This window comes from Burkholderia lata (assembly GCF_902499335.1).
In the GTDB taxonomy this organism is placed as follows: domain Bacteria; phylum Pseudomonadota; class Gammaproteobacteria; order Burkholderiales; family Burkholderiaceae; genus Burkholderia; species Burkholderia lata_B.
The window spans coordinates 115,114-172,784 of sequence record NZ_CABVQK010000003.1 but is presented as its reverse complement, the minus strand read 5'-3'; the positions used below and the strand labels follow the sequence as shown (position 1 = coordinate 172,784).

The 57,671-nt window shown below is 66.1% G+C and carries 47 protein-coding genes (1 of these 47 running past the window's edge); 16 read left to right on the top strand and 31 right to left on the bottom strand.

Annotated features, from left to right (window positions below; all coding sequences use genetic code 11):
• On the top strand, positions 1–451 hold the 3' portion of the coding sequence (locus BCO18175_RS08505; protein WP_174980236.1) for a carboxymuconolactone decarboxylase family protein. It extends 290 nt beyond the left edge of the window; the window shows 451 of its 741 coding nt (coding positions 291–741); its start codon lies off the left edge, out of view; it ends in the stop codon at positions 449–451.
• A gap of 10 nt (positions 452–461) precedes the next feature.
• Here BCO18175_RS08505 and BCO18175_RS08500 read toward each other — a convergent pair whose 3' ends face one another.
• Positions 462–1,373, bottom strand: coding sequence for an NAD(P)-dependent oxidoreductase (locus BCO18175_RS08500; RefSeq protein ID WP_174980235.1), 912 nt, complete (start codon positions 1,371–1,373; stop codon positions 462–464).
• 152 nt (positions 1,374–1,525) lie between these two features.
• Positions 1,526–3,193, bottom strand: a complete 1,668-nt coding sequence (locus BCO18175_RS08495) for a flavin-containing monooxygenase (RefSeq protein ID WP_174980234.1) — start codon at positions 3,191–3,193, stop codon at positions 1,526–1,528.
• A 174-nt stretch (positions 3,194–3,367) separates the two neighbouring features.
• On the opposite strand from BCO18175_RS08495, the gene BCO18175_RS08490 reads away from it, so the two are divergent.
• Both BCO18175_RS08490 and BCO18175_RS08485 read left to right on the top strand, forming a co-directional pair.
• Positions 3,368–4,330: an IclR family transcriptional regulator gene (locus BCO18175_RS08490; RefSeq protein ID WP_254607997.1), complete on the top strand. Its 963-nt coding sequence runs from the start codon at positions 3,368–3,370 to the stop codon at positions 4,328–4,330.
• A gap of 36 nt (positions 4,331–4,366) precedes the next feature.
• Positions 4,367–5,149: an IclR family transcriptional regulator gene (locus BCO18175_RS08485; protein ID WP_174980233.1), complete on the top strand. Its 783-nt coding sequence runs from the start codon at positions 4,367–4,369 to the stop codon at positions 5,147–5,149.
• A 55-nt stretch (positions 5,150–5,204) separates the two neighbouring features.
• On the opposite strand, the gene BCO18175_RS08480 is transcribed toward BCO18175_RS08485, so the two are convergent.
• Both BCO18175_RS08480 and BCO18175_RS08475 read right to left on the bottom strand, forming a co-directional pair.
• Positions 5,205–6,320 carry an acyl-CoA dehydrogenase family protein gene (locus tag BCO18175_RS08480; RefSeq protein WP_174966882.1) on the bottom strand — a complete coding sequence of 372 codons (1,116 nt, stop codon included), beginning with the start codon at positions 6,318–6,320 and terminating at the stop codon, positions 5,205–5,207.
• A 9-nt stretch (positions 6,321–6,329) separates the two neighbouring features.
• Entirely contained in the window at positions 6,330–7,526 is a 1,197-nt protein-coding gene (locus tag BCO18175_RS08475) for an acyl-CoA dehydrogenase family protein (RefSeq protein WP_174980552.1), read from the bottom strand.
• Positions 7,527–7,741: 215 nt separating this feature from the next.
• Here BCO18175_RS08475 and BCO18175_RS08470 point away from each other — a divergent pair, with 215 nt between their 5' ends.
• Positions 7,742–9,004, top strand: coding sequence for an NAD(P)H-dependent flavin oxidoreductase (locus BCO18175_RS08470; protein WP_302480641.1), 1,263 nt, complete (start codon positions 7,742–7,744; stop codon positions 9,002–9,004).
• A 207-nt stretch (positions 9,005–9,211) separates the two neighbouring features.
• Here BCO18175_RS08470 and BCO18175_RS40845 read toward each other — a convergent pair whose 3' ends face one another.
• The 6 genes from BCO18175_RS40845 to BCO18175_RS08445 all read right to left on the bottom strand — a co-directional run bounded on the left by BCO18175_RS40845 (position 9,212) and on the right by BCO18175_RS08445 (position 16,281).
• Positions 9,212–9,334, bottom strand: coding sequence for a hypothetical protein (locus BCO18175_RS40845; protein WP_302480640.1), 123 nt, complete (start codon positions 9,332–9,334; stop codon positions 9,212–9,214).
• A gap of 37 nt (positions 9,335–9,371) precedes the next feature.
• Complete coding sequence (locus BCO18175_RS08465) at positions 9,372–10,589, bottom strand: acetyl-CoA C-acetyltransferase (protein ID WP_174980232.1); 1,218 nt, start codon at positions 10,587–10,589, stop codon at positions 9,372–9,374.
• 335 nt (positions 10,590–10,924) lie between these two features.
• Positions 10,925–11,377, bottom strand: a complete 453-nt coding sequence (locus BCO18175_RS08460) for a MaoC family dehydratase (protein WP_174966886.1) — start codon at positions 11,375–11,377, stop codon at positions 10,925–10,927.
• Between the two features lie 20 nt (positions 11,378–11,397).
• Entirely contained in the window at positions 11,398–12,288 is an 891-nt protein-coding gene (locus BCO18175_RS08455) for an HpcH/HpaI aldolase/citrate lyase family protein (RefSeq protein WP_254607996.1), read from the bottom strand.
• 120 nt (positions 12,289–12,408) lie between these two features.
• Positions 12,409–14,415 carry an AMP-binding protein gene (locus BCO18175_RS08450; protein ID WP_174980231.1) on the bottom strand — a complete coding sequence of 669 codons (2,007 nt, stop codon included), beginning with the start codon at positions 14,413–14,415 and terminating at the stop codon, positions 12,409–12,411.
• A gap of 366 nt (positions 14,416–14,781) precedes the next feature.
• A complete protein-coding gene (locus tag BCO18175_RS08445) occupies positions 14,782–16,281 on the bottom strand; it encodes an aldehyde dehydrogenase family protein (RefSeq protein WP_302480639.1) in 1,500 nt (499 codons plus the stop codon).
• A gap of 571 nt (positions 16,282–16,852) precedes the next feature.
• Here BCO18175_RS08445 and BCO18175_RS08440 point away from each other — a divergent pair.
• A complete protein-coding gene (locus BCO18175_RS08440; RefSeq protein ID WP_174980230.1) occupies positions 16,853–18,013 on the top strand; it encodes a CaiB/BaiF CoA transferase family protein in 1,161 nt (386 codons plus the stop codon).
• The gene (locus BCO18175_RS08435) at positions 18,010–19,251 is read left to right on the top strand and encodes a CaiB/BaiF CoA transferase family protein (protein WP_174980229.1); all 1,242 of its coding nucleotides are present in this window, start codon (positions 18,010–18,012) and stop codon (positions 19,249–19,251) included. The genes BCO18175_RS08440 and BCO18175_RS08435 overlap by 4 nt, the downstream gene beginning before the upstream one ends.
• Before the next feature lie 75 nt (positions 19,252–19,326).
• Here the strand turns inward: BCO18175_RS08435 and BCO18175_RS08430 are convergent, their stop codons facing one another.
• On the bottom strand, positions 19,327–20,085 hold the full coding sequence (locus BCO18175_RS08430) for an SDR family NAD(P)-dependent oxidoreductase (RefSeq protein ID WP_174980228.1): 759 nt from the start codon (positions 20,083–20,085) through the stop codon (positions 19,327–19,329).
• A gap of 99 nt (positions 20,086–20,184) precedes the next feature.
• On the bottom strand, positions 20,185–21,555 hold the full coding sequence (locus BCO18175_RS08425; protein WP_174980227.1) for an MFS transporter: 1,371 nt from the start codon (positions 21,553–21,555) through the stop codon (positions 20,185–20,187).
• Here BCO18175_RS08425 and BCO18175_RS08420 point away from each other — a divergent pair.
• A complete protein-coding gene (locus BCO18175_RS08420) occupies positions 21,499–21,909 on the top strand; it encodes a hypothetical protein (RefSeq protein ID WP_174980117.1) in 411 nt (136 codons plus the stop codon). The genes BCO18175_RS08425 and BCO18175_RS08420 overlap by 57 nt on opposite strands.
• 20 nt (positions 21,910–21,929) lie before the next feature.
• Here BCO18175_RS08420 and BCO18175_RS08415 read toward each other — a convergent pair whose 3' ends face one another.
• The 4 genes from BCO18175_RS08415 to BCO18175_RS08400 all read right to left on the bottom strand — a co-directional run bounded on the left by BCO18175_RS08415 (position 21,930) and on the right by BCO18175_RS08400 (position 27,751).
• Positions 21,930–22,883, bottom strand: a complete 954-nt coding sequence (locus tag BCO18175_RS08415) for a LysR family transcriptional regulator (RefSeq protein WP_174980226.1) — start codon at positions 22,881–22,883, stop codon at positions 21,930–21,932.
• A 333-nt stretch (positions 22,884–23,216) separates the two neighbouring features.
• Entirely contained in the window at positions 23,217–23,684 is a 468-nt protein-coding gene (locus tag BCO18175_RS08410) for a MaoC/PaaZ C-terminal domain-containing protein (protein WP_174980225.1), read from the bottom strand.
• A gap of 560 nt (positions 23,685–24,244) precedes the next feature.
• Entirely contained in the window at positions 24,245–25,942 is a 1,698-nt protein-coding gene (locus BCO18175_RS08405; protein ID WP_174980224.1) for a M4 family metallopeptidase, read from the bottom strand.
• Between the two features lie 594 nt (positions 25,943–26,536).
• The gene (locus BCO18175_RS08400) at positions 26,537–27,751 is read right to left on the bottom strand and encodes an MFS transporter (protein ID WP_254607995.1); all 1,215 of its coding nucleotides are present in this window, start codon (positions 27,749–27,751) and stop codon (positions 26,537–26,539) included.
• A gap of 509 nt (positions 27,752–28,260) precedes the next feature.
• Here BCO18175_RS08400 and BCO18175_RS08395 point away from each other — a divergent pair.
• Both BCO18175_RS08395 and BCO18175_RS08390 read left to right on the top strand, forming a co-directional pair.
• Positions 28,261–29,355 carry a hypothetical protein gene (locus BCO18175_RS08395; protein ID WP_174980223.1) on the top strand — a complete coding sequence of 365 codons (1,095 nt, stop codon included), beginning with the start codon at positions 28,261–28,263 and terminating at the stop codon, positions 29,353–29,355.
• 226 nt (positions 29,356–29,581) lie between these two features.
• Positions 29,582–30,112, top strand: coding sequence for a toxin (locus BCO18175_RS08390; RefSeq protein ID WP_174980222.1), 531 nt, complete (start codon positions 29,582–29,584; stop codon positions 30,110–30,112).
• Positions 30,113–30,130: 18 nt separating this feature from the next.
• Here the strand turns inward: BCO18175_RS08390 and BCO18175_RS08385 are convergent, their stop codons facing one another.
• The 5 genes from BCO18175_RS08385 to BCO18175_RS08365 all read right to left on the bottom strand — a co-directional run bounded on the left by BCO18175_RS08385 (position 30,131) and on the right by BCO18175_RS08365 (position 38,948).
• A complete protein-coding gene (locus tag BCO18175_RS08385) occupies positions 30,131–30,880 on the bottom strand; it encodes an SDR family oxidoreductase (protein WP_174980221.1) in 750 nt (249 codons plus the stop codon).
• Positions 30,881–31,110: 230 nt separating this feature from the next.
• A complete protein-coding gene (locus BCO18175_RS08380) occupies positions 31,111–31,518 on the bottom strand; it encodes a VOC family protein (RefSeq protein ID WP_174980220.1) in 408 nt (135 codons plus the stop codon).
• 351 nt (positions 31,519–31,869) lie between these two features.
• Positions 31,870–32,793 carry a hypothetical protein gene (locus BCO18175_RS08375; RefSeq protein ID WP_174980219.1) on the bottom strand — a complete coding sequence of 308 codons (924 nt, stop codon included), beginning with the start codon at positions 32,791–32,793 and terminating at the stop codon, positions 31,870–31,872.
• Positions 32,794–33,508: 715 nt separating this feature from the next.
• Entirely contained in the window at positions 33,509–37,810 is a 4,302-nt protein-coding gene (locus BCO18175_RS08370) for a YadA-like family protein (protein ID WP_174980218.1), read from the bottom strand.
• 982 nt (positions 37,811–38,792) lie between these two features.
• Positions 38,793–38,948 (bottom strand): hypothetical protein, encoded by a 156-nt coding sequence (locus BCO18175_RS08365; protein WP_174980217.1) that lies wholly within the window; start codon positions 38,946–38,948, stop codon positions 38,793–38,795.
• Between BCO18175_RS08365 and BCO18175_RS08360 the strand changes: the two genes are divergently transcribed.
• Positions 38,943–39,749, top strand: coding sequence for a response regulator transcription factor (locus BCO18175_RS08360; protein ID WP_174980216.1), 807 nt, complete (start codon positions 38,943–38,945; stop codon positions 39,747–39,749). The two genes, BCO18175_RS08365 and BCO18175_RS08360, sit on opposite strands and share 6 nt — an antisense overlap.
• A gap of 22 nt (positions 39,750–39,771) precedes the next feature.
• Here BCO18175_RS08360 and BCO18175_RS08355 read toward each other — a convergent pair whose 3' ends face one another.
• The gene (locus BCO18175_RS08355; RefSeq protein ID WP_174980215.1) at positions 39,772–41,964 is read right to left on the bottom strand and encodes a TonB-dependent siderophore receptor; all 2,193 of its coding nucleotides are present in this window, start codon (positions 41,962–41,964) and stop codon (positions 39,772–39,774) included.
• Positions 41,965–42,402: 438 nt separating this feature from the next.
• Between BCO18175_RS08355 and BCO18175_RS08350 the strand changes: the two genes are divergently transcribed.
• Complete coding sequence (locus tag BCO18175_RS08350; protein ID WP_254607994.1) at positions 42,403–43,350, top strand: mannuronate-specific alginate lyase; 948 nt, start codon at positions 42,403–42,405, stop codon at positions 43,348–43,350.
• A gap of 109 nt (positions 43,351–43,459) precedes the next feature.
• Here BCO18175_RS08350 and BCO18175_RS08345 read toward each other — a convergent pair whose 3' ends face one another.
• From BCO18175_RS08345 to argH, 7 genes are all read right to left on the bottom strand, one after another.
• A complete protein-coding gene (locus BCO18175_RS08345; protein WP_174980213.1) occupies positions 43,460–44,845 on the bottom strand; it encodes an MmgE/PrpD family protein in 1,386 nt (461 codons plus the stop codon).
• Entirely contained in the window at positions 44,842–45,750 is a 909-nt protein-coding gene (locus tag BCO18175_RS08340; protein WP_254607993.1) for a polysaccharide deacetylase family protein, read from the bottom strand. The genes BCO18175_RS08345 and BCO18175_RS08340 overlap by 4 nt, the downstream gene beginning before the upstream one ends.
• Positions 45,747–46,619, bottom strand: coding sequence for a polysaccharide deacetylase family protein (locus tag BCO18175_RS08335; protein WP_174980211.1), 873 nt, complete (start codon positions 46,617–46,619; stop codon positions 45,747–45,749). Before BCO18175_RS08335 ends, BCO18175_RS08340 begins: the two co-directional genes overlap by 4 nt.
• Positions 46,620–46,626: 7 nt before the next feature.
• Entirely contained in the window at positions 46,627–47,460 is an 834-nt protein-coding gene (locus BCO18175_RS08330) for an ABC transporter substrate-binding protein (protein WP_174980210.1), read from the bottom strand.
• Positions 47,461–47,543: 83 nt separating this feature from the next.
• Positions 47,544–48,347 (bottom strand): amino acid ABC transporter ATP-binding protein, encoded by an 804-nt coding sequence (locus tag BCO18175_RS08325; protein WP_277403765.1) that lies wholly within the window; start codon positions 48,345–48,347, stop codon positions 47,544–47,546.
• Complete coding sequence (locus tag BCO18175_RS08320; RefSeq protein WP_174980209.1) at positions 48,344–49,237, bottom strand: amino acid ABC transporter permease; 894 nt, start codon at positions 49,235–49,237, stop codon at positions 48,344–48,346. Before BCO18175_RS08320 ends, BCO18175_RS08325 begins: the two co-directional genes overlap by 4 nt.
• Positions 49,231–50,664, bottom strand: a complete 1,434-nt coding sequence (gene argH / locus BCO18175_RS08315) for an argininosuccinate lyase (RefSeq protein WP_174980208.1) — start codon at positions 50,662–50,664, stop codon at positions 49,231–49,233. The genes BCO18175_RS08320 and argH overlap by 7 nt, the downstream gene beginning before the upstream one ends.
• 126 nt (positions 50,665–50,790) lie before the next feature.
• Between argH and gcvA the strand changes: the two genes are divergently transcribed.
• Positions 50,791–51,669: a transcriptional regulator GcvA gene (gcvA, locus tag BCO18175_RS08310; protein ID WP_174967229.1), complete on the top strand. Its 879-nt coding sequence runs from the start codon at positions 50,791–50,793 to the stop codon at positions 51,667–51,669.
• A gap of 13 nt (positions 51,670–51,682) precedes the next feature.
• On the opposite strand, the gene BCO18175_RS08305 is transcribed toward gcvA, so the two are convergent.
• Together BCO18175_RS08305 and BCO18175_RS08300 are read right to left on the bottom strand one after the other, a co-directional pair.
• Positions 51,683–52,213 (bottom strand): GNAT family N-acetyltransferase, encoded by a 531-nt coding sequence (locus BCO18175_RS08305; protein ID WP_174980207.1) that lies wholly within the window; start codon positions 52,211–52,213, stop codon positions 51,683–51,685.
• Positions 52,214–52,347: 134 nt separating this feature from the next.
• Positions 52,348–53,373, bottom strand: coding sequence for an AraC family transcriptional regulator (locus BCO18175_RS08300; RefSeq protein ID WP_174980206.1), 1,026 nt, complete (start codon positions 53,371–53,373; stop codon positions 52,348–52,350).
• Between the two features lie 352 nt (positions 53,374–53,725).
• Between BCO18175_RS08300 and BCO18175_RS08295 the strand changes: the two genes are divergently transcribed.
• From BCO18175_RS08295 to BCO18175_RS08280, 4 genes are all read left to right on the top strand, one after another.
• Complete coding sequence (locus BCO18175_RS08295) at positions 53,726–54,973, top strand: dienelactone hydrolase family protein (protein ID WP_174980205.1); 1,248 nt, start codon at positions 53,726–53,728, stop codon at positions 54,971–54,973.
• Between the two features lie 40 nt (positions 54,974–55,013).
• Positions 55,014–55,802, top strand: coding sequence for an SDR family oxidoreductase (locus tag BCO18175_RS08290; protein WP_174980204.1), 789 nt, complete (start codon positions 55,014–55,016; stop codon positions 55,800–55,802).
• Positions 55,803–55,869: 67 nt separating this feature from the next.
• On the top strand, positions 55,870–57,108 hold the full coding sequence (locus BCO18175_RS08285) for a styrene monooxygenase/indole monooxygenase family protein (RefSeq protein WP_174980203.1): 1,239 nt from the start codon (positions 55,870–55,872) through the stop codon (positions 57,106–57,108).
• Between the two features lie 5 nt (positions 57,109–57,113).
• A complete protein-coding gene (locus tag BCO18175_RS08280; protein WP_174980202.1) occupies positions 57,114–57,641 on the top strand; it encodes a flavin reductase family protein in 528 nt (175 codons plus the stop codon).
• The last annotated feature ends 30 nt before the right edge of the window (positions 57,642–57,671 follow it).

Below are 57,671 nucleotides of genomic sequence, written 5' to 3'. Positions count from 1 at the left end.
GTCGGTGCTCGGCATTCATTCGTACATGGTCGGCGTGCCCGTGCTGTTCGACGAAATCGAGGCAAGCGGCCAGTCTGTCGATGCGACATTTCCGCTCGACGACGCATTCGAGAAGGTCAAATCGGCGTTCACTGCCGGCCGGGGCTACTGGAGCGATCAACTGACGGCGATGGTCCGCAGCTCGCCGGCGTTCTTCGACGGCTATACCGCGTTCTCGTCCACGCCTTGGCGCGAGGGCACCCTGGCGCCCGTCGTCAAGGAGCTGCTGTATGTGGCGATCGACGTATCGACCACCCACATGTTCGAGCCGGGCGTGCGCATTCATACGCGCAATGCGCTGCGCTACGGCGCGACACCGGCGCAGGTGCTCCAGGTCATGCAGATCGTCAGTTGCCTCGGCATGCAGAGTTTCCTGCTCGGCGTTCCGCCGCTGCGGCGGGCCGCTGCATAGCACGCGGACATCACGCTCGAACGGCACGCCCCCGAACGCGCGTGCCGTTCCGCTCCTCGACGTACCGGAGGATCGACGTAAAGTCGTCGCCACCTCGGCCGGCTTCGTACGCCGCGTGCCAGACGTCCCGCGCGCGTTCGATGGCCGGCATCGCCACTTCCATCAGGCGTGCCTCGGCAAGGCCGAGCGCCATGTCTTTCTCGATCACGGCGAGCGCGGCACCAAAGTCGAATTGCCCCGACACGGCCCGGCTCATGATCTTCGAGCACGCGAAACTCTGGCCGGAACCGGAATCGATCAGCCGCATCATCATGTCCGCGTCGAGCCCGGCTTTCGCGCCCATCGCGAGCCCCTCGGCACAGACCACCAGGTTGGCCGCCATCACGACGTTGTTCACGATCTTCATGATCTGCGCCATGCCGGGGCGGTCCCCCATCGGAAACACTTCCTTGCCGATCCGTTCAAGCAGCGGCGACACCTGCTCGACCGCTGACGGCATGCCCGATACCAGCATCGCGAGCGTGCCGGCCCGCGCCGCGGACGGGCCGCCGGAGACCGGCGCGTCGACGATATCGATCCCGCGTTGCGCGAGGCCGTCACCGATCCGCTCGATCATGTCCTGGCCGATCGTCGACATCTCCACATAAAGACGCATCGCGGAACCGTGCACGACACCGTCGGGCCCGAGACCGACGGCCAGCGACACGTCCCGGTTCGGCAAACAGGCGAAGACGATGCTCGCCGCGTCGGCGACCGCGCGCGGCGATCCATACGCGACGGCGCCGCCGTCAACGAACGGCGCCATCGCCTGCGCGGACGGATCGTACACATGCAGCCGGCAGGCCTGCCCCAGCAGGCGCTCGGCCATCGGCGCCCCCATCTTCCCCAGCCCCAGAAAGCCGATGTCCTGTACTGATGTCATGACACTCTCGAACAAGCTTGTGAATGGTCGATGAAACCGCACGCGCTGCCGCGGCGGTTCATCTCGTCGTCGTGGTCGCTTCAGCGCAGCGGCGGCGCGGCTTCAACGCCCTTCGGGATCGCAGCGACTTCACGCGTATTCGGCATCGCGCGTCACGCCTCGGCTGCCTGAACATCGGCGATCACGAAACCGCGATAGTCATCGCGGACGACTTCGTCGCAAATCGCGCGGTACCGGTGAAACCCGCCCACATACGGCATGAACACGCGTGGCTTGCCCGGCACATTCGCGCCCGTGTACCACGACTCCGCCAGCGGATACAGCGTCGCGTCCGCCACCTCGTTGACATGCTCGACCCAGCGCGTCTCCGCCTCCGGATCCGGCTCGATCGTCGAGGTGCCGTGGGCGGCGAGCTTGCCGATGCAATCGGTGATCCAGTTCAGGTGCTGTTCGATCGCGCACACCATGTTCGACTTCACCGACGGGCTGCCCGGGCCGGTCACGATGAACAGGTTCGGGAAACCCGCCGTCATCAGCCCGAGATAGGTGCGCGGCCCGTGCACCCATTTCTGCTTCAGCAGCAGGCCGTCGCGTCCGCGGATATCGATGTCCGCGAGCGCGCCGGTGATCGCATCGAAGCCGGTCGCGAACACGATCGTGTCGAGCGCATAGTCGCCCGTCGCGGTCTTCACGCCCGTTTCCGTGATTTCGACGATCGGCGCCGATTTCGTGTCGACCAGCTTCACGTTCGGCAGGTTGAACGTCTCGTAATAGCCGGTGTCGAGGCACAGGCGTCGCGCGCCGATCGGATAGTCCTTCGGCACGAGCAGCTCGGCGGTCGCCGGATCCTTCACCGTGCTGCGGATCTTGTTGCGGACGAACTCCGCGGCCGTGTCGTTCGCCGCCTGGTTGGTCAGCAGGTCCTTGTACGCATACAGGAAGCTGATGCTGCCGCCGGCCTTCCATTTTTCCTCGAACGTGGCGAGACGATCCCCGGGGGTGTCGTCCAGCGCGTTCTTCGTCGGCGCCGCGTGCCCAGCGATACCGAAGGGCGTGTTTTGCGCCTCGGCCCGCCAGAATTCGTAACGCGCCTTGTGCCGGCCAAGTTCGTCGCCGGTCAGTGCGCGGTTGCGAGCGGGCAGCGTGAAGTTTGCCGTGCGTTGAAACACGAACAGTTCGCTTGCCTGCTTCGCGACGATGGGGATGACCTGAATGCCGGACGAACCCGTACCGATCACGCCTACCCGGCGCCCGGTGAAGTCGACGGGTTCGTCGGGCCAGAGGCCGGTGTGATACCAGTTGCCCTTGAAGGTATCGAGCCCCTTGAATTGCGGCACGCGCGGCAACGACAGATTGCCGGTCGCCATCACGCAGAAACGTGCGGTGACAACCTGCCCGTCGACCGTCTCGACACGCCAGACGCCGTTCGACGCGTCGAAGCTCGCCGACTGCACGCGCGTGTTCAGCCGGATGTCGCGACGCAGATCGAAGCGATCGGCGACGTGATTGATGTATCGAAGAATGTCGCCCTGTGCGGAAAAGCGCTCCGGCCAGTTCCATTCCTGCTGCAGCTCGTCGGAAAACGAATACGAGTACTCGACGCTGTCCACATCGCATCGTGCGCCGGGATATCGGTTCCAGAACCACGTGCCGCCGATGCCGCTGCCCGCTTCGAGTGCTTGTGCACGCAGGCCCAGCTTGCGGAGCTTGTACAGCGCGTAAAGGCCGGCGAATCCGGCGCCGACGACGATCACGTCGAGATCCGGTGCGGCATGTGCGCCGTCACGACGCGTCGAACCGATTTCGTCAGGGTATTGCATGGCGTGTCTCCAGTGTTGTCATCCCGTGCGGACTCCATTGGAGACCTGCCTACCCTGCCCGACAATCGAGCGCGCGATGCCTTCCCGTGCTTTGAAAGTTCGCGCGGCAGACAGCACATTTCCGGTGCAGTAGAATTTCAAAGCACGAGAGCCCCCGATTCTTGTCGACCGGAATTGCATGAACCACGCGCGGGTTCCTTCATCAACCTCGCGCCTGTGAAGAACGATCCGACGCGCGACACATACCATCGACTCGACACCACGATGCCACCCGAAAGATCTCTGCCCCGGCACGCCGGCAAGAAGTCCCTCAGTGGACCCTATGGAATCGATCTGGCATGGCCCCGCGCACCGCAAGGCAATCAGGCCGATGCGGCCGTCGTCGTGGCGCCGCTCGCGCGCGGCCTGTCGATTCTCTCCGCGTTTACGCCCGACAAGCCGTCGCTCGGCAACCAGGAGATCGCGGACACGACCGGCATTCCCGCACCCACCGTACTGCGTTTGTTGCGCTCCCTGATGGCGCTCGGCTATCTGCATCGGGACGACCGGAGCAAACGGTATTCGCTGGCATCGGCTTCGCTGGCCCTCGGCTATGCCGCGATCGCCGACCCCGAGATGCTGCGGCTCGCCAGTGTCGAAATGCGCGCGTTCGCGGAGGCGACGGATACCTACGTGCTGCTCGGCACACGTGACCGGCTCGATGTGATTCTGCTGGAAACGCACGTCGACCGCCGCTCGCTGCTGGAATTGAAGTTGTCACCCGGCATGCACGTGCCGATCGCCTATTCGATGATGGGCTGGGCGTTGCTGGCCGCACTTCCGGAGGACGAGCGGCAATATCTGCGGACCCAGGTGGAGCGCCATGCCGGCGACGCGTGGCCGCCGGCCATTCGCCGCCGGATGAACGAGAAGATCGCGCAAGTGCATGAACTCGGCTTCTGCATGCTGCACGGCGAATGGGAGCCCGAGCTGACCTGCGTTGCCGCGCCCCTGACACTGCCCGGTCGGCCGCCGCTCGTGCTGTGCTGCGTCGGCCGCACCGCGCGGGTCGCGCAGGCGGCTGTCGAGCGGGAGCTCGGATCGCGACTCGTCGCATGTGCACGCGTGCTGCAGGAACGCCTGCCCGTGCGCCGCTGACCCGTCTTGCCGACCGACACGACTACAGGTACCGCCATGCCTCGCCAGACCGAACCAACGACGATGACGCTCGAACGCGGGATGCAGGTGCTCAACGCATTTCATGCGGAGCGCATCTCGCTGACGAACGGCGACCTGGTACGGCGAACCGGCCTGTCGCGCTCGGTCGTGTCCCGCCTGACGTCCACGCTGATTCAACTGGGATTCATCCGTCGCGTGGGCGGCGGGCCGCGCTTCGAGCTGGCGGCCGGCATCTTCGGCATCGGCCACACCTACCTGGAAACCAATCCCGTCACGCGGCTGGCGCAACCGCTCATGCAACGGCTGGCCGACACGCTCGGCGCGGCGGTGGCACTCGCCGTGCCGCACCGGCTCGAGATGCTGTACGTCGCCCATTGCTACAGCGTGCGGAACTCGACGCTGCAGCTCGGCGTCGGGTCGTTGCTTCCGATGAGCACGACGTCGATCGGCAAGGCCTGGCTGTGGGGGCTGCCGGAAGACGCGCGCAACGACTATGTCGCGCGCTTGCTGAGCGCGGCGGACGCGCGCGCGCCCACGCTGAAGGCCGGCTTCGATGCCGCGTTCGACGAACTCGATTCGACCGGCGTGTGTACGTCGATCGGCGAGTTCCAGCACGACGTGTACGGTATCGCGTTGCCGATCACCGTCGGGCGCTTCGCGACGCCGATGGCCCTGAGCTGCGGCGCGGTGGACCTGCATCCCGACATCGACGCGATCAGGAACCGGATCGCACCGCAGCTCAAGCCGGCCGCGGCCGAGCTCGCCGCCGCGCTTCGCGACGTTCCGTTCATGCCGTGAGACCTCGCTCGGGGGAGCCGGGCCGAGCATCATGCGCGTGACGGCACCGGCCTCACTACACCATCGCCGCCGTGTATCGGGCCATCTGGTAGTCGCTGTCGCCGAACAGCGGATCGAACATCGTCAGTCGCTTGAAGTAGTCGCCGACCTCGAGCTCGTCGGTCATCCCCATTCCGCCGTGAAGCTGCACGGCCTGCTGGCCGACAAAACGCCCGGCTTTCGCCACCATCACCTTGGCGGCCGCAATCTTGCGCGTGCGTTCGTCCGACCCGGCTTCGTCGAGCGCCAGGGCCGCAACATAGGCCATCGACAGCGCGATCTCCTTCTGGATCAGCATGTCGGCCATCCGGTGCTGCAGCGCCTGGAACGCGCCGAGCGGCTTGCCGAACTGCTGGCGTGTGCGCAGATATTCGGCGGTAATCTCGATCAGCCGCTCCATCGCGCCCGATGCCTCGGCACACAGCGCCGCGATGCCGTGGTCGATGCCGTGCTGAAGCGCGTCGAGGCCGCCTTCGATCAACGCGTCGGCAGCCACGGTCACGCCGTCGAGCCCGACATCCGCCGCGCGCAAGCCGTCCATCGTCGGGTAGCCCGTCACCGTCACGCCGGTTGCGTCGCGCGGCACCACGAACAACCCGATGTCGCCCGAGCCCGCGATGCGCGCGGTCACGAGCAGCGCGTCGGCCACCTCGCCATGCCACGCGAGCGCTTTCCGGCCGGTGATCACGTAGCCGTCGCCGCTGCGTTCGGCGGCCGTGCGCACGGCGTCCGCGCAATAACGCGACTCGGGCTCGAGATACGCCACCGAGACGATCTGCTCGCCGCTGGCGATGGCCGGCAGCCACGCCTGCTTCTGCGCGTCGCTGCCGTAGCGGCCGAACACGGCGCCAGCCACCACCGCCGACGGCACCACCGGCTCGAGCGCAAGCCCGCGGCCGAGTTCGCGCTGCACGACGAGACGGCTCGCCGGCCCTTCGCCGAAACCGCCGTGGTCGGCGTCGATCGCGAGCCCCAGCACGCCCAGTTCGCCGAGCGACGTCCACACCGCGCGATCGAACGCACCGGCTTCGCGCGAGCGCTTGCGGCGTCGCTCGAACGCGTATTCGGTCTCCACGAACCGGCGCAGGCTGTCGGCCATCATCTGCTGCTCTTCGCTGTAGGTAAAGTCCATGCCTGCTCCTTAGAAACCGAGAATCATCTTCGAGATGATGTTCTTCTGAACCTCCGTCGCGCCGCCGAAGATCGAGATCTTGCGCATGTCGAAGTACGTCGATGCCGCGGGCGATGCCCAGTCCGGCCCGCTCACCGGCTGAACGGCACCGTCGACCAGCCAGTCCGGCGAATACGGCCAGCCGTGTGGCCCGGCCACCTCCTGCTGCAGCATCGCGATGTCCTGCTGGATTTCGGAGCCGCGGATCTTCAGGATCGACGCTTCCGGCCCCGGCGCCTTACCGGCGCCCTGCGTGGCGACGCGCAGCAGCAGCATCTCGAGCGCCATCACGTCCATCTCGATCCGCGCGATCTTGTCGCGCATCCGGCCGTCATCGATCATGACGCCGCCCTTGCCGTCCGGCGTGATCCGCGCGTAGTGCTTGAGCTGGCGGAGCTCGCGGTAGCAGTGGCCGATGCCCGCGATGCCGGTGCGCTCGTGCCCGAGCAAGTATTTCGCGTAAGTCCAGCCCTTGTTCTCCTCGCCGACCAGGTTCTCGACCGGTACCTCGACCTCCTCCAGCCAGGTCTCGTTGACGTCGTGGCCGCCGTCGAGCGTCACGATCGGGCGGACGGTCACGCCGGGCGTCTTCATGTCGATCAGCAGCAGCGAAATGCCTTCCTGCGGCTTCGCATCCGGGTCCGTGCGAACCAGGCAGAAGAGCCAGTCGGCGAAATGCGCCATCGTCGTCCAGGTCTTCTGCCCGGTGACGACGTACTTGTCGCCCTTGCGAACCGCGCGTGTCTTCAGCGACGCGAGATCGCTGCCGGCGCCCGGCTCGGAATAGCCCTGGCACCAGAAATCGTCCATGTTCGGAATGCGCGGGAGAAACCGCGCCTGCATCTGCGGCGATGCGTACTTCATCAGCACCGGCCCAATCATCAGCAGACCGAACGGCAGCAGGCGCGGTGCACCTAGCTTGAACGACTCGATCTCGAAGATGAGGCGCTGCAGCGGGCTCCAGCCGGTTCCGCCGTGCTCCTTCGGCCAGGCCGGCGCGCCCCAGCCGCGAGCGTTCAGGATCCGATGCCATCGCACGTAATCGTCCTTCTCGACGCGGCGATGCCCCAGGACCTTGTCCCGGATGTCGTTCGGCAAGTTCGCGTCGACGAACGCGCGCACTTCTTCGCGGAACGCGTGTTCCGCCGCGGTGTAACGCAGGTCCATCCTGATGTCCTCCTCGATGCTCGACAGGCGCGCGACGACAGCACGCGCAATCTGGTTATTTCTGACGCTATCGAGTGTGTTGGACCGCGATGCACGGTGCAACTGGTATTCGGCGAACGCGGCAATCGGCTTCCGCGAACACGCCGGCACATGCATGTCAGCCATGACCGAACGCGCCCGCAGCGTTCGGAAAGCGCGAACACCGCCGTCGCGACTTGCGATTTGAACCTGCCCCGACGCCTTGTTACATTGAATTCACCGAAACCCGCACGCACGCATGCATCGCACCGCCGGGTTTCTCCGACACCACGACAACCACCCGCGCGGCAACGGCAACCGTCGCGCTGCGCGATCGAACGGTCGTCGAACATCCATCAAAACAGGAGGCAGACTTGTCCAGACTGAAAACCCCGTTGTGCGAACTGCTCAACATCGAATACCCGATTCTCCAGGCCGGCATGGGCGGCGTGGCGTTCGGCCCGCTGGCCGCCGCCGTGTCGAAGGCCGGCGGCCTCGGCACCATCGCCGCGATCTCGCCGACGCCCGAGCGCGTCGAACAGGAAATCAAGCTCGTGCGCAGCCTGACCGACAAGCCGCTGTGCGTGGATATCGGGTTTCCGCTGCGCGCGCCCAAGAACCTGGCCTCGATCAGGATCGAGCAGCTGCCGTCGCCGATCGTTCAACTGCAAAAGGAAATCGAGGCGCTCGGCATCGAGGTCAAGCCGGTCGACGACCAGGCCATGGGCATCGAGGACGCGAAAACCAAGCTGGAGATCTGCTTCGCGCACAAGGTCGAGGTCATCGCCTGCGCGCTGGGCACGCCGGCGTGGGTGGTCGACGAATGCCATGCGCGCGGCGTCAAGGTCATCAGCATGGTCGGCTCTGCCCGGCATGCGAAGGCCGCGATCAAGGCCGGCACCGACGTCGTCGTGGTACAAGGCACCGAAGGCGGCGGTCATACCGGCGACGTCGGCCTGATCACGCTGCTCGCGGAAGTGCTCGAGTTTTCGCCGGTGCCGGTGGTCGCGGCCGGTGGCATCGTGACGGGCGCGCAGATCGCCGCCGTGCTGACCCAGGGCGCACAGGGCGTGTGGGTCGGCACGCGCTTCATCGGCAGCCAGGAGGCGACGGTCGGCCCGAACTACAAGCAGTCGATTGTCGAGGCCGGCTACGACCAGACCATTCGTTCGCTGCTGTTCGACGGCCTGTACGTGCGCCAGCTCAAGAATCGCTACACCGAGGTGTGGGAAGGCCACGAGGACGAAATGCTGCCGTATCCCGAGCAGCGCGTCGCCATCGGGCCGGTCCGCTTCGCGTCGGTGGAGGCGGATTTGAAGGATCATCAGCCGCTGCCGGCAGGCCAGGGTTCCAGCCTGATCCGCGACGTGCCGCCGGCCGGCGACGTGCTGCGTCGTCTGGTCGATGAAACGGTAGCCACGCTCGAGCAGTCGCGCAGCCGTATCGAATTCGCCAACTGAGCGCGAAGGGAAATGAACCCTGCATCCGGTACGTCACGGATGCGGGGTTGTCGATTCGAATCTCGATTTGAAGAAACAGCGCGACGTGTCGCGCACCATCTTCCCGCGCGAGCAACCCGCGGCCGATCACCGGTGCCTGGATTTCCGCCGTGCCCTCGATGAGGTTCAGGATGCGTGCATCGCAGGGCACACGGTTTATTTCGAACGTCAGCGAAGGAAATCAGGCTCGCCGCCGACCGGATCGATGCGAATCTCGTTCGCGCCGAGCTGCCGCAGATGCAGCGCGCTCGACGGCGCGGCGATGACGGACGCGCACTTGACCACGCGCATCCCGTTCAGCAGTTGGTACGTGACGCGCGCCCTGCCGTTACGAGACGACGCGCTCGAACACCGCCGCGAGCCCCTGGCCGCCGCCGATGCACATCGTCTCGAGCCCGTAGCGCCCCGCGCGGCGATCGAGTTCGCGCAGCATCGTCGCGAGGATCCGTACGCCGGTCGCGCCGACGGGATGGCCGAGCGAAATGCCCGAACCGTTGACGTTCAGCCGCTCGTAATCGCCGGCGTCGAATCCCATGGCCGCCGTGCACGCGAGCACCTGTGCCGCGAACGCCTCGTTCAGCTCGATCAGGTCGAGATCCTTCAGCGCGAGGCCCGCGCGCCGCAACGCGAGTTCGGTCGCGGGCACGGGTCCGATCCCCATCCGCTCCGGCTCGACGCCCGCGACTGCCCACGTGACGAGGCGCGCGAGCGGCCGCAGGCCGAGCTCGGCCGCCTGCTCCGGCGTCGTCACGATGCAGACGGCCGCGCCGTCGTTTTGCCCGCTCGCGTTGCCGGGCGTCACCGTCGATTCCGCATCGACCTGCCGCCGAACCGGGCGCAGCGCAGCGAGGCTTTCCATCGTCACGTCCGCGCGCGGATGCTCGTCGCGATCGACGCACGCGGCACCGCCTTTCGTCTTCACCTGCACCGGCACGATCTCGTCGTCGAAGCGGCCGGATTCGTGCGCGGCGATCGCGCGGCTGTGCGACCGGTAGGCGAGCGCGTCCTGCGCATCGCGCGTGATCCCGTATTCGCGCCGCAGGTTCTCGGCGGTCTCGAGCATTCCGCCTTCTACCGGATGATGGCGGCCGCCGGACGTGATACGCCCTCGCGCGATCCGGTCCCACAGCGGCGACGAATCGCCGCGCAGCCCGCCCCAGCGTGCGCCGAGCACATAGTGCTCCGCCTGGCTCATGCTCTCGGCGCCGCCGGCGAGCACCAGGTCGGCCGCGCCGGTCTGCACGCGCATCGCCGCATCGATCACCGCCTGCAGGCCCGATCCGCACCGGCGGTCGAGCTGCAGGCCGGGCACGCGAATGCCGAGACCCGCATCGAGGCTTGCGACGCGCCCGATCGCCGGCGCCTCGCCGTTCGGGTAGCACTGACCGAAGATCACGTCGTCGATCCGCGCGGGATCGAGCGCCGTACGCCGAACCAGTTCGCGGATCGCCGTCTCGGCCAGTGTCGCGGCCGGAATGTCCTTGAACACGCCGCCGTAGCGCCCCACCGGCGTGCGTACCGGTTCGCAGATCACTGCTTGTCTCATGAGAACCTCGTTTCGATTGAATGAAGCGGGATGAGCCGGCGGCGATCGTCGCGCATGGCCGCCCGGTGGCCACAGATTACGCGCCGATCCCGCCATGCCGCGATCTCGCACGCATCTAGCTCGAGCAGGCGGCCGCCGATTTCGTCATTCGCGTCTCCCGGCGCCGGCGCCGCACCGTCAGGTCGAGCGCCCGAATCGTGCTCAACGGCCGAGGTCGATTGCTTGCCGGCGCCGCTGAAACCGGCGCGGCCGTCCCCGGCCGCCTTCTCTTCATGTCTTTTCCCCGGTTGCGCGGCAAACCGCGATGCACGCGTGCCGCGCGCGAGGCCATGCGCTTACTTCGGGCGCAGCATCATCAGGCCGGTACGCACCGCCGTGCACACTTCCTCGTCACGCTGGTTCAGTGCGACGTGACGAAACACGACGATGCCCGAGTCGCTGCGGCTTTTCGACAACCGCGCGCTGACGATCTCGGTACGCACGCGAATCGTGTCGCCGTGGAAGGTGGGCTTCGGAAACTTGATTTCCTGGAAACCGAGGTTGCCGAGCGTCGTGCCGAGCGTCGTTTCATACACGGTGATGCCGGCGAGGAGCGCCAGCAGGAACATGCTGTTGACGAGCCGCTGCCCGTAGATCGAGCCCTTGCTGTACTCGGCATCGATGTGCAGCGGCGCGCAGTTGTACGTCATCGCGGAGAACAGCACGTTGTCGGTTTCCGTCACGGTGCGGCGGATCGCGTGTTCGACCACGAGGCCTTCACGGCAATCTTCGAAATAGAGTCCGGCCATTTGTCGGGTTCCTTGTTCAGTCAGTGAGTGAGGGATTTCGCGCGCGCGACGATCTCGTGTGCGGTCTTGACGTGGGCGATGTCGATGTGTTCGCCGTCGTAGATGCACGACGCGCGGCCACCGGCCTGTGCCTCGTCGAGCGCGGCGATCATGCCTTCGTAGTACGCGACTTCGTCGGCCGACGGGCTGTACACGTCGTTGATCGTCGCGACGTTCGACGGATGCAGCGCGAGCTCGCCGGACATGCCGAGATTGCGGTCGAGCACCGACGACTTGCGCAGCCCGTCGAGATCCTTGACCTGCTGCCATACGCCGCCGATCGCGTGCTTGCCGGCCGCACGCGCGGCCATCACCGCGCGCGACTTGAAGTACAGGCTTTCGCGGCCGTCTGGCGTCCACACGTAGCCGAGTGCGCGCGCGACGTCGGCGTTCTTCGCGGTCGCGCCGACGATCGCGCCGACGCGCTCGCGCGATGCGATTTCATATGCGAACTGCAGCGAACGCGCCGTCTCGAGCAGCGGTATCACGCGCGTCGATCCGAGCGCCGCGCCGTTACGGAATTCCGCCTCGGCGAGCATCATCGACACGCAGTCGATGTCCTCGGGCCCGACGGGCTTCGAGATCACGATCCCCTCCACGTGCGGCCCGACCACCGCGAGGATGTCGTCGAAGTCGTACAGGTACGGGCTACGGTTGATCCGGACATACACGCGCTGCCGCTGCTCGGCCAGCCATGCCAGCTTCGACCGGACGACCGCGCGGGCCTCGACCTTCAGGGGCACTGGCACGCTGTCCTCGAGATCCAGAATCAGCGCATCCGCTTTCGCGGCGATCGATTTCTCGATCCAGTCCGGTTTGTTGCCCGGCACGAACAGCAGCGATCGGGCCGGCCTCACGGCATTCGTAGTCACTTTCGTCTCCTTGTTGACGGGTTGATGCGAAAAATGGATTCGGTGCGTCGCGCCGGCATCACGTCGTGGCCGTTGCCACGCGTTCGGGTATCGACAGGACGGCGTCCGCGTAGCGCTCGCTCATCCGCGGTCCGCCGTTTTTGAAATGCCGTGCCGGCCTGCCGCCGCCGCGATCGCATCGAGCGTCTCGGGGTTGGCCAGCGAAGAGAGGTCGCCAGGCGGAAGGCCGAGGCATGCGGAACGCACCGCTCGGCGCATGATCTTCATGTTGCGCGTCTTGGGCAGCTCGTCGACGAACAGCACCAGCGACGGCCGAAACGCGGCGCCGAGCCCCGACACGACCGCCGAGCTCAACGCTTTCTCGACGTCCGCGTCAGCCGTCACGCCCGGCATCAACGTAACCACGAGGCCGACGGTCTCGCCCTTGACCGGATCGGGCACGCCGATCGCCGCCGCTTCGGCGACGCGCCCTGTCGCCATCACGAGCGTCTCGATCTCCGCCGGCCCGGTGCGCTTGCCGGCAACTTTCAGCGTATCGTCGGCGCGACCGAGCACGTACCAGAACCCGTCCTCGTCGATCGCGGCGCGATCGCCGTGCCGCCACATGCCCGGCGTCTTGCCCCAGTAGTTGGCCAGGTAGCGTTCGTTGTCGCGCCACAGCCCGCGCGTGAGGCCGATCGACGGCCCGCGCAACGCGAGCTCACCGGTCCCGCCCGGCCCGACGGAGCGGCCCACGTCGTCGACGACATCCGCCCCCATGCCCGGAATCGGCCCCGCGAATGCGCACGGCTTCATCGGATGGATCACGGTACCGGTGACGATGCCGCCGCCCACTTCAGTGCCGCCCGAGTAATTGACGATCGGCCGGCTGCCGCCGCAAACCTTGTCGAACATCCAGTGCCATGCATCGACCGTCCACGCCTCGCCGGTCGACAGCGCGACACGCAACGCGGAAAGATCGTGGTTTTCGATGCCCGCGCCGCCCGCCTGCATGAAACTGCGCACGATCGTCGGCGCGATACCGAGCACGCTCACGCGATGCCGCTCCATCAGCCGCCAGAACCGTCCCCGGTCGGGGAAATCGTGCGCACCCTCGGCCATCACGATGGTGCCGCCCAGCAGCGTGGTGCCGTAGATCAGCATCGGCCCGACCAGCCAGCCCATGTCGCTCAGCCACATCAGCCGGTCGCCGGCGCGCATGTCCGCGCACAGCCCCATGTCGAGCGCGAGCTTCGTGACGAATCCGCAGTGCGAATGGACGGTGCCTTTCGGCTTGCCGGTCGTGCCCGATGTGTACATCAGCATCATCGGTGCGTCGGCCGGCATCTCGGTGGTCGGTGCATCGATCGGCTGGCCGTCGATCAGTTCATGCCACCAGCGGTCGACCCGCGTGTCCCATTCCGTCGGGGTGCCGTGGTTGCGCAGCACGACGACATGTTTCAGTGTGGGCACGTCCGCGCGCGCCGCATCGATCGTCTGCTTCATCGGCGTCGCCTTGCCGCGGCGCGTGCTCGCATCCGCCGTCAGCACCGCCACCGCGCCCGCATCCTGCAGGCGGCTCGCGACGGCCTGTGCACCGAATCCGGAAAACAGCGGCAGCACGATCGCGCCGATCTTCGAGATCGCCAGCATGGCGGCCACGGCCTCCGGCACCATCGGCAAGTAGATCGCAATGACGTCGCCCGGCTGACAGCCGATCTGGCGCAACCCGGCCGCAAGGCGGCTCGTCTGCGCGTCGAGTTCGGCGTACGTCCAGCGACGCACGGTGCCGTCCTCGCCTTCCCACACCACCGCTTCCTGCCGGTCGCGTGCGGTGCCGCGATAGCGGTCCAGGCAATTCAGTACCGCATTGGTCGTGCCGCCGACGCACCACTTCGCCCACTCGATGCCGTCGCGCGTATCGACGACCGATTCGTACGGTTGATAGAACCGCAGGTCCATGTGCCGGATGAGCGCGTTCCAGTAGGCGTCGGGATGAGTCGCTGCGAATGCCAGCAGTTGCTGGTACCCGACCGGATCGGCCTGCTCGATGCCGACGGATCGCATGAACGCAGCCAGTGCGCTGGCATGTGCCGCCTCGGGTTCGGGGCGCCACGCCACGTCGCACACCTGCCATGCAGTTTCCATTCACGTCTCCGGTTTGACCTGGCATTGCCTTGATTCAATGCTAGTCGTGCGCACCGGCCGGACTCAAGTTTTCACTCGCGAATCCATGATTCGCATTGCGCGAATCGTTGCGTCAGGCGTGCACCGGCACATGAAGAAGGTGCCGACTTTCGTGCGGATCGGGAGGGCAGATGCGACGAATGCGCATCCGGAACGGAAGCCTTCTTCTTGATGTACGCGCGTGCGTTCCGCGACGCCTTCACGCCCGAGGCCCGATCGCAAGCCGCCCGCGCGCGGCCGAATACGCGCGCTCTTTCCAGCTCGCGAATGCAAGAGGAATCGGGCCGCTGCGGATATCGTTCAGGATTCCGACCGGCCCTCATGCCATCAATACCGGAGCATCACCGACTTCGCTTCCGTATAGGTCTGAATCGACTCGGCGCCAAACTCGCGGCCCAGCCCCGACTGCTTGTAGCCGCCGAACGGCATCACCGGATCGGTTTCGCCGAACGTGTTGATCCAGATCCGGCCGCCCTTCAACGCCCCCGCGATCCGGTGCGCCCGGCCGATGTCACGCGTCCAGATGCCGCCGGCCAGCCCGTAAGCCGAATCGTTGCCCTGCGCGATCACGTCGTCCTCGGTATCGAACGGAATCACGCAGGCGACCGGGCCGAAGATCTCCTCCTGCGCGATCTTCATCGCGTTGCGCACACCGGAAAACACCGTCGGCTCGACGAAGTACCCGGCTTCGCGCACGTGTCGGCCGCCGGTCAACAGCGTCGCGCCCTCATCGCTGCCGGCGTCCACGTACGACATCACGCGATCGCGCTGCTTCGACGAAATCAGCGGGCCGAGCTTCGTATCGGCATCGAACGGGTTGCCGACCTTCAGGCTCGCGGCGAGCTTCGCCACTTCGTTCGCGAATTCGTCGTGAATGCTGCGATGAACGAACAGGCGCGTGCCGGACGAGCAGATCTGCCCGGAATTGCGCGTGAAACCGTTGACCGCGGCAGCGAGCGCCTTGTCGAGATCGGCATCCGGAAACACGATGTGCGGCGTCTTCCCGCCAAGTTCGAGCGTCACGCGCTTCAGGTTGCCGGCCGACGCGAGCAGGATCTGCTTGCCGATCGCGGTCGAGCCGGTAAACGCGACCTTGTCGATACCCGGATGCTCGGAGATCGCCGCGCCGACCGTCTGCCCGTAGCCGGTCACCACGTTCAGCACGCCCGGCGGCAGCCCGGCCTCGTGAAATAGTTCGACGAGCCGCAGGCAGGTCAGCGACGCGAGCTCCGACGGCTTCGTGACGATCGTATTGCCGCACGCGAGCGCCGGCGCGAACTTGACGCCGGCCAGCAGCAGCGGCACGTTCCACGGATTGATCTGGCCGCAGACCCCGATCGGTTCGCGCAGCGTGTAGATGAACGCGGAGGAATCCGTCGGCACGGTCGTGCCGAGTATCTTCGTCGGCCAGCCCGCGTAGTAGCGGAACGTGTCGACGGTCATCTTCACCACCGCCGCGCTGAACCAGGCCGGCATCCCGTTGTCGAGCGTCTCGAGGGCGGCCAGTTCGTCCGCGTGTTGCTCGATCGCGTCCGCGAGGCGCAGCAGCACGGCGGTGCGCGCATGCGGAGACATGCTGCGCCAGCCCGACGATTCGAACGCGCGTCGCGCGGCGGCCACCGCAAGGTCGACGTCCGTCTTGTCGCCTTCGGCGATGCGGGCGAGCACGTCCGCCGTCGCCGGGTTCAGTGTCTCCATCGTTCTGCCGGACGCGGACGGCACCCACTTGCCGTCGATGAAGTGCTGCTTGGCGCCGGAGCGGCACCACGCGAGCGCCGCGGCCAGGCCGGGATGTTCGGATTCTGACTTCGTGGAAAGGACGGTCACTGCCTGTCTCCGTTAAGAATGGTTCGTGATGTTTTGCTGCACGGCGTCGACGGGGCGTACATCGCCCCTGTCGCGCGCAGCATCGGTTGCGCACGCCGCTCGACGCGGTCGGGCGCTGGAACTTGTGAATGATTCCGCGGTTGAATCCAACCATCGTGCCCGGCGCGTCTCCGGCTTTCTCGCTATCGACAGCGCCGGACAGGCGAAGCAATACATGTCACCCTCCGTGCTTATCTACTCATTTGTATTTCTAATTATTCGGTTAATGCAGCGAAGCAGCAGGCCATTTGTTCATTCGACTGGTGGCCCTTGGCGTGCGGCGCAATGACGATGATGTTAGTCAGCGCATCCTGCAACGCTCAAGTCGTGACTTGCGAATCCGCGATTCACGATGCACGAATCGCCGCAATGCGATGCCGTCGCGACGTGTTCGTATTCCGGAACTCGCGCGCTCACGAATCGTCACTTGAGGCGCTCATCGCGGGCTTCTAGTATTTCCGCATGGCCCGCAACCGGGCCGGCACGCTCCGGGCCGGACGGCTGCGCGACAGAATGACACCGGGAGACAATCTTGAAAGACAACGCAGGAGCCGGACCGCTCGCCGGTCTGAAAATCATCGAACTCGGCGGGATCGGGCCGGGCCCGTTCTGCGCGATGCTGCTGGCGGACATGGGCGCCGACGTGCTGCGCCTCGACCGCATCGTGCCGTCGGACAGCGGCGTGCACATGGATCACCGTTTCAATCTGCTCAACCGCGGCCGCCGCTCGGTGGCCATCGACCTGAAGCTGCCGCAGGCCGTCGAACTGGTCAAGCGGCTCACCGCCTCCGCCGACGCAGCGCTCGAGGGCTTTCGCCCCGGCGTGGCCGAGCGGCTCGGCGTGGGCCCGGACGATCTGCTGGCGTGCAATCCGCGCCTCGTCTACGGCCGCATGACCGGCTGGGGCCAGGACGGCCCGCTTGCGCAAGCGCCCGGACACGACATGAACTACATCTCGCTGAGCGGTGCGTTGCACACGATCGGCGAACGCGACGGGCCGCCCGTGCCGCCGCTCAACCTGGTCGGCGATTTTGGCGGCGGCGCGATGTATCTCGCGTTCGGCATGGTCTGCGCGATGCTCGAAGCCTCACGCTCGGGAGCCGGGCAAGTAGTCGATGCGTCGATGGTCGACGGCTCCGCGCATCTGATGACACTGATCTACGGCATGTACGCGGCGGGCGCATGGAGCGACCGGCGCGGCGACAACCGGCTCGATTCGGGCACGCCGTGGTACAGCGTCTATCGCACGCGCGACGATCGCTACGTGTCACTCGCGTCCAACGAGCCGCGCTTCTATCGCGAAACGCTCGCACTGCTGGGGCTCTCCGACACGCCGCTCCCCGATCAGCACGACCGCCACGGCTGGCCGGTGCTGCGCGAGCATTTCACTCGGGTGTTCGCCACGAAGACGCGCGACGAATGGTGCGCGCTCGCAGCCGGCACCGACGTCTGCCTCGCCCCCGTGCTGTCGCTGGCCGAGGCACCGCATCACCCGCACAACGTTGCCCGCCGCACGTTCGTCGAAGTCGACGGCATCGTGCAGCCGGGGCCCGCGCCGCGTTTCAGCCGGACCCGGCCGACGCTGCGCGGCGGCGCGCCCGCGCCCGGCGCCCATACGACGGCTGCACTGCGCGACTGGGGCATCGACGCTCGCGAAATCGACGCGCTGCGCACCGCGGGGGTCCTGCAATGAACGCACCTGAAAACAGGCAAACGAACACCGCCGACCGGCCGCTGGACGGCGTGCGGGTACTCGCCGTCGAGAATTTCATCGCGGGCCCCTATGCGTCGATGTGGCTCGCCGATGCCGGTGCTGAAGTGGTCAAGGTCGAATCGCGCGAAGGCGGAGATTTTTCCCGCGGCACGAGCCCCGTCAAGACCGACGCGAACGGCGTCGCGCACGGCCTGTCGTTTCTGCGCTCGAACCGTAACAAGAAGAGCGTCACGCTCGACCTGAAGCATCCCGACGGCAAGCGGATCTTCATCGAGCTGGCGCGCGAAGCCGACATCGTCGTGGAGAACCTGCGCCCAGGCGTCATGGACCGGCTCGGCATCGGCTACGACGTGTTGCGCGAACACAATCCGCGCCTGATCTACGTCGCGATCTCCGGGTTCGGCCACACCGACGTGAAGCCCAGCCCGTATACGGACTACCCGGCATTCGACATCGTCGGGCAGGCGATGAGCGGGTTGATGTACCGGCCCGAGCGCACCGGCGATCGCCCGACCTATCTCGGCTTTTCGCTGGCCGATCTGCAAGGCGGGATCCTGGCGATGCAGGGCGCGCTGCTCGCGCTCTATCAGCGCCAGCGCACCGGCCGTGGCAAGAAGGTCGACATTTCGCTATACGACGCTTCACTGATCCAGAACGAGATCTCCGTCGCGATGTATTCCGCGTTGCGCCAGCCGACGCCGCCCGGCGTGCATGCGGTCACCGCTCCGTTCGGTACGTATCGCGCGAACGACGGCTATATCGTCATCGCCGTGCTCGGCGAACACATCTGGCGCCGCTTCTGCGACGTGATCGGCCGACCGGAACTGCCCGACGATCCTCGCTTCGCAGACGGCATCTCCCGCCGTGCCAACGGCGAGGCGCTCGACCGGCACATCGATGCATGGCTGGCCGTGCGGACACGTGCGGATGCGGTCCGGACGTTGCGCGACGGCGGCGTGCCGGCCTCGGTGGTGAACGATGTCGCCGACCTGTTCGACTGCCCGCACGTGGCCGCCCGCGACATGCTGATGACGCTCGACGACCCGGTCTGGGGACCGATCCAGGTCGCCGGCAATCCGATCAAGATGTCGGACGTGCCGGAGCCCGAGGCCGGCCTGCCGCCCCGGCTTGGCCAGCACACGCAGGCCGTACTCGAAGCGTGGCTGCAGATGGACGCCGGCGACGTGGCAGCGCTGCGCGCGCGGCAGGTCATCTGAACCCTGAAGCAAAGAGGGCATCGCGCATCGGTTTGCGCGATGCCCTTCATGAAACGGGCTCCCGGACGGTTTGCGTCAGAGCGCGGTAAACCCGCCATCGACCACGAGTTCCGCGCCGGTCACGTACGACGATTCGTCGCTGGCCAGGAACAGGAGCACGTTTGCGACTTCCTCGGGCCGCCCCGCGCGCGCCAGCGGAATCTTCGAGTGGATGACCTTGATGACTTCCGGATCATCGAACAGGTATTCGCTCTGCGGCGTGCGGATCACGCCCGGGTGAATCGAGTTCACGCGAATCCCGCGACCGGCCAGGTCGATCGCCGCGCACTTGGAAAGCAGCCGGTTCGCCCCCTTCGATGCGCCATAGCCCGGGTGTAGCCCCGGAAAGGCGATCATGCCGGCGATCGACGACATGTTGACGATCGATCCGCCTCCGGCGCGCTCCATCACCGGAATGACCGTCTTGATCCCCAGGAACTGGCCGTTGAGATTCAGCTCGATCAGCTTGTTCAGGCCGTCGAGCGTCGCCTGTTCCCACGTATCGGGTGTGCCGGGCAGCCCGGCGTTGTTGACGAGCACGTCGACTCGCCCCCACGTCGCGAGCGCCTTGCCGACGGCAGCCTGCCATTGCGCCTCGTCGGTGACGTCGAGGCCGCAGTGCTCGGCGCTCAGCCCCTGTTCGCGAATCCCGGCGGCCACCTGCGCCGCGCCGTCGGCGCGGATGTCGGTCACCAGGACGTTCGCGCCCTCGCGCGCGAGCAATCCGGCCCCCGCCGCGCCCATGCCGCTCGCGGCGCCCGTGATGATGACCGTCTTGCCTTTCATGCGATTCATGTGAAACTCCCGTTCGCTTGGTTTGATTGTCGACTTGTCAGAATCTTCGGATTACTGATCCGGTGAAACACTTCGGCGCGTTGGCATATGCACCGCACGCTAGGCGCTGCCCTCGCCAGCGGCGCCCAGCTCGCCGGTACCACGCTGCGGCGCACCGCGCCTGACGCGGTCGGACAACCTGTCGTTGACGAGCGCGACGGCGAGCGCGCCGATCACCGCGGGAACCGCCATCGCATAGAAGTTGAATTGCAGCGGTAGCGCGAGCCCCACGATCACCCCGATGAGGATCGGGCCGAACATCGCGCCGAGGCGCCCGATACCCGCAGCCCAGCCTACGCCGGTCGAACGCACGTTCGTCGGGTAGAACTGGCCCGCGTATGCGTAGACCACGATCTGCGTGCCGATCGTGCAGGCGCCGGCGACGGTCACGACCGCGTACAGCAACGCGGTGGGCGCCTTGTAGCCGAGCAGCGCGATCGATACGGCCGCAAGCAGGTACATGCCGATCAACACGCGCTGGATATTGAGGCGATCGGCCAGCCAGCCGCCGCCGATCGCACCGACCACCGCGCCGAGATTCATCGCCATCACGAACGTCAGCGCGGAACCGAGGCTGTAGCCGGCGGACGCCATCAGCTTGGTCAGCCACGAACTCAGCCCGTAGACCATGAAGAGATTGGTGATGCAGGTCACCCAGAACATCAGCGTGCTGAACGCGCGCCCTTCGCTGAACAGCGCGCCGAGCAGCCTCGTCGGCCCGGCCTCCTCCTTCGGCATCGCAAAGCGGTCGCCCGGCTGGGGCACATGGCCAGGAATCAGCCGTTGCGCGATCCTGCGCACCTCCGCATCACGGCCCTTGAGCACCAGGAACGACAGCGATTCCGGCAGCGTGCGCCAGATCACCGGCACCAGCACGATCGGCACCGCCGCCGCGAAATACATCGACCGCCACCCGTAGTTTTCCATCAGGCTCTTGCCGAGCAGCGCCGCCAGCACCCCGCCGCCCGAATAGCCGGCGAACATCAGCGAAACGAGCATGCTGCGCATGCGGCGCGGAGAATACTCCGTCATCTGCGCGGCGCACGTGGGGGCGATGCCGCCGAGACCCAGTCCCGCCAGGAACCGCAACGCACAAAACGCGACGGCGCCCCCAACCGCACCGGCCGCGGCGCTGAACACGCTGAAGAGCAGTACGCACAGCACGATCGCCGGGCGGCGCCCGATACGGTCGGCGATGCTACCCAGCAGGATGCTGCCGACCATCATGCCGAACAGGCTCGAACTGGCAATGACGCCTGCGGTGACGGGGGTGATGTGCATCTCCTTCATGATCAGCGGCAGCGAAATGCCGACGATCGCGAGGTCGTACCCGTCGAGAATCATGATCAGGATGCACCAGCAAAGAACGACGGTATGGAATCGACCGAATCGGGCTTCGTCGATCACCGCCTGCAAATCGAATTGACGCATGGTTCCTTTGTCTCCGTGTCTGGAAGGTCGCAGTGCCTTTCCTTTTTTCATTCGGCATGGCCCGTGTACCGGGCCGCCGGCGGCCGCCGCGCATTCGCATTGCGTGCGAGCGTCGGTGGCGCCATCAATGCTATGAGGCGCACGCTGCATCTTCAAATCACGAATTGCGAGGCCGCCGTTCGCGGTTCACGAACGTCGGGCGCGGCCGGCCATGCGTTGTCTGGAGCCGGTCAGGATGACGGACGACGCGGTGCCGACCGCAATGCGACGCCAGAGGGCGGCGGCCGCGCGGTCGAGCACCGGGAATCAGGAGCAGGAATCGGGGAAATGGAGCGCTTCGGCGCGCAGCGATAAGGCCGCGCCCGGCCCATCGATCAATCGGCCAGAGGGCCTGACGACGGCGCGGCCTTCGGGCGCCCGGTCAGTTGGTCGATGAGCGCACGCGTGGCCGAGGTCGTGGCCTTGCCTTTTCGGGTGCCGACCCGCAGCACCCGTACGGCCCACGGCTCCTGGATGCGCAGGACGGCGCACCGGTCGCGGCTGTCCATCGGCACCATGCATTCCGGCAGCACCGTCACGCCGAGGCTCGCCTGTACCAGACTCAGCGCGACGTCGGCGCCCGATACCGTGAACCGTGCGCGAATCGTCTCCCCGAGCGCATGTGCGGCTTCGTTGACCTTGAACATCAGCGTCGTATTGACCGGTTGCGCGATGAAGGGCTCGCGCACGAGATCGATGGTCTTCACCGTGCGTTGTTCCGCGAGCGGATGATTACGCGGAACAACGGCGACGAAGCTGTCGGTACGATAAGGCAGCGTATCCAGCAGCGTGTCGTCCACGTCGCCGCTCACCACGTACACACACAGATCGACGTCGCCCGTCGTCACGGCTCGAACCAGGTTGGTGTTGGGTTCCTGCTTCAATTCGAGTTCAACTTGCGGATAGTTGCGTGCGAACTCACCGAATTCTCGCCCCAGATACTGGACAACGCTGGCCCCTGTCGTCGCAACGCTCACGTGTCCGCGCACGCCCGCCGAAAATTCGCCGAGCTCGCGCCGCATGTCTTCGAAGTTTTCGAACATCTGTCGCAGATAGCGTGCAAGCACTTCACCCGCCGCATTGGGCACGACCCCGTTCGGAATGCGTTCGAGCAACTGCACGCCGGCGATGTCCTCGAGGTCCTGCACACGCTTCGTCGCGGCGGATGGCGCGATGTTTTCCCGCGTCGCGGCGCGCCGGATCTGGCGCTCCTCCACGACCGTGAGAAACAGACGCAACGTAAAAAGGTCGACCCGGCGGGTCAAACCGTGCACGCTCAACGCACTCATGATGTCTCCTTCCGTCCGGTCGCTCGATCGAGCGCTCGCGACAGCGATCGACTTGCGGCGACACGGTACTGTGTTCGCTCCACGTAGGCGCGGGTCGGCCCGTCGCTTATCGGGGAGGCATGTCTTTATGGGAATCCTGTCCGTGAAACGAACAGCTGAAGCCGCTTTTCCTGATCACCGGTTGCGCGGCCGGCACATCGGATCGGCCGCATGACCGCGGGAGACTTTTCTCTGATGTCACGCGCATACGGTAGCACCAACGCTCACCGCATGCTCGTGAACCGCGCGTCTGCCGCCGGGTGTGCGAGATCGCGCGCAACGCGCGGGCGTTCGTCACTGGAGCGGCAATGCAGGCACTGACATCGACCACTGGCTCCGGAATTTGATGATCAGCTCGTTGCGCTGATTGTAGACACGACATTCGAACTCGATAACGATGCCTTCGTTGCCCGTATCGTAGCGGCCCACGGTTTCGCTTTCCGCCCAGATCGTATCGCCGATGAAAACGGGTCGTACGAATCGGACGTCCGTGCAGCCCAGGCCGATGGAATGGCGTGTCCGGTTCAGCTCGTACGCGTGTGCACCGCTGGCCACGCACAACACGAACGTGCTGTTTGCCGCCCGAGCGTGGTGCGGGGACGATCCGCCACGCCCGCCATCCAGATACAACGGCTCCGCGTGATGGGTCAACGTGCTGAACAGGAGGTCGCAGGCCTCGGTGAGCGTATGCTGAATCGGGTGCCGGCAAGTCGCACCGATCACGAATCGGTCAAGGCAGCCGCCGGAAATGGCTTCCGTCATGATGCGCTCCTCCTCCCCTCTTCCGTTCTTCCCGAACTCCAGGTTCTGGCGATACTGCGGATGCGTCACCAAGGGTAAATGCCAAACACAACCGCGCCAAGTCGCGTTCCGCGCAGGGGCGATTCGTGAACGGCGATTTCATGCGGGCACCGACACACCGCGGCCGATGTTCACCCCATCGCGGAATGTCGGCGCGGACCGGGGCATCGCCGCCCGGCGCGAGGCAGCCGCGTGCGATCACGGAAACAGACTTTGAAGTGGGGATTCTGCGGATTGCGTTTCACGCGCACGAAGCCCGACTGGACCGGCGGCCGTCACGCGATTCGCAACCTGTCGGGCGCAAGCAGCCCGGTTGCCTCCGGCTCGGCGCTTCAACGCTGAATAACGGACGGACCGATGAAGCGTGCGACAAAAGATCGGCCGCCTGCAATCGCAGGCGGCCGATCAACCTCTGCCCGTCATTCGCGTGAGTGTCGCGTGGCTTCGATCGGTTCCCCTTTCTCCGGCACGCAATATCGCCACGCGATTCCCGGGCGTTCACCGCACTGACACAAGCGCCATCAATTCACCCCGACCGCACTCCACGCGCGAGCGACCGTGGCGCTTTCGGCCGAATTCGCGCCGTACAGGTCGTTCGCCGCCTGGATCGAAGCACGACGTGCGTTCGGGTAGCTCGAGTTGGCGTTCAGATACACGGTCAGCGTCCGGTACCAGATCTTGCCGGCCTTCTCGCGGCCCAGGCCGCTGAAGGTCGTGTCGCCGTTGCAGACCAGCTTCGCCTGCGTCAGGCCGGTATCGGTCGACGGCACCGTCGGGCCTTCGGCCAGCAGGTAGAACAGGCGGTTGCCGACACCCGACGTGTAATGCGGATCATGGCGCGGATTCGACCACGAGAATCCACCCGACGGGTAACAGCTGAACGACCGGCCGTCGAGATCCTGCTTGTACATCTTGCGCAGGCCGCCGCTCACCACGCGCGCACCGATCACGTAGTTGCCGGGATCGTTCGGGTTGTTGGCGTAGTACTTCACGAGCGTGCCGAAAATGTCGGACGTCGACTCGTTCAGGCCGCCCGCGTCGCCCGAATAGTTCAGGTTGGCCGTGGCCTCGGTCACGCCGTGGCTCATCTCGTGTCCGGCGACGTCGACCGAAACGACCGGTTTCGGCAGACTGGTGCCGGGTTGGCCGTCACCGTACACCATCACGTGCGACGACAGCCATGCCGCATTCGCGCCGGTCGTGCCGCTACCGGTATTGAATACGACGTGCGCATAGCTCTTCACGCCGCGGCCGTCGTTGAAGATGCCGTTGCGGTTGTGCGTAGTCTTGTAGTAGTCCCAAGTGAGTGCGAGACCATAATCGATGTCTGCGGCGACGGTCTGCCGGTCGGTGGTCGTGTTGTTGCCCCACAAGTTCGTGCTGCTCGTGAAGATCGGCAGGTCAGTCGCCTGCTCGACGTCGTCCGAGGTCAGGCCGCGGCCGTCGTAGACCGAGCCGGAGCCGCGACTCGGATCCAGCATCCGGTACGCGTTCGTGCCCGTCTGGTCGGTGGTGAGCGTCAGGTTGCCGTAGTACAACGAGCGGCCGGTGCCGGTCGCGGCGGCGGTCTTGATCAGGTCCTGTGCGTCGAGCACGGTGCCGGTTCGCGCGTCGACGTAGTACAGCACGGCATCGCCATGCGTGTCGGTCGCCTTGCCGTAGACGCGCACCGCGTAGGCCAGCGTCGGTGTGACGTCGCGTGCGAACACGACGAGTTCCGCGTCATCGACGCGACGCACGTCCGAGTCGAAACGCGCGGCTGCGATGCGCTTGACCCGGGCGGCACCGACGTCGGGTGCGTTGCGCACCACGGAGCGGTCTCCGACCTTGCCGATCTTGCCGGCTAGACTGATCGGCGCGAGCTGCGTCACGCTCGCCTGCTTCAACTGCCCCTTGCTCGAATGGACGACAACGTCGCCACCGATCACGGGCAGGCCCGCGTAGAAGCGATCGAAGCGCACGTGCTCGGTGCCGTCAGGATCGACGATCACGTCGCGCACCTGGAACTGATCGCCATCCGTCGGCGCGCTCGCCTGCGGCCCTGCGAACTTCAACGCGCGTGTTGTGCCGCCGGTTGCGAGACTGAAGGCGGACGGGTTCTGCTGGATCAGTTGCAGGGCCTTGTCGACCGTAGCCGACTGGTCACCGGCCTGGGCAAAAGCACTGAGACTCGCGACGGTAATCGCGGTGATGGACAGCAGACGAGACAGTTTCTTCATGTAATCCCCCGGCTATGTATGGGTGATGTTCGAGGAATGCATCAAGTACAAACTTTGATCTAAGACATGTCACGAACCGCAGAGGGATGCTAGAAGGTCATTTTTATAATTACAAGATATTTTCTGACAGGTTAATTTTTGCTGTCGCCGATGTTAATCGATTCATGATTTGGTGAGAAATCTGAAATGATCTCGTCGGCCGGGATGTCGGTATCGGCAACGCTGCATCGGCGGAATGTCCCTGGCGGGCCGGGTGTTATCAGGCCGAGGCGTTGCGTGGCGCGGGGCGGGCAGGACGGATGATGTGAAGCGGGCGTAAAGCGGCGGATACTATTTGCTTTATTAAATATTGATTTTGATTGTTGCCGTCTCGCGCGCATCAATACCATTTGCCAATGACGCTGCGATTCCGGTTTTTGATGGCGATACCTTTGAATTCGTAGTGAAAGCCAGGCGAACGACGAACAAGATAATGCCTTCTACGAATCTTTCGTTCGGGCGACGCGGCGCAACTCATGGCGGGTGCGCCGTGGCACACCGCTGCTTTCGCGGAAGACGCATGCGGCCGATGAACCATCCGTTGACGCCTGCCGCCTACCTGCCCCTCACCTTGACCTGCACCACCAGCCACGTCAGCGCCCCCAGCACGAACACGGCAAGCGTCCACGTGCCGCCATGGTGCTGCAGCACCGCGGCTGTCGCGGCGATGCCCGCCAGTCCCTGCTGCAGGAAGCCGCACAAGGCCATCGCGTGCGCGCCATGTTCGTGCGCATCGCTGACGGCGGTCGCCATGCTGTTGGGAAACAGCACTGCCTGCCCGAAAATCGCGAGGCAATACAGCGCGATGAAGATCCACAGGCCGGTGAAATGGGCCAGCAGGCCGCCCAGCCACGACGCCAGCATCAACGTGGTTGCCAACGCAACCAGCGCGGCGCCGGCCTGCATCAGCCGGACCCCGCCGACCCGTCTCACGAGGCGATTGACCAGCATTGCCCCACTGAAATAGGCGATGCCGAGCAGCAGGCCGATACTGCCGAAGCTCGTCACGGCCAGCTTGAAATGCTCCTGGAACACGAACGGACTCACTTCCTGCAAGGTCACGATCGTCGCGAACCCCAACCCGCCGGCGCAGGCTGGCCACAGGAAGCCCGGGCGCCGCAGCAGGAGCCCGTAAGTGCCGGCCATGCCCGACGTGACAGCGGTGCGGTTTCCCGCCTTCAACGGCAACGCGTACGACAGACCGATCGCGAGCGCGGCGATGACGGCCATCAGCACGAAACCCGTTTGCCAGTGACTGTATCGGCCGATCAGCCCGCCGACGAACTGGCCGCCGCCCAGCGCCGTGATGAAGGCGATCGACAACACGGAGAGGCGTCGCGCCAGTTCGTCGCCGCGCCAGTTGTCTCGAACGATGATTCTGGCGATGATCGCCGCGCCGCCGCCCCCGATGCCCTGGAGGGCGCGCAACACGAGCAGCGCCGGTGCGAGCGTGCAGCTGGCGAGCAGCAGGCTGCTGGCGACGAACAGCAACAGCGAAATCAGCAGCGGGCCACGCCTGCCCCAGCGTTCCGCGGCGGCGCCCCAGAACGGCACCGGCAGCGCCGCGCCGATCACATAGGCGGAGATGGACAATTCGGCGCCGCCTTGCGTCATCTTCAGTTCGCGCATGACGACAGGCAGCGACGGCAGGTACACCGTCGTCGCCATTTGCGCCATGAAGACGATCAGACAGGCCAGCGCCATCAGGGACGCAGTCGACGCCGCCGGTTCGCACGGTGTGCCGGCAGCAAGAACGGGTTTGTCGCTCATGCCAGCCCCCGATTCGCTCGAGACGCGGGCCCGGCCGTTACCCATCCGCGCACACATGACGGGCTGCCGTCGCGGGTGCTACGCACATGCATGCTGTCCCGCAACCCGGGTTCGGTCGCCATCGTTTCTCTCTTTTGATCTTGTCGAGGTTGGCCGCGGCGGTGTGCGGCAGGATTGTTGTGGTTGGTCGTACAAAGGCGCAGGCAGCGAACAGCCGACGTCGATGTCACATTCAAATGGCCATTGCGGGGCGGCGAGACTACCCGGCCCGGACACCTCTGCTCGCCCCCCGATACAGGCGCTGCAGGCACGCCGCGCAGCGTAATCACGTGTAATCGATTCTCGAAAAAACCGGTCCTATATTGGCGTCACTCTTTCGCCATGCGCCTGACTTCAGGCTGGTCGAACAGAGCCAATCAAGCGCCGGTCATCGTTCGATCAACCTCGAGACTGACGGGGAAGAATTCAACGCACCCGTGCGTACCGTTCGAATGAATCAGGAGAGCATCATGCCAGAATTCTTCATCTGGAAGCCCAACGAAAACCAGACATACAGCACGGCGGACGTGAATGAATCGAGCGCCCCTTCCTTTGACAAGGAAGCCGGCAAATCCTTCTCGATGATCGCTCCCGCCGGAACGTTGACGCTGCTGTCCCGGCAGTCGTCGGTATGGGGCGGAAGTTTCGACAACGACATCCCGCCCGTTGAAATCAATCTTCGTAGCGGTGCCCTCGTGATGCGCGGCAATTCCGGCGATGCGCGCGGCGTCGATTTCACGATGGGCCCGTATCCGCACAAGCTCATCGGTCACCCGTTCGTCAACTTCAGGATCGTCGACGCCGCGTTCGAGGCCAGCCGTTTCGATACGGTGAATGCGGGCGGCCTGGTCCCGCCGTTGCTCGGCATGTATATCGACCTTCTCCTCGATCTGGAACTGGCCGGCGCCAGCCGCTATGACGTCTACTGCCGGTTGTACGCCAGCACCAAGAAGCTGCGTGTCCTGGGCCAGTCCGCGGTGAATGTCCGTGCCGAAGAGATCGTGCTGACATTCAGCGAGTATGCCGTTCTGCCGGCGGCGCTGCCCCGGGTTCCGGGCAACGATTACTCGCTGCACATGGAATCAACGGGCGGCAAGATGGAGATCGCCGAATCGCGTCTCGCGTTCGGAAAGCGTGCGAAGAGCGCGATGACGAGCAAGCAGATTACGTTGCGCAAAAGCGTGCGGGTCTGGGCTCAGGTCGATGCAAATGCGAAGTTCGTCACCGACGCGGTCGAGTTTTACGACAGTGCGTCGACGGCAACGTTTTCCATCTCGCACAACGCCAATGTGGAATTCGATACGTATTCCGGCGGCAAGCCTTTCGATTTCCTGGGTAACAAGACGTATCCCGAGGGGTTGTTCAACTTCCAGTCGACGCCTGAGTCCAAGGCCACGGGCAAGTTCACCCTCTACGGCGCCGGCAGCGCGTTCGACCAGTCGGCGATGCTGCACAAGCAGGTTATCGCCATCGACGGAGTTCCGCAGTCGACCTCCAAACAACTCCGCTTCGATTACGTCCCCTTCGGCAACACGCAGAACATGGTGGTGTCGCTCAAGAAGTGACCGGAAGGGTTCCGTCTTCAGCCTGCGTGTGACGGGTCCGAGCAACGGCCCGTCAGGCTGATACGGCGTTGACCAGGCTGCCCCGCCAATGCAGATGGGTCGGCGGAGCAAGCCCGGGCATCGCGAATATTCAATGACGAACCGCGGCATTCGAAGGGCCGCTTCCTGCATGCGGCACGCATGAGGCACAATACGCAGCTTCAAAAATTCAGCCGCGGTCAAACACATGCGCTTCATCGTCGTTGGAACCAGCGGAGCGGGGAAATCCACCTTTTCCAGCGCACTGGCGGCAGCAGCAGGCTGCCCGTACATCGAGCTGGATCGACTCTACTGGGGCCCCGGCTGGACAGCCGTGCCGCCGGAACAGTTCGAGAGCGCCGTGCTGGCCGCGACGGCCGGCGACCGATGGGTCGCCGACGGGAACTACAGCGCCGTGCGCGACGTGCTCTGGTCGAGAGCCACGCACGTGATCTGGCTGAACTTCGGGCGACGGACGGTGTTCTCCCGGGTGCTCTGGCGCACGTTGAGCCGAGGGCTCATGCGCACCGAGCTTTCGCACGGAAACCGTGAATCGCTGCGGATGGCATTCTCCCGGGAGTCGGTGCTGCTGTGGTCATACACCACGTTCGCCAAGAATCGTGTCAAGTTCGCCGGCCTGCGTGACGACCCGAAATTCGCGCATCTGCACTGGGTTGAAATCACCAGCCCGTCGCGCACCCGCGCAGTCATCGACATGCTGGCCCGCGCCGGCGGTTGAGCTTGCGCCAACGGCGCATCACTTCACGGCCGCATTCCCGCCGTCGGCGAACAGGGCCGAGCCCGTAACGAAACTGGCCATCGGGCTCGCCAGGAACAGCGCCGCGGACGCGATCTCGTCGGGGCTGGCGATACGCTTCATCGCGTGGAGCCCGGCTGCCCATTCCTTCTGCTCCCGGTCTCCACCCATCGCGGTATCCACGCCGCCCGGCAACAGTGCGTTTGCCCGAATCCCCCGTGCCGCATAGTCCGCGGTGATTCCCTTCACCAATCCCATCAAGCCGGCCTTGGACGCGCCATACGCGGCCATGCCGGGAAGACCGACGCTGGTTCCGACGAAGCTGGACGTGAAGACGATCGAACCGCCTCCGCGTTCAAGCATCACGGGAATCTGGTTGCTCGCTCCCAGGAAGGCCGCCGTCAGGTTGGTCGACAGCGTCTGCTGCCAATCGTCGAGCGAAATGTCGGCGAGCGGCTTGAGCGGCCCGACCGTTCCTGCGTTGTTGATCGCGATGTCGAGGCCGCCGAACTCGCGCAAGGCCGTCTCGACGAGCCTCCGATGCGTATCGACGTGATCGACGTCGCCGGCGCATGCGCACGCCTGCCCGCCCTGACGACGGATCTCGTCGACAACCTGATTCAGGGTGGCTTCGCTTCGCGCGCCCAATACGACTGATGCGCCGTGCGCCGCGAACATCAGCGCGATCGCGCGGCCGATGCCGGTAGAGGCGCCGGTGATGATGGCTACTTTCCCTTCGAGTAAGGTCATTGTCTTTACATCCCGTGAGTGAGGTTCGTCACGGCAATGTAGGCGACCCTACGCAGGCAGACACTCCGTTTCTTGCGCTTGAAGTCCTGCGCAACGACAAAGCGCGCGCCGGGTTGCGGGTGGCAGGAACTGGCGCATGTCGCGCACTGCAACAATCCGCACTCGACGGCAATCACCAGCCCTTCGCGCACGCACGCCAGCGGTTGGGCGCGGCGCGACACGTACCCGCGTCAGTCGTCGAAGGTCTCGCGATATTCCGGCGCGGCATCCGCGCGCGTGTTCAGTTCGAACATCACGCCGCCCGGTGCGCGGCAGAAGAAGCGCGAACCACGCCCGTTGTTGAAGATGTCCGTCTCCATTGCGACGCCCTCCGCCGTGAATCGCTCGAACAACGTGCGCACGGCATCGAGGCTCGGCAGTTCGAAGCCGACGTGGAAATTCGTCGGCCACGCGGGCACGCCGTCGCCGACGTGATCGATCACGACGTCGAAGCCCGGGCGCTTGAGGATCCAGGATTTGTCCCAGCTTCCCGCGATCGTGAAGCCGAGGTATCGCTCGAAGAATCGGGCCGTCGCCAGCGTGTCGGCCGAGGGGAAGCTCAGGTGGTTGAGCTTCATCGTTTGTGTCGTTTCGGTCATTGTCGTGCTCTCTGATGCGGTGATCGGCGGTGGCCCCATGCCTTCCCGCCCGACGACTTCAGAATACGAGCCGGTGCTCGCATTCGACAACTCGCATTGGACGCACGTTTCGACAGCGCGCGAACCCGCGTGAAACCGAGGATCGGGGCGCGGGTGTGTTCGCCGCGGATCGCGCTACTCGCATTCGTGCCGGGATTTGCCCGATCGACAGGTTCGGGTTCAAGTGAACGCGCGAAGCGTCCCAAAAGCAATTTTCGCTATCGCTTGTCGGCCCCGGCGATTGCAGCGGTCATTCGATTTTCTACCTGTACAAGTGGAACCATCGTTGACAGCGACATGCCGCATGCCGCCCTACGTCTTCGCCGCTTCGTAAACCTTCGTCTTCGGATTGAACCGGTATTCGACGACATCCGTGGCGCCGTAGGTCTTCTTCTGACCGGCGTTGTCGATGCCCGTCCCCTTCATCGCCACACGAAGACGCGGCCAATCGCGGCCCACGGCCGGCAGGAAGGTCAGGGTCGACGAGCCGGTCACGCACGGGACGTGATTGCCGGTGCCGTCGGCATCGCATGCCGCGCCGTTGTCGTTACCGCGAAACACATTGCCGGCATAAGTCCAGTCAGTATCGTCAGGATTGCTTGTCGCATTGGTGCGCTGATAGACGAACATGCTGAACGACTTGATCCGGGTACCGGAGGCCAGATACCAGGTCGGGACCGCCAGCACGATCTGCCCGTTCGGTGTCGTCATACTCACTGCGGGCTCCTTGTCGTCGATCGTGTCGGCCTTCTCGTAGCCGCCAAACTCGCCGATGGAGCGCTCCGACCCGACCATGTTCCAGCCGGCCACGCCGCCGTCCGTGGTCCATTCGAACGTTGCTTCGGTGATCGTCACCCTGGCGTCGGGCGCCGGGGCCGCGGTTTTCTCCTGTTCGGCGTACTTGTTCGGCGTGTCGTAAGCGAAACCGGTGAAGAAGTGGTTGCCGTTCAGATCGAACGCGTGGCCGTACCAGTAAGAGGCCTGGCTTCCATTGGCGATCTCCATCGTGTCCTCGCCATGCGCGTCCTTCTGGTAAATGGCCTCGAGTACCTGGCCGGGCCTCGGCGGCACGGGTGCCGGGCGCTTCTCGCTACCGTCGCCCTGTGCGGCAACGGCGTGTGCCGAGGAAGCGGCCGCAGACTGCGCATTCGACGCGGAATCGGTGTGCCCGGAATGGTCCCCGCATGCCGAGACCAGAAGCGAAACGACGGACAGCCACGCAAACTTCCCGATCATCTGCCTTTCCCCCAGTGTGCGGTTCCATGATGCGTCGTTATGTGACCCGATGCCCATCCAACGGGGTGCACTAACGGATATCGCCGGTCGATACCGATTGCCCGGCTGATCGATTCAGGCGACGGCTATTTTCTTGAACAAATGGAGCGGATTGTCCGGGTGCTCAGCGGTACCGGTAGCCGTGACCGGCCGGAAACGCCGACGGCATGACGGCCGGTGCCGCGCAGGCAGGCAGCCGAATTTGACGCGGCAACGCAAAGCGCTGCGCAGGAAGCATCTTGTTGACGGGTTTCATCGTTTTCATTGGTCGTTGTCGGCGCCAATACGGGATTGGAAGACGTGCTCGGACACGCTCAACGCGGGTTGCATTGCGCCAGCTGACGATTATCACCACTATCGGCGAATAAATCATCCATCGACTGCATCGACGGGCGTCGTTTCTCGCGAAGCACTGTCGACTGCCGACGGCATCGCGTGAAATGCGCACGCCCCTGGCGCAGGCCATGCGCCTTCTTTCATGCGGATGACACATGCCATCGGGGCACAAGCCATGCTCTCATGACAGGCCCGGCGCAACCATATCGATCTTTGCGACGCATCAAGCGCCAATGGCCCGGGGTCGACAAATCCACCCCGGGCCACGGATTTTCCGCCGGTGCCGGGCATCACAACCGCTGCCCGGCACGACCGGTCGATCAATGCCGCGCGAACGACGTCAGAACTGGTAACCGGCGCCCACCACCGCGCCGAAGTCCGAACGCGTGTTGCCCGTCACCGACGCCTTGACGACCCAGCGGTTGCTTTCCGTCACGTACGAGTACCCGGCGGCGAAACCCTGCTGGCCGTGATAGTTCGACGTAGCCGCCGAGACCATCGAGCGGCCCGCGCCCGTCGGTTGCGGCAGGCCGGCCACGGCCATTGCCGATGCCACGCCGCCGTACATGTCCTTCTTCAGGTCGTTGAACGAGTTGTACACCTGGCCGATGCGCTGGTCGGTGTAGCCCTTCGCCTGATTCGACGCGGCCGACAGGTTGTCGTTCAGCTGCTGCACGTTCACCGCATCGGTCGGCGCCGTGCCGGCCGCGACGTTCGTGACCTGGCGCTCGCTGCCCTTCGCGCCGACCGAGAACGAATTGTCGCGATCGGCGACGGAGCCCTGGCCGACCGCCACCGCGTTCTTGCCGGTTGCGGTTGCCGTCGACCCGATCGAACCCGCATCGGCACGCACGATCCACGTGGTGTTCGCATCGGTCGCCGCCGCGCGGATCTGGTCGTTGGCCGCCGCGTTCTTCAGCGCGCTATTGAACTGACCCATGTTGACCGCGTCGTTGTTGTTCACGCCCGCCGCGACACCGGTCAGCACGCGGTCGCCCGCCGTGCCGGAGAAGTTCACACTGGTGCCTCCGGTGTCCTTCCCGACCGTGATCGCGCCGTTCGGATCCTGCTGCTGCACGAGGCCGGCGTTGCCGTTGGCGATGTTGGTCACGTTCCCCTGCAGGTTCGTGATATCGGTCGTGTTCTTCGCAACCTGCTGATTGGTCGCGTAGAGCTGCGAGCCGTTCACCGCGTCCGTGCTGGTTGCGCTGAGCGTGCCTGCCTGCACGTTGGTGATGCGCGTGCCGCCGGCGCCGCCGAGCGTGATCGAGCTCTTCGAGCTGTCGTCGTACTGCACCGCGAGCGCGCCGAGCTGGTTGAGACTCGACTGCACGCCCTTCAGCTGCTTCACGTTCACCGCGTCCGTATCGGCAGTGCCCGCGGCGACGTTCTTCAGCACGACGGCCGCATTCGCGTCACCGCCGATCAGCGATACCGAGTTCATCCGGTTGCCGTTCGCGTCGACGTCGTACTTGACGACGTTCTTCACGGCCTCGCCCGCCTGATTGGACACCTGCGTGATCTGCTGTTCGAGCGACGATTTCACGCCCGACAACTGGCCGCCGTTCACCGCGTCCGTGCTGCCTGCGGCGATGTTGCCGTCGGCCACGTTCGTCAGCTTCGTCGGTGCACCGCCGCGCGCCGCGTTGTATGCGCCGGCCTTCGGGTCGAACTGCAGCGCGTCCTGCTGCAGCCCGGCGATCGCGGCCGTGTTGCCGGCGATGTTCGTTTCGGCGTTGCCGATGCGCGTTTCGTGATTCTCGAGCGTCGTCGTGTTGCTGCCGACACGGCCGTCGAGGTTCGTGAGCGCGTCGCCGACGTTGTTGAACGAACCGCCGCCGACTTTATAGGCCGGCGCGCTGATCGAGCCGTCCGGATTCGCCGTTGCGCCGCCGCCCAGCGCGGCCGCCGTGCCGTCGGTCGCGCGGCGCAGTTGCGCGCCGTTCACCGCGTCCGTGCTGCCGGCCGCGACGTTGCCTTCCGCGATATTGGTCAGTCGCACCGGGCTCCCGCCGTTCCCGGCGCCGAGCGAAACCTGCTTCTTGCTCGCGTCGTCGTATTTCACGGCGAGCGCATCGAGCTGGCTCGTGCCGTCCTGAATCGCCGCGTTCAACTGGTCGACGTTGACCGCGTCCGTTCCGTTCTTGCCGGCCGCGACATTGCCGATGCGTTGCGGACCTTTGCCGCCGTGGCTCGCATCGTAGGTGCCGAGATTCGCGTTCCACTGGAGCGCGTCCTGCTGAAGCGCCGCGATGTTGCCCGTATTCGTCGTCACCTGGTTACCGAGCGTCGTCACGTTGTTGCTGACGGTCGTGATCGACTGGTTCAGCGTGTCGGTTGCCTTGCCGAGCTGGCCGACGTTCACCGCGTCGCTCGCGGCAATGCCGTCCGCCACGTTGTGCAGGCCGACCGGCGACTGCGCGCCCTTGCCGCCGAGCGTCACGCCGCTGTGCACGTCATCGTCGTACTGCACGGCGTTCTTCGTCGCGTTGCCGATCTGGTTGTTGATCGACGTGCTCAGGTTGCCGAGCGTCGTGTTGATGTTGTTCGTCACGCTCGTGCTGAGCGACGACAGGCCGCCGTTCAGTTGCCCGACGTTCACCGCGTCGGTGTTCGCGACACCGGCGGCGACATTGTGCAGCGTCGTGCCGTTCGTGCCGGCGAACGTCACCGAGTCGAACCCGCTCTGGCCGTCGTACTTCACGTTGCGTGCGTCCGCTGCCTGCAGGTTGCTGATGTTGGTGGTCGCCGTGCTCAGCGATGCATTGATGCCGGTGACGTTGCCCTGCAGGTTCGTGATGTTCGACGCCGCCGTGGAGATGGACGATTGCAGCGGCGCGATGCTGCCCGTCAGCTGACCGACGTTGACCGCATCGGTGTTGGCGACGCCGGCCGCGACGTTGCCGATGCGTTGCGGACCGTTGCCGCCGTGGCTCGCATCGTACGCGCCGAGGTTCGCGTTCCACAGAAGCGCATCCTGCTGGAGCGCCGCGATGTTGCCCGTATTCGTCGTCACCTGGTTACCGAGCGTCGTCACGTTGTTGCCGACATTCGTAATCGACTGGTTGAGCGTGTCGGTTGCCTTGCCGAGCTGGCCGACGTTCACGGCGTCGCTCGCGGCAATGCCGTCCGCCACGTTGTGCAGGCCGACCGGCGACTGCGCGCCCTTGCCGCCGAGCGTCACGCCGCTGTGTGCGTCATCGTCGTACTGCACGGCGTTCTTCGTCGCGTTGCCGATCTGGTTGGTGACCGATGTGCTCAGGTTGCCGAGCGTCGTGCTGAGGTTGTTCGTCACGCTCGTGCTGAGCGACGACAGGCCACCGTTCAGCTGACCGACGTTGACTGCGTCCGTATTCGCGACACCCGCTGCGACGTTGTGCAGCGTCGTGCCGTTCGTGCCGGCGAACGTCACCGAGTCGAATCCGCTCTGGCCGTCATACTTCACGTTGCGTGCATCGGCCGCCTGCAGGTTGCCGATGTTCGTGGTCGCCGTGCTCAGCGACGTGTTGATGCCGGTTACGCTGGTTTGCAGGTTCGTGATGTTCGACGCCGCCGTCGAGATGGACGTCTGCAGCGGTGCGATGCTGCCCTTCAGCTGACCGACGTTGACCGCATCGGTGTTGGCGACACCCGCCGCGACGCCGCTGATCGTCGTGCCGTTGCCGCCGTCGAGCGCGATCGCCGCATGCGAATCGTCGGTGTATTTCACGACGTTCTTCGTCGCCGTCACGATGCCGGTGCTGAGGCTGTTGCCCACGCTGGTCACACGCGCGTCGACGTTGGCAATGCTCGTGGTGAGCGTGCCGTTCACGTTCTTCAGCTGCTGGACGTTGACGGCATCCGTATCGGCCGCACCCGCCGCGACGTTCTTGAGCTGGCGCTCGTTGCCGATTGCGCCGAACGACACCGCGCCACCAACCGGCGCGGCCGTGCCGCCGAACACCGGTGTGCCGCCATTGTTCGCACCAACGCTGCCCGAGCCGATCGCCACCTGGTTGTTGTCGTTCGTCTGCGCGCCTGCGCCGATCGCCACGGATTGCGTGCCGCCGGCGCGCGTTTGGGTGGCCGCATCATACGACGCGCCGGCCGACACGCCGTCGCTCGACGTCGGGTTCGCGCCGCCGATCGCGACCGAACGATCACCGCTTGCCAGCGCCGAGTGACCGAGTGCGATCGAGCTCGTGCCGCGTGCGTCCGCGACGTTGCCGAGTGCCATCGAGAAGTCGCCGAGCGCGGCCGACTGGCGGCCGATGGCGAGCGCCGTATTGCCTTGCGCGACGGCCACCGTGCCGATCGCCGTGGCCGAGTTAGCCAGCGCCTGCGCGCCGACGCCGACAGCAATCGAACCGCCGCTGCTGGTGCCGCCCTTGCTGGCCGCATTCGACTGGTCGCCGATCGCGATACCGCTGGTACCGGCCCTGGCATTCGTTCCCATCGTGACGTTCGTCGTGCTCACCGCCACGTAACTCCCGCTCTTGGTCGATACGCACAGCGGGTTCGTCCCATCGATGCACTGACCGCTCAGCGCGTTGTCCGGGTTGCCTCGATCGACGAAGTTGTCCGCATGCGCGGCCCCGGCGATAAAGACACCTGCACCCGTGAACATGGCGGCGGCAAGTGCCGAAATCTGCTTCCTCTTCATGGTCTTCTGCTCCGTTTTATAGCGTTTGGTTTGAATACGGACTACTTACGTTTATTGAAGACTTCAGCTGCGATTACGATTGCGACTTCAGTGCGGAACCCGATGCCCATGCCCGGCTCGAGCGTGCCGAAGGCGACACGCATCGTCCGCCCGTAGCGACGGGACGTTCGAAAACCCGGGCACGCCGTTTCTGTTACGGCCCGTTCCGTTAATCCAGGTAATACATTAGGAATGCATATTGTGTTGTATGGGCGAATTCGCCCAGCGACTGAATCCGGAGATTCAACCCGCTTTTATGGACACCCCTGATTTGATGCCGCGCTGACCGCGACCAACCCCGCTTCTTTTATTTCATCCACGGCAACCGGATTGTCGCCTGCGCACAACGGACATGCGTTCGGATGCACATCAATCGATGCCTCGGATCCGAATCGCACAACGTCCGTCGCAACCCGCCGTGCCTTGTGTTGCTCGGTGCAACCCTGCGTTCAAAGTTCGGACGAATTATGGGACACGATCTAAAATTATTGAAGGTGACATTCTTTATAGATTGTAAAATTCAATATATTCAATAACTTGCGTTAAAAATGCTCATCTCGCAAACGATTTCGCGCCGCCAAAATTAATCTGGATGTTTTGTGGAGCGGATAAACTATTTGCCAAAGCGGATTAAAAATAAATTCCAGCAAAAAGTTTTCGACGAAAAATTTCCGAGCCGCGCGATTGCACGTGCGGTGCCAATGAAAATGGCGGAATTGGACAGGCATCAGCATGCCGCGCCGCAAACGCAAATCACAATACCCGATGAAGAATCAGAAAAGCGGAATGAAGCGAATAGAGTCAACGCGTCTGGCGAGAATCTAAATATGCCCCTACAATTCGGCTCGCATCGATACCGGCAGCCGCGTGCTTTTCGGCGCACGACGACGGCAATGCACCGAATCTTTACCCACTCAGCGATCAAAACAACCCGTGCGGGGAATTACGCCGGCCGGTTGTCCGTCGGGTAGTGGGCGAAATCCGAATATCGATGCGCTTGTACGTCGCCATAGAGCAGCTTCCGACGATTGATCCGAACCGGGCCGGCCACCCGCAGGAACGCAGCCAGCAGCCATTCCAGAACAGGTGCACGATGCATCCATCGATCTCCGCATTGGGCGATGCCCATATCCTGATCGTCGACGATCAGCCCGACCAGCTTCGCTTGCTGATCGACATCCTGCGCGGCACGGGGTGCCGGATCAGCATTGCATCCGACGGGCTGCAGGCGTGCCAGCGCGCGCAGGCGCTCATGCCCGACCTGATCCTGATGGATGTCCGCATGCCGCGCATGGACGGCTTCACCGCGTGCCGGCTGCTTGCCGCCGATCCGCTGACGTGCACGATTCCGGTCATCTTCCTGACCGTGGCCGGCGCATTGCACGAGCGCCTCGAGGGGTTCGAAATCGGCTGTGTCGACTATGTGGTGAAGCCGTTCGAGCCGGCCGAAGTGCTCGCGCGGATTCGCGTGCAGCTCGCGCGGGAGAAGCGCGACCGGCCCGTCGACACGGAAAGCCCGTTCGTGGCCGGCAAGGACGACGACATCATCGTGCGCGCGGCCATCCGCCATCTGGCGCGGACGCTGAACGACCCGCCGACGGTGGAACAACTGGCTCGCGCGGTCGGCACGCATGAAAAGCGGCTCTCACGTGCGTTTCGCGACAATCTCGGCCAGACGGTGTTCGAGTATCTGCGGCACGAGCGGCTGCGGATCGCGCAGGATCTGCTGGATTCGACATCGCTCAGCATTGCCAGCATCGCGAAGGAAATCGGCTTTTCCACACCGGCGAATTTCGCGACCGCATTCCGCGAACGTTTCGGCCTCACGCCGACCGAGTGGCGGCGCCAGCGCCACGCCGGCGAACGTGCCGTGCGTCGGGAGCCGCAACGCGACGCTTAGGACGCGTTTCGCGCGTTCACGATCACCAGTTGTATTTCGCGGTGGCCAGCACGGTCCGCTCGTTGCCGAACACGCAGACGGCGTACGACTGGCAGCCGCTGACATAACTCCGGTCGAACAGGTTCGCGACGTTCAGCGCGAACCGCCAGTGCGGCATTTCGTAGTGCAGCGCCAGGTCGACCAGCGTCACGCTCGGTACCGTCAGCGAGTTGTCCGGCGCGCCGGCCGACGCACTCTGGTAGCGCACGCCGCCGCCGATCCCGAGGCCCGACAGCGCACCCGTGCGCCAGGTCCAGTCGGCCCACATCGACGCCATCTGCCGCGGCAGCGGCACGGCCACCGGCCAGTGGTTCAGCGACGCGTCGTTCGCCTGCACGTTCTTGACGTCCTGATAGACATACGACGCGACGACCGACAACTCGCGGCTGACCTTGCCGACCGCGCTCAGCTCGATCCCGCGCGAGCGCACCTTGCCGGTCTGCACGGACGTCGTGCCCGTCGGGTCGAGATTCACCGGCGTCGGCGTCGCGACGTTGGTCTGGTCGATCTGGTAGACGGCCGCGGTCAGCATCAGGTTCCTGCCGGGCGGCTGCCAGCGCAACCCGGCTTCCGTCTGCTTGCCGCGCGTCGGTTTAGGCAAGCCGCCGCCGTACACCCTCACGCCGATGACGGGATCGAACGACGTCGAATAGCTCACGTACGGCGACAGCCCGGCGTCCCCCTGATAGGTGAGCCCGACGCGGCCGGAGAACGCACTGACGTCCTGCTGCACCTGCGTGCCGGCCGTCCGGTCGTCGAATCTCGCATTGACGAAATCCTCGCGGCCGCCGAGCGTCAGCGTCCAGCGCTTCCAGCGGATCTGGTCCTGCGCGTACACGCCGAACCCGTTCATCGCCGTGTACTGGTCGACGTGACCAAGCGACGTCGGGCCGGAGAAAATCGCGGCCGTGACGGGCCGGTAGACGGGGTGATACAGGTTGAGCGACGGCGCGATCGCAAGCCACACGCTGTTGGTCGTCGTCTGCCGGTCATATTGCGCGCCGAGCAGCAGCGTGTGTTCGAGCGGCCCCGTGCCGAAGCGCGCCTGCGCGTGGTTGTCGATATCGAGCCGGCTGTAGTTGAGCTGGAACAGCCCCGCATACCGCATCATGTTGGTGGTGCTGCGGGGCACCAGGCCGATGCCGAACACCGTCGCGTCGTCGAGCGACAGGTGCGACCAGCGCACGTCCTGGTGCAGCGACCAGATTGCATTCACGCGGTGCTCCAGCGTGTAGCCGACCGACCATTGCTTCTTCCGGTAGTCGTTGAACCCGGGGGCGCCCATGTAGATGTCCTGCGACAGGCGGCCGTTCGGGTTCGGCAACACCGTGCCCGACGCGGGCAGGAAGTTCGACGAGATATCGCCGCTGTCCTGCAGGAATGTCGCCGAGACCGTCAGCGACGTGTCGGCGTTCGGCCGCCATCGGAACGACGGCGCCAGCGCGACACGCCGGTCGCCGTTCGGGCCGGTTACCGCGTTGCCGTCCCGCGCCACGCCGACGAAGCGGTACGCATATCGGCCGTCCGGATCGAGCGCGTCGCCGACATCGACCATGAACTGCTTGCGCGCGTCATTGCCGAGCTGCACGCCGGCTTCGCGGACGCGTTCGCCGTCGGCGAGCTTCGTGTGCGCGTCGACGATCGCGCCGGGCTCCCCCGCGCCGTACAGCACCGACGTCGGCCCGCGCAGCACGGCGATCGAGTCGATCGTGTACGGGTCGACGCGCCAGTTCGCGATTACGGCCGTATTCGGCGCTGCCACGCCGTCGACGTACAGCGTCGGCGTGAAGCCGCGCAGCGCCGCATACCAGTCGGTGCGGCTGTCGGCGCCGAACGTCGCGAATCCCGGCACGTAGCGCAGTGCCTGGTTCAGATCGGTCGCGCCCGTCATCTCGATCTGCTGCGCGGTCACGAGATTGATCGTTTGCGGAATCTCGGCCACCGGCGTGTCGGTCTTCGTGCCGGCCGTGGAACGCAGCCCGACGAGCCCGCTCGACGCGCCGTCGGCCTTCCCTGTCACGTCGATTGCCGGCAGCACGGCCGCCGCCGCGCCGGCCGGCGGCGTGGCTGCCGCACCCGACGCCTGCGCGTGTGCGCCGCCCGTTGCCGCCACGTACAACGCGCCCCCGGCAGCGATCGCCCTCGCGCGTCGCGCCGCACCCGTCCCCGTTACCATCGTTCCATGCTCCGTCGTGCTGGTGGCCGATTCGGCCTGATCGCGGCGCGACGCGCCGTCGGCGTCCGCCCTGTGTTGTCATGCTTGCGATGCTGGTTGCGCGCGAGTCGGCATGCTCCGCCAATGGCGTCGTTCGCGAGCGCAGCGATGATACCGGGCGAACGTGGCGAGGTCTTTAAAAAAGTGCGTCGGTGTTCGCCGCGTGGAAGGCGGGGGCCGGCTCGGGATCGATCCATACGGCTGCTGCCGGGCAAGGCGGATGAAAGACGGGGGCGCTAGACTGCGTGCGCCCCATGAGCGGCCACGAGGCTGCTCGACTCTGCGCATATCGCCGGGATTCGTCGTGCTTTGCCGGCCGCGCACGTCCAGCGTCGCGATGTTGCCCGCTCCAGGGGGCTTTGCCACACTACCGTCACCACCGAGGACCGTATGCGCCGCATGTCGACTCGACCGCTGTTCGCCGCGTGGCTCGTCGTGAGCGCGCTCTTCGCCGTCGTGCCGCCGGCCCGCGCCTGCGACATCCCGGCGGCCGTCACGACGATCGATCCGCCCGGCTACTATGACGACGCCGCGGGCTATGCGCGCGCCGTGAAGCCGATGCGCGATTTCATTTCACGGCTCAATGCGTCGGCGGACCACGGGGACTGGTCGTGTGCGGCGAGCCTGCTGGAAAGCTGGGCAAGGGCCGACGCGCTGATGGGCCGGATCTCCGGATACCAGGGCTACTACGAGCGTTCTTGGGCCGGCACCGACTTCGCGATGGTGATCCTGCGCATGCCGCGCGACGTGCGCGAAGCCAACCGCGCGCGGTTCGACGCGATCGATCCATGGCTCGAACGCATCGCGATCGCCACCCGCGATGCGGAGGCGATCAACCATCTGCACAACAACCTCGTGTACTGGGCCGGACTCGACCTGATCGCCATCGGCACCGTGACCGGCAACACGAGCCTCGTCGACTCGGGGCTGCTGCGGGTACGCGAAGGCATCCGCGACATCGGGCCCGACGGGTCGCTCGCGCGCGAAGTCAAACGCGGCAACCGCGCGCTGCACTATCACACGTTCGCGCTGCTCCCGCTCGTGTTCGCGGCGGAACTCGTGCAGCGGCGCCATATCGATCTCTACCGGGAAAACGACGGCGCGATCGGCCGCCTCGCGAATCTCGTCATCAACGCGGTGGAGAACCCCGCGAGCTTCACGGCCATCACGCCGGTCAGGCAGGAACTGTTCCCGTGGACGTTCCGCGATGAACTGAGCTGGGTCGAGCCGTACTACGCGCGCTTTCACGATAGCCGCTTGCCGGCGATCATCGCGCCGCGCCGCCCGTTCAGTGAATGGCGGCTCGGCGACGACGTGACGGCGGTCTGGGGTGCGCCGCTGCCATAAGCCCGGTCACCCGCGCACGCGGCGCATCCTGAGCGCCGCCGTATCGTCGGCCGGCAGCTTCTCGCGAACATGTTGCAGCCGCAGCGGCCGCACGAACCCCATCGGACATTCAATCGCGGCTGTCCGGATCGCCTGCGAGCCGCTGGTTCAGCACGCGCGCGTCCGCCTGCCGGTCCAGCGACAGGCATACGTCGCCCAGGGCTTCGACCTGCGCAGGGCCGAGCGCCATGCCCGCCAGCTCACGAAATTTTGCCAGCAGCGCGGCGTCGGAGAGCGGGTTGCGCGGATCGCCGAGCGCGATCGGCACGTGCCGTGATTCCCGCATTCCGTCCGCGCGATACAGGGTGACCGTCGGCTCGTCGAGATCGCCGAGTGCGGGATCGACGTCGACCTCGATGCGCGCGAGCAGCGCGGTGACGCGCGGATCGGTGCGCCGGTCGTCGCGATAGACGCCGAGCCCCGTGTCGCCGAACGCGAGTGCCGCCGCCACCGCATACGGCAGGCTCATTTGCGCGGATGACAGCGTCGACAGGTCGCGGCCGCCGCACATCCGTGCCACGAACGCGCTCGCCCGCACGACCACCCGCTCGATCTCGCCCGCGTCGAACGTGCGTCCGTCCGCAAGCTGCAGCGCCGCGTCGACGGCCGCATGCGCACTGCGGCACGATGCATGCGGCTTGATCGAGCAGCGCATCAGCTTCCAGTGCTCACCCAGGCCGTCGGTCAACGCGTCGGGCACACGGGACTGCGCGGCGAACGTGTTGAGGAAGCCGCCCCATACGTCGTCGAACACGCGGGCGGGACCGCTTACGCCTTCGCGCGCGAGCAGCGCCGCAAGCACGCCGCCTTCCGCCGCGCGCCCGGCGTGCAACCGCTTCGTCTGCGATCCGTCGTGAATGAAGCTCCACAGCCCGCCGGAAAAGCTCGCCGCATGACCGAGCGCATCGCGCGTGCGTGCGGCGTCGAGCCCGAGCACGCGCGCGCTGGCGGCCGCCGCGCCGAACACGCCGCAACTGAGCGTCGAGTGCCAGCCCGCGCCGTTGTGAACCGAGTAGCCGCCGGCTGCTTCGAGTACGCGCCGGCCGACGTCGTAGCCGAGCACGATCGCCGCCACGCATTCCCGGCCCGTCACGGGACGGCCGGCACACGACAACGCGGCGAGCACGGCAGGCAGAACGACCGCGCCGGAATGATCGCAGCCGCCGGAATCGTCAAGTTCGAGCGCATGCGCGGCAATGCCGTTGACGAACGCCGCGTCGCGCGCGCCGGCGGTCCGGCGCGTGCCCCAGAGCGATGCGCCGCCGTGCGCGGTGTCGCCGGTCAGCGCGCGGGCGCTGCGCGTCTCGACGGCCGACGTGCCGGCCAGCGCGGCACCGAATGTGTCGAGCACGTGACGCCTGGCCTTCGCGACGACCTCCTCCGGCAACGCGTCGGCGGCCGTCTGCGCGACGAACGCCGCGAGCCGCGTCGCGCGTGTTTGTGCATCCGTCGTCATCTCGCCGACTCCTCTGCCACGCAGTGCGCGAACACGTCGACCGGATGGCCCGGTTCATTGACGGGCGCCTGGGTGCGCCACCAGCGCGCGATCTCGCACCCGGTGGCAAACCACACGTCGCCCGCGTCGCGCAGGTGAGCCAGCAACGCCCGCAGCAGATCGATGCGCGCCGGCGTGCCGATAATCTCGGGATGCAGGCGCAGCACGCAGCACAGCCCGAAGCGCCGGAACCCGTCGACGTCGCGCAGCCAGTTGTCGAGCACGTCGCGATAGGCCGCGATACGAGGCTGGCCGGCAGGCACGGGCGGCGACAGGTTGAACGCGAAGTACGGCTCGTCGTCGAGTTCGTCGTGGAGCGGCAGTTCGACGAGCCGCGCACCTTCCGTGCCGCCGTCGCCGCGCGGATGCACGTACGGCCGATCGTCGCCGCGCCACGACGACGACCACGTGAAGCCTTCCGCGACGAGAAAATCCACGAAACCGTCGGCCCAGTTGCCGGTGAACGAGCGAAACCCTTCCACGTCGCGGCCGGTCGCGTCCGCCAGTGCGGCACGCCCGGCGCGGCACGCACCGATCTGCGCGGCGAGCGGCAGCACATCAAAATCCTCGCAGCGATAACCGCTCACGCCGAGCTCGTGGCCGGCCGCCGCGATCTCGCGCACCGCGGCCCCGTGGGTTTCGGCGACGACGCCGGGCACGAACCAGCTCGCCGGTACGCCGAACGCGTCGAATGCCGCGAGCAACCGGTCGACGCCTCGGGTCGCGCCGTAGCGCCACACCGACAGCGATTTCTCGCGGCCGACGATGCGCGGCTCGCGGGTCTGGATGCCATGAATGTCGTTGAAGTCGACCGTGATCGCGACCGCGCAGCGCGCGCTGCCCGGCCATGCAGGAAATATCGTCACGCGTTGCTCCGTTGCGTCGGTTGTGCATCTCGCGCGGCCTGCGCGAGCCACCAGTCGGCTACTTCGCGGCAGCGCGCGAACCATACGCCATCCCGTGCGCGCATGTGCGCGAACCACGCCTCCAGTAGCGCGATGCGCCCCGGCTTGCCGCAGACCTTCGGATGCAGCAGCGTCGTCAGGCACAGCCCTTCGCGGTACACGCCGTCGAATTCGCGCGTCCAGTTGTCGAGTGTCGCGCCGTAACCGGCGATCCGGTCGAGCCCGGCCGGATAGTCGGGGTTGCGGTGATACGCGAGCGACGCGTAATCGTCGGTCTCCCAGCGGCCCGGAATCTCGACGAGCGGCGGCGCGCCGTCCGTGCCGTGCAGCAGGTACGGCCGGTCGTCGCCGCGCATCGAACTCGAATAGCGCACGCCCGCCTCGCGCAGCACGGCCACGGTCGCGTCGCTCCAGTCGCCGGACGGCGTGCGAAACCCGACCGGCCGCACGCCGAGCGTGCGCGCGAAGACGTCGGCCGACTGCGCCATGATTTCGCGCTGCCGCTCGGGCTCGAGCGTCCAGAAGGCTTCGTGCCGATAGCCGTGATAGCCGATTTCGTGGCCGCGCTCGACGATCGCCGCGCATTGCGCGGGCCACGTCTGCGCGATCCACGCGGGCACGAAGAACGTCGCGGGCAGGTCGAACGACGCGAGCATGTCGAGCAACCGGCCGAGCGCGCGCCACGGCCCGTAGCTGCCGAGCGTGAAATACGCGGGGTTGTGCCAGATCGACCCGTTCAGCATCGCGTCGCCGGTCGGGCCGTCGAGATCGAACGCGAGCGCGACGCATGCGCGCTTCGCGTCCGGCCAGCGGGGAGCGAGGTCCGTCATCTCGCGCTCAGCGCGTCGCGTTGATCGTCGCCTTCGCCACTGCGTGCTCCTGCAGCCCCCATTTCGCGAGCAGCTTCTGGTACGAACCGTCGGCGATCAGCTGGTTGAGCGCCGTCGTCAGCGCGCTGCTCAGCGCGGTATTGCCCTTCGCGACGCCGATACCCGTGTATTGCGACAGGAACGGCTTGCCGACCGGCGCATACGCGTTCTGTTCGAGACTGTTCTGGTACGGCAGCGTCTCGCCGCCCTGCACGGCCGCGTCGATGCGGTTCTGGCGCAATTGCATCCGCGCATCCGCCGAGCCGTCGGTGCCAATCACGACGATCGCCGGCTTGCCGGCCTTCACGCAGTTCTCCGCGCTCCACGCAGTCGTGTTGTCGGGAAACGACGTGCGCCGGCTCGACCCGACGCGCTTGCCGCACAGCGCGTTCATCTGCGCGAACTCGCCGGCGCGCGCCTTCAGCGTGTAGAACTGCGGGCCCGTCTCGATGTAGTCGACGAAGGTCACCGCATCGCGGCGGGTCGGCAGGTCGGTCATGCCGGACAGGATCATGTCGACGCGTTGGGTGGCAACCGCGCTCATCATCTGGTCGAAGCTGGTTTCGACCCAGTTCAGTTTCGCGCCCATCTTCGCGGCCAGTGCCTCGCCGAGATCGACGTCGAAGCCCGCCAGCTTGTCGGTCGCCGGGTCCTTGTATTCGAACGGCGGATAGTTCGGCACGATCGCGACGTTCAGCGTGCGTTTCGCGCTCGCGGATTGCGCGGCGGCGTACGACGCGTGGAGCGCGAGCGCGCCGAATGCCACGGCGGCCAGCGTGCGGGTCAGGACGGATGCTTTCATGGGATGTCGCCTTGTCGTAATGAAGTCATGGGGGGACTGCGCCGCTCTCGGTGACGGCTCGATCGATCGGGGGCCCGGCCCGTTCATGCAATCACGGCGGAGATGAAGTCGCGCGTGCGCGCATGCGTCGGCGCGGACAGCACCTGGTCGGGCGGCCCGCTCTCGACGATCCGGCCGCCGTCCATGAACACGACACGGTCGGCCACCTCCCGCGCGAACCCGAGCTCGTGCGTGACGACGATCATCGTCATCCCGCTCTTCGCGAGATCGCGCATCACGGCCAGCACTTCGCCGACGAGTTCAGGGTCGAGCGCCGACGTCGGTTCGTCGAACAGGATCAGTTGCGGATGCATCGCGAGCGCCCGCGCGATCGCGACGCGCTGCTGCTGGCCGCCCGACAGCTCGACCGGAAACGCGTCGCACTTGTGCCCGAGCCCGACGCGCGCGAGCAGCGCGCGCGCTTCCTCCTCGGCTTGCGCGCGGCGGCGCTTGAGCACCTGCACGGGGCCTTCGATCACGTTCTCGAGCGCGGTCTTGTGCGGAAACAGGTTGAAGCGCTGGAACACCATGCTGGTCGCGAGCCGCTGGCGCGCGACCTGGCGCTCCGACAGTTCGTGAAGCCGGTCGCCGGTGCGCCGGTAGCCGGCCAGCTCGCCGTTGACCCACAGCGCGCCCGCGCTGATCGTCTCGAGCTGGTTGATGCAGCGCAGGAACGTGCTCTTGCCCGAGCCCGACGGCCCGATGATGCACAGCACTTCGCCCGGCGCAACGTCGAGCGTGATGCCGTGCAGCGCCTGGAAATCGCCGTACGACTTGCGCACGTCGACCGCGCGAACGACCGCGTTCGTCATGACGTTCTCCCGATGGTTGAGGATCGTATCGTTCATTTGCGCCCTGCCGCGCGGCCCGCGCCGCGTGCGTAGCGCCGTTCGACGCGCGCCTGCGCGAGCGACAGCACGGTCACGACCGCGAGATACCAGATGCCGGCAACGATCAGCAGCTCGATCACGCGGGCGTTCGCGTAATAGATGTTCTGCGCGTTGTGCAGCATCTCCGCGTACTGCACGACGCTCGCGAGCGACGTCAGCTTGACCATGCCGATCAGCTCGTTGCCGATCGGCGGCACGATCACGCGCATCGCCTGCGGCAGGATGATCCGGCGTAGCGCCTGCAGGCGCGCCATGCCGATCGATTTCGCGGCCTCGTACTGGCCGGTGTCGACCGACAGCAGCCCCGCGCGCACGACCTCCGACGTATACGCGCCCTGGTTGATCCCGAGCCCGAGCACGGCCGCGAGGAACGGCGTCATCACGTCGACGGTCCGGTATTCGGCGATGCCCGGGATGCCGAGCGTCGGAAACACCAGCGCGAGGTTGAACCACAGCAGCAGCTGCAGGATCACCGGCGTGCCGCGGAACAGCCAGATGTAGCCCTGCGCGATCGCGCCGAGCACCGGGTTCGACGACAGCCGCATCACCGCGGTGACGACGCCGAGCACGACACCGAGTGTCATCGCAAGCACGGTCATCACGATCGTGTTGCCGAGCCCCGTCAGGATCGAATGCGCGGTGAGGAACTGGCCGACGACACGCCACTCGATCTGCCCGCGCGCGAACGCGGCGACCACATAGGCGAGCGCGGCGATGATCGCGATCGATGCGACATAGCGGCCCCAGTAGCGCCGGCGCACGCGCACGAGGCCGGCCGTGTCGTCTGCCGCGGGGCCGGCCGGCACGGATGCGCCGTCGAGACGGCTCGAATCGGATGCGCTCAGCATGACGGCCCCCGGTAGTCGGCCGCCCACGCGGCCTGGCGTTCGATTGCTTCGCTCAGGCGGCCGATCTGCTCGCGCACACGGGCGGGCGACGTGCCGCCCGCACCGCCGCGGGCCGCGACGGCCGCGTCGAGCGTCAGGTGCGCGCGCACCGCCGGCGCGAGCCGCGCGTCGACGGCCTGCAGCTGTGCCGCGCTTGCGTCCGCGAGCTCGATGCCGTCCCGCTCGCACGCGCGCACGAGCGCGCCGGTGATTTCGTGCGCTTCGCTGAACGGCACCCCCGTCAGCGCCAGCCAGTCGGCGACTTCGGTGGCGAGCGTGAAACCGAGCGGTGCCTGGCGACGCATCTCGTCGACGTTCACGCGCATCGTGCGGATCATCCCGGCCATCGCCGGCAACACGAGTTCGAGCGTGTCGATCGCATCGAACGCGGCGATCTTGTCTTCGGCGAGATCGCGGTTGTACGCGAGCGGCAGCGATTTCAGCGTCGCGAGCAGGCCCGTGAGATTGCCGATCAGGCGCCCCGCCTTGCCGCGCGTGAGTTCCGCGATGTCCGGGTTCTTCTTCTGCGGCATGATCGAGCTGCCCGTCGCATAGCCGTCGTCGAGTTCCACCCAGCGGAATTGTCGCGACGTCCACAGGATCACTTCTTCCGACAGGCGGGACAGGTTGACGGCCAGCATGCTCGTGACGAACGAGAATTCGGCGACGTGATCGCGGGCGGCCACCGCGTCGATCGAGTTCTCGCACGGCGCGTCATAACCGAGCTCCTGCGCGGACAGCTCGGGCCGCACGCAGATCGCCGAACCAGCGAGCGCGGCCGCGCCGAGCGGCGAACGCGCAGTGCGGCGGTCCCAGTCGACCAGGCGGTCGGCGTCGCGATACAGCGACTGCGCATGTGCGAGCAACTGATGGCCGAACACGATCGGCTGGGCCGGCTGCAGGTGGGTGAATCCGGCCGTCACCGTATCGACGTGCCGGCTCGCCTGGCCGACCAGCGCGTCCTGCAGGTCGAGCACGCCGCGCACCAGCTGGCGCGCCTTGTCGCGCAGGTACAGGCGCAGGTCGTTCGCCGCCTGGTCGTTGCGCGAGCGCCCGGCGCGCAGCTTGCCGCCCAGCGCCGGCAGCCGCTGCGTGAGTACGCGCTCGAGGAAGGTATGCACGTCCTCGTCCGCCAGCGACGGCGCGATCGCGCCGGCCGCGTAGTCGCGTGCGATGCCGTCCATCGCGGCCAGCAGTTGCGCCAGTTCGTCGTCGCTCAGGATGCCTGCGCGATTCAGCTCGCGCGCATGCGCACGGGAGCCCGCCAGGTCGTACGGCACGAGACGGAAGAAACTCGGATCGGAGCGGGACAGGTTCAGCAGCGCATCGGACGGCTTCGACTGGAAGCGGCCGCCCCACAGGCGTTCGATCGGTTCGGTAAGGCTCATTGCGGTCGACCTCGACTCGGTTGGATTGCCCCCACTGTAGGCATTCAATTTTTTTTGTTGTAGCGAGAAATTGAATCCGCTTAAATGAAATTTTTCTCAGCACAGCGTCGTTCGACGCGCCTGCCGATGCGCAACCGCCTGCCCCCGCTGAACCCGCTTCGTGCGTTCGAAGCCGCCGCCCGGCGCGGCAGCGTGTCGGCCGCCGCCGACGAACTGCACGTGACCGCGAGCGCGGTCAGCCACCAGATCCGGATTCTCGAAAGCACGCTCGGCGTCGCGCTTTTCGTCAGATCAAAGGCGCGCGTGAAGCTCACGCCGGAAGGCGAGGCGCTGCTGGAGCCGGTCGGCGCCGCGTTCGACATGATCGCGAACGCGACCGTCAGGCTCGATTCGCCGGCCGCCGCCGGCGATCTGGTCGTGTCGACGCCGCTGTCGCTGACGTCGCGCTGGCTCGCCAGGCACATCGGCGATTTTCTCGAGCGCTACCCGGGTATCCACCTGAAAGTGATTCCGTCGAACGACGAGCGTGAGATTTATTCGCCGGACGTCGACGTCTGCATTCGCTACGGGGAAGGCAACTGGCGCAACCGGCATGTCGAGCTGCTCGAGCATCCGGCGCTGTTTCCGGTCGTGAGCCCGGCCTTGATGAACGGGCCGGATGCGATCCGCAAGGTTCAGGATCTCGCGGGACGCACGCTGTTCTGCGAGCATGCGGGTTCGTGGATGCGCTGGCTGGCGGAAGCGAACGCCGACCAGCTGCCGGGCATCCGCATTCTCGAAATCGGCAACGCGCACATCGGCGTCGAAGCCGCGGTGCACGGGCAAGGCGTGGCGCTCGGCGACAGCCTGTCGGTGCGCGACGACCTGATCGACGGCACGCTCGTGCGGCCGTTCAGCGCCACGGTGCCGTCACGTCATGCTTACTATCTCGTCACGCGTCAGGAGCTGGCCGACTCGCCGCTCGTGACCGCGTTCACGTCGTGGCTGCGCGCGCGCCTCGCGTGACGCGAGGCCGGGCTCAGGTCGCGAGACTCGCAAGATCGTCCCACACCATCACGATGTTGTGCGACCGCCAGATCGGCCCCGGATCGATGTACTCGCCGGCAAGCCGGCCGTGCAGCGCCTCATAGAACGCGATCGCAGCGTCGTTTCCGGTGACGACGCTCAACGCGGCGCCGTGGTAGCCCAACCGGCTCAAATGCATCGCCAGTCGCGCCAGCAGCTGACGGCCGATGCCGCGCCGCTTGTACCCGGGATCGACATACAGGAATTTGATCTCGCCGCGGCCGTCGAAGATCGATTCCGACGGCGCGCCGGCCGCGCCGATTCCAACGATCCTGTTGTCGGTCTCCGCAATCAGCACGAGCTGGTGCGCGTCGTTCGACGACAGCTTTTCCCGCCATTTCCTGCCACGATAGCGTTCGTCGAGGACGGCGTACGCTTGCGCCGGAGCGAGATCCCTGTAGGTATGCCGCCAGACCTTGACGTGAAAGTCGGCGATCGCCTGCGCATCGTCGAGATGGGCGGACCGGATGGCTATGCCAGTCATCGAAAACTCTCCCGGGCGGCGTGGCGATGGTGGGTATGGCGTGCATCGCGGATTGTCCGCGATCCGTGCAGCGATGTCGACGACTGCTCATCGCCGGCGGCCGGGCATGCCAAACGTGCCCGCCATTTCCTTCGTCAACCCCGCACGCGCCGCATCCTGAGCGTCGCGGACGGCGACTCGCCGAACGCCCGCTTGTACTCGATCGCGAACCGCCCGAGGTGCGCGAAGCCCCATTTCAGCGCGATGTCCGTCACCGAGGCGAACCCCGGCGACGCGTCGGCCAGCAGCTCCTCGCGCACATGTTGCAGCCGCAACTGCCGGACGAAGCCCATCGGCGTGATCCCGTGGCGATGGCGGAAGCCGGCGAACAGCGTGCTCGGGCTGACGCCGGCGAGTTCGGCGAGCCGCTCGATCGTCAGCGGCTCGTCGAGATGCGCGCGGATGTAGTCCTCGACGCGCCGCACGTAGAACGGCGCGAGCGCCACCGGCAAGTGCCGCGTGCCGTTGCGCGCGCTGTTCGGGTGGCCGTGCAGCAGCAGGTTGAGCAGCGTCGATTCGAGCTGCTCGAACGCGAGCGGATGACGCAGCGGATGTGCATCCGTCGCAATCGCCCCGGCAAGGATCGGCAGCATCTGCGCCAGACACGTCCCCTGCGACGACGACAGGCTGAATTCCGGCTCGAATTCGACCGGCGCGCGCCGGTCGTCGCCGAAATGCCGCTGCGCGTGGCGCTCCATCACTTCGCGTTCGATGCGCAGGATGACCTGCGGGCACGCATCGCCCCAGCGCATCTTCAGCGACAGCGTCGGCGAGATCAGCGACGCGGTGCCCGGCGACGACACGAAACGCGCCGACCCGCACTCGATCTCCGCGTCGCCGCGCAGCGGAATCTGCAACAGGAAGAAGTGCTCGAGCGGCCCGGGCTCGATGCTGACGCCACCGCCATAATCGAGCAGGTTCAACGACAGGTTGCCCCAGCGCGCATGATGCATGCAGCTGTGCAGCGCGCGCGATTCGCCGGTCGGCGTGAGCCGGTGCGGCTTGAATACGTCGGCGACGCGTGCGCGAACCTCGTCGACGTCGTTCGACTGCAGCAGCAGGTTGTCGTGATTGAAACAGGCCGTATCCGGCAGCCAGCCTGTTCCGGAAATTTGCGCCATCGATGTTCTCCCGTCATGCTCGATTGCACTCGCGCCGTGCAGGCGTTCCCGGTATGGGGGCATCCGCCGCACGATCCGGATAGCGCCCGGAGTATCCGGACAGTCCGGCCGCCAAAGCACGCAAGTCCCGCGCAAACGACGCAAGAAGCGGACCGTTCGCGCATCGTAGAAAACTGTGCGGGCCTTCCGCATCCGCACATACCCGCAGTCAGCCGCGCGTCTGCCCACGCGCGGCGGCCGGTGCAACAGGTTTCCGGAATTCGCGGATACCGGCCGAAGAAAGCGGATAGAAACACCCATTTCGTCCGCCAATACTGGGCCCGTCGCAGCAATGAAACGAATGGAGGGACACATGCAAGGACGTCACATCGAGATTCCGTCGCCGGACGGCGGCACGTTTCGCGCATACCTGAGCACACCGGCCGCCGGCAAGGGGCCCGGCATCGTGCTTTGCCACGAGATCTTCGGCGCGAACGCAACGATGCGGGAAGCAGCCGACTACTACGCGGAGGAAGGCTATACGGTGCTCGTGCCCGACCTGTTCTGGCGTCAGGCGCCGGGAATCGAGCTCGGTTACACAGCCACCGATGCCGAGCGCGCGATGACCCTTTACCGCGAATACGACGAGAACAAGGGCGTCGAGGACATCGGCGTCGCGCTGGGCGCACTCAAGCAGCTGCCCGAATGCACGGGCGAAGCCGGCGTGCTCGGCTACTGCCTCGGCGGCAAGCTCGCCTATCTCGCCGCGTGCCGGCTGCCGGGCGTGGCCGCGGCGGTCAGCTACTACGGCGTGGGCATCGAGGAGGCTCTCGACGAAACGTCGCACCTGCACGGCCGGCTCGTGCTGCAGATCGCGGGCCAGGACCGCTTCTGCCCGCCCGACGCGCAGCAGCGCATCGCCGAAGCGCTGGCCGGGCGCGACGACGTCGAAGTGTATGTGTATCCGGGCGTCGATCACGCGTTCGCGCGCGCCGGCGGCGATCATTTCGACAAGGCCGCCGCGGTGATGGCCCACCAGCGCGCGATCGCCGCGTTCCGTGCCGCGCTCGGCCCGCGCTACGACCTGTCCACACTGTGGGAAGCGCACCTCAAGCACGAATTCGACACGCGCAACGTCGATGCAACGATGGCGACGATGGTTGCCGAACCGTACGTCAACCATATTCCGACGCTGACGGGCGGCGTGGGCTACGACGAACTCAAGCGCTTCTACACGCATCATTTCGTGCACGCGAATCCGCCGGACACGACGATCACGCCGATCTCGCGCACGATCGGCGCGAGCCAGATCGTCGACGAGCTGCTGTTCTGCTTCACGCACACGACCGAGATCGACTGGATGCTGCCGGGCGTCGCACCGACCGGCAAGCGCGTCGAGATTCCGCTCGTCGCGATCGTCAAATTCCGCGGCGACAAGCTCTATCACGAGCACATCTACTGGGACCAGGCGAGCGTGCTGGTGCAGATCGGCCTGCTCGATCCGGCCGGCCTGCCCGTCGCGGGCGTCGAAACGGCCCGCAAGCTGCTCGACGAAGCCGTGCCGTCGAACGGCCTGATGCGCCGCTGGCAGGACAGCGAGCCGCCGACGGGTGCGCATTGACGCAGCCCTTCCCTCACCCAACGATTCCCGGAGACACCCCATGACTGCCCTTGCTGGCAAAGTCGCGATCGTCACCGGCGGCGCCACGCTGATCGGCGCCGCGGTCGCGCAGGACCTGAGCCGCGCCGGTGCGTGCGTCGCGATTCTCGATCTGGATGCGGAAAACGGCACGCGCGTGGCCGATTCGCTTGGCGAACGGGCGCTGTTCGTCGCGCTCGACATCACCGACGATCGCGCGATCGAGCGTGCGGTATCGGCCATCGCCGAACGGTTCGGCGCGATCGACGTGCTCGTCAACCTCGCGTGCAGCTACGTCGACAACGGTATCCAGGCGACCCGCAACGACTGGCTCGCCGCGATGGACGTCAACGTCGTGTCGGCGGCGATGCTCGCGAAGGCCGTGCATCCGCACATGGTCCGGCGCGGCGGCGGCGCGATCGTGAACTTCAGCTCGATCTCGGCCCAGTGCGCGCAGACCGGCCGCTGGCTGTACCCGACCTCCAAGGCGGCGATCCGCCAGCTCACGCGCAGCATGGCGATGGATCTCGCGCCCGACCGCATTCGCGTCAACTCGGTGTCGCCGGGATGGACGTGGTCGCGCGTGATGGACGAGATGACGCGCGGCGACCGTGCGAAGACCGATCGCGTCGCCGCGCCGTTCCACCTGCTCGGCCGGGTCGGCGATCCGTCCGAGGTCGCGCAGGTCGTGACGTTCCTGTGCAGCGACGCGGCGAGCTTCGTGACGGGCGCCGACTACGCGGTGGATGGCGGCTATTCCGCGATGGGCCCCGAACAGGCGGTGCCGGCCATTCCGCGCCTCGCGGAATGACCGCTGCCCGCCGCCGCTTTCCGCCACCCTTTTTCCGGCCGGCATCCGGCCAACCAAGGACCTACTCATGAGACGCATCGCCATCGTCGGCGCCGGCCAGTCCGGCCTGCAACTCGCCTTCGCCCTGCTCGACCAGGGCTACCACGTCACGCTCGCGACCAATCGCGACGCCGAACAGATCCGCACGGGCAAGGTGATGTCGAGCCAGTGCATGTTTCACACGTCGTTGCAGATCGAGCGCGATCTCGGCCTGAATACGTGGGAGGAAGCGTGCCCGTCCGTCGAAGGGATCGGCATCGCGGTGCCGCATCCGGACGGCAACGGCCGCAAGGCGATGGACTGGTCGTCGCGGCTGACCCGCTATGCGCAGTCGGTCGACCAGCGCGTGAAAATGGCCGACTGGCTCGACGGCGTGCGGCGCCGCGGCGCGGACGTGCGCATTGGCGACATCGGCGTGCCCGAACTCGAGGAACTGGCGCGCAGCCACGACCTCGTGCTGCTCGCGGCCGGCAAGGGCGAGATCGTCAACCTGCTCGGCCGCGACGACGCGCGCAGCGCGTTCGACCGCCCGCAACGCGCACTGGCCCTCACCTACGTGAAAGGGATGACGCCGAGCCAGCCGTATTCGCGCGTGCGCTTCAACCTGCTGCCCGGCATCGGCGAGTATTTCGTGTTCCCCGCGCTGACCACGACGGGCCCGTGCGAAATCATGGTGTTCGAAGGCATTCCGGGCGGCCCGCTCGACTGCTGGGCCGATGTGAAAACGCCCGAGCAGCATCTGGACCGGAGCCTGTCGTTCCTGCAGCACTATGTGCCGTGGGAATTCGAGCGCTGCCGCGACGTCGAGCTCACCGATCCGAACGGCACGCTGGCCGGGCGCTTCGCGCCAACGGTGCGCAAGCCGTTCTTCCGGCTGCCGTCGGGCCGCACGGTGTTCGGGATGGCCGATGCGGTGGTCGTCAACGATCCGATCACCGGCCAGGGATCGAACAACGCCGCGAAATGCGCAAAGGCGTATTTCGACGCGATCGTCGCGCGCGACGCCGCGCCGTTCGGCGAAGACTGGATGCAGCAGACCTTCGAAGGTTACTGGGCCTATGCGCAGCACGTCGTGCGCTGGACCAACTCGCTGCTCACGCCGCCACCGCCGCACATCCTCGAACTGCTCGGCGCGGCCGGCCAGTTGCCGTCGCTCGCCGCGGCGATCGTCGACGGCTTCGACGATCCGCGCCGGTTCTCGTCGTGGTGGTTCGAGCCGTCGGCCTGCGCGTCGATGATCCGCGAACACAGCGTACGTGCGGAGTGACCGGCATGGACACGACCGCAACCGATCGCCCGGCCCTCGACCCGATGCAGTTGCGCGCCGCGTTCGGGCAATTCCCGACCGGCGTCACCGTGATCACAACGTGCGCGGCCGACGGACGCAAGGTGGGCCTCACCGCCAATTCGTTCTCGTCGCTGTCGCTCGATCCACCGCTCGTGCTGTGGAGCCTGCGCAAGGTCGCGCCGAGCCGCCCGGATTTCGTCGCGGCCACCCATTTCGCGATCAACATCCTCGCGCACGACCAGATCGAGCTGTCGCGCCGCTTCGCGACGCCCTGCGCCGACAAGTTCGACGGCGTGCTTCACGTCGATTCGGAGACGGGCGGCGTGCCTTGCCTCGACGGCGCGAGCGCGCGCTTCGTGTGCCGTAACGTCGGCCATTACGAAGGCGGCGATCACCTGCTGTTCATCGGCCAGATCGAGCAGTTCGACGCGAACGGCCATGCGCCGCTGGTGTTCCATGCCGGTCAGTATCGTGCGATCGCCGATCATCCCGATCTTTTTCGTGCCGTTTGATTAGTTATGCCAATAACTCTACAGGAGATG

Bases quoted from the DNA above. Each gene is read 5' to 3' on its own strand.
- BCO18175_RS08500 (WP_174980235.1), bottom strand. From the start codon at position 1,373: ATGACATCAGTACAGGACATCGGCTTTCTGGGGCTGGGGAAGATGGGG.
- BCO18175_RS08495 (WP_174980234.1), bottom strand. From the start codon at position 3,193: ATGCAATACCCTGACGAAATCGGTTCGACGCGTCGTGACGGCGCACAT.
- BCO18175_RS08485 (WP_174980233.1), top strand. From the start codon at position 4,367: ATGCCTCGCCAGACCGAACCAACGACGATGACGCTCGAACGCGGGATG.
- BCO18175_RS08480 (WP_174966882.1), bottom strand. From the start codon at position 6,320: ATGGACTTTACCTACAGCGAAGAGCAGCAGATGATGGCCGACAGCCTG.
- BCO18175_RS08475 (WP_174980552.1), bottom strand. From the start codon at position 7,526: ATGGACCTGCGTTACACCGCGGCGGAACACGCGTTCCGCGAAGAAGTG.
- BCO18175_RS40845 (WP_302480640.1), bottom strand. From the start codon at position 9,334: ATGCGCGTGGTCAAGTGCGCGTCCGTCATCGCCGCGCCGTCGAGCGCG.
- BCO18175_RS08465 (WP_174980232.1), bottom strand. From the start codon at position 10,589: ATGAGACAAGCAGTGATCTGCGAACCGGTACGCACGCCGGTGGGGCGC.
- BCO18175_RS08460 (WP_174966886.1), bottom strand. From the start codon at position 11,377: ATGGCCGGACTCTATTTCGAAGATTGCCGTGAAGGCCTCGTGGTCGAA.
- BCO18175_RS08450 (WP_174980231.1), bottom strand. From the start codon at position 14,415: ATGGAAACTGCATGGCAGGTGTGCGACGTGGCGTGGCGCCCCGAACCC.
- BCO18175_RS08435 (WP_174980229.1), top strand. From the start codon at position 18,010: ATGAACGCACCTGAAAACAGGCAAACGAACACCGCCGACCGGCCGCTG.
- BCO18175_RS08430 (WP_174980228.1), bottom strand. From the start codon at position 20,085: ATGAATCGCATGAAAGGCAAGACGGTCATCATCACGGGCGCCGCGAGC.
- BCO18175_RS08420 (WP_174980117.1), top strand. From the start codon at position 21,499: ATGGAATCGACCGAATCGGGCTTCGTCGATCACCGCCTGCAAATCGAA.
- BCO18175_RS08425 (WP_174980227.1), bottom strand. From the start codon at position 21,555: ATGCGTCAATTCGATTTGCAGGCGGTGATCGACGAAGCCCGATTCGGT.
- BCO18175_RS08415 (WP_174980226.1), bottom strand. From the start codon at position 22,883: ATGAGTGCGTTGAGCGTGCACGGTTTGACCCGCCGGGTCGACCTTTTT.
- BCO18175_RS08410 (WP_174980225.1), bottom strand. From the start codon at position 23,684: ATGACGGAAGCCATTTCCGGCGGCTGCCTTGACCGATTCGTGATCGGT.
- BCO18175_RS08405 (WP_174980224.1), bottom strand. From the start codon at position 25,942: ATGAAGAAACTGTCTCGTCTGCTGTCCATCACCGCGATTACCGTCGCG.
- BCO18175_RS08400 (WP_254607995.1), bottom strand. From the start codon at position 27,751: ATGAGCGACAAACCCGTTCTTGCTGCCGGCACACCGTGCGAACCGGCG.
- BCO18175_RS08395 (WP_174980223.1), top strand. From the start codon at position 28,261: ATGCCAGAATTCTTCATCTGGAAGCCCAACGAAAACCAGACATACAGC.
- BCO18175_RS08390 (WP_174980222.1), top strand. From the start codon at position 29,582: ATGCGCTTCATCGTCGTTGGAACCAGCGGAGCGGGGAAATCCACCTTT.
- BCO18175_RS08385 (WP_174980221.1), bottom strand. From the start codon at position 30,880: ATGACCTTACTCGAAGGGAAAGTAGCCATCATCACCGGCGCCTCTACC.
- BCO18175_RS08380 (WP_174980220.1), bottom strand. From the start codon at position 31,518: ATGACCGAAACGACACAAACGATGAAGCTCAACCACCTGAGCTTCCCC.
- BCO18175_RS08375 (WP_174980219.1), bottom strand. From the start codon at position 32,793: ATGATCGGGAAGTTTGCGTGGCTGTCCGTCGTTTCGCTTCTGGTCTCG.
- BCO18175_RS08370 (WP_174980218.1), bottom strand. From the start codon at position 37,810: ATGAAGAGGAAGCAGATTTCGGCACTTGCCGCCGCCATGTTCACGGGT.
- BCO18175_RS08360 (WP_174980216.1), top strand. From the start codon at position 38,943: ATGCATCCATCGATCTCCGCATTGGGCGATGCCCATATCCTGATCGTC.
- BCO18175_RS08365 (WP_174980217.1), bottom strand. From the start codon at position 38,948: ATGCATCGTGCACCTGTTCTGGAATGGCTGCTGGCTGCGTTCCTGCGG.
- BCO18175_RS08355 (WP_174980215.1), bottom strand. From the start codon at position 41,964: ATGGTAACGGGGACGGGTGCGGCGCGACGCGCGAGGGCGATCGCTGCC.
- BCO18175_RS08350 (WP_254607994.1), top strand. From the start codon at position 42,403: ATGTCGACTCGACCGCTGTTCGCCGCGTGGCTCGTCGTGAGCGCGCTC.
- BCO18175_RS08345 (WP_174980213.1), bottom strand. From the start codon at position 44,845: ATGACGACGGATGCACAAACACGCGCGACGCGGCTCGCGGCGTTCGTC.
- BCO18175_RS08335 (WP_174980211.1), bottom strand. From the start codon at position 46,619: ATGACGGACCTCGCTCCCCGCTGGCCGGACGCGAAGCGCGCATGCGTC.
- BCO18175_RS08330 (WP_174980210.1), bottom strand. From the start codon at position 47,460: ATGAAAGCATCCGTCCTGACCCGCACGCTGGCCGCCGTGGCATTCGGC.
- BCO18175_RS08325 (WP_277403765.1), bottom strand. From the start codon at position 48,347: ATGAACGATACGATCCTCAACCATCGGGAGAACGTCATGACGAACGCG.
- BCO18175_RS08320 (WP_174980209.1), bottom strand. From the start codon at position 49,237: ATGCTGAGCGCATCCGATTCGAGCCGTCTCGACGGCGCATCCGTGCCG.
- argH (WP_174980208.1), bottom strand. From the start codon at position 50,664: ATGAGCCTTACCGAACCGATCGAACGCCTGTGGGGCGGCCGCTTCCAG.
- gcvA (WP_174967229.1), top strand. From the start codon at position 50,791: ATGCGCAACCGCCTGCCCCCGCTGAACCCGCTTCGTGCGTTCGAAGCC.
- BCO18175_RS08305 (WP_174980207.1), bottom strand. From the start codon at position 52,213: ATGACTGGCATAGCCATCCGGTCCGCCCATCTCGACGATGCGCAGGCG.
- BCO18175_RS08300 (WP_174980206.1), bottom strand. From the start codon at position 53,373: ATGGCGCAAATTTCCGGAACAGGCTGGCTGCCGGATACGGCCTGTTTC.
- BCO18175_RS08295 (WP_174980205.1), top strand. From the start codon at position 53,726: ATGCAAGGACGTCACATCGAGATTCCGTCGCCGGACGGCGGCACGTTT.
- BCO18175_RS08290 (WP_174980204.1), top strand. From the start codon at position 55,014: ATGACTGCCCTTGCTGGCAAAGTCGCGATCGTCACCGGCGGCGCCACG.
- BCO18175_RS08285 (WP_174980203.1), top strand. From the start codon at position 55,870: ATGAGACGCATCGCCATCGTCGGCGCCGGCCAGTCCGGCCTGCAACTC.
- BCO18175_RS08280 (WP_174980202.1), top strand. From the start codon at position 57,114: ATGGACACGACCGCAACCGATCGCCCGGCCCTCGACCCGATGCAGTTG.